At 63.1% G+C, this 55,726-nt stretch carries 54 protein-coding genes, 3 tRNA genes and 3 pseudogenes (2 of these 60 only partly in view); 32 read left to right on the top strand and 28 right to left on the bottom strand.

Going from position 1 to position 55,726, the window contains the following annotated elements; translation table 11 throughout:
- The 3 genes from HNP00_RS06900 to HNP00_RS06890 form a co-directional block, all read left to right on the top strand.
- Positions 1-878, top strand: partial view of a PQQ-dependent sugar dehydrogenase gene (locus HNP00_RS06900; protein ID WP_395893793.1) — the 3' portion only. Its footprint begins 295 nt before the window's first position; 878 of the gene's 1,173 nt are visible here — the last part of the coding sequence; its start codon lies beyond the left edge, outside the window; the stop codon is at positions 876-878.
- A gap of 117 nt (positions 879-995) precedes the next feature.
- Positions 996-1,071 (top strand) — tRNA-Lys (locus tag HNP00_RS06895).
- Between the two features lie 69 nt (positions 1,072-1,140).
- Positions 1,141-1,216, top strand: a tRNA-Lys gene (locus tag HNP00_RS06890).
- An 86-nt stretch (positions 1,217-1,302) separates the two neighbouring features.
- On the opposite strand, the gene HNP00_RS06885 is transcribed toward HNP00_RS06890, so the two are convergent.
- Positions 1,303-1,788, bottom strand: coding sequence for a MarR family winged helix-turn-helix transcriptional regulator (locus HNP00_RS06885; protein WP_260404807.1), 486 nt, complete (start codon positions 1,786-1,788; stop codon positions 1,303-1,305).
- Between the two features lie 108 nt (positions 1,789-1,896).
- On the opposite strand from HNP00_RS06885, the gene bcp reads away from it, so the two are divergent.
- From bcp to HNP00_RS06850, 7 genes are all read left to right on the top strand, one after another.
- On the top strand, positions 1,897-2,370 hold the full coding sequence (gene bcp / locus HNP00_RS06880; RefSeq protein ID WP_184737266.1) for a thioredoxin-dependent thiol peroxidase: 474 nt from the start codon (positions 1,897-1,899) through the stop codon (positions 2,368-2,370).
- A gap of 118 nt (positions 2,371-2,488) precedes the next feature.
- A tRNA-Leu gene (locus HNP00_RS06875) sits at positions 2,489-2,570 on the top strand.
- A 132-nt stretch (positions 2,571-2,702) separates the two neighbouring features.
- Positions 2,703-4,370 (top strand): ABC transporter substrate-binding protein, encoded by a 1,668-nt coding sequence (locus HNP00_RS06870; RefSeq protein ID WP_184737264.1) that lies wholly within the window; start codon positions 2,703-2,705, stop codon positions 4,368-4,370.
- A gap of 79 nt (positions 4,371-4,449) precedes the next feature.
- On the top strand, positions 4,450-5,955 hold the full coding sequence (locus HNP00_RS06865; RefSeq protein ID WP_184737262.1) for a malate:quinone oxidoreductase: 1,506 nt from the start codon (positions 4,450-4,452) through the stop codon (positions 5,953-5,955).
- A gap of 64 nt (positions 5,956-6,019) precedes the next feature.
- Entirely contained in the window at positions 6,020-9,253 is a 3,234-nt protein-coding gene (locus tag HNP00_RS06860) for an efflux RND transporter permease subunit (protein ID WP_184737260.1), read from the top strand.
- Positions 9,254-9,380: 127 nt separating this feature from the next.
- Positions 9,381-10,502 (top strand): LLM class flavin-dependent oxidoreductase, encoded by a 1,122-nt coding sequence (locus tag HNP00_RS06855; RefSeq protein WP_184737258.1) that lies wholly within the window; start codon positions 9,381-9,383, stop codon positions 10,500-10,502.
- On the top strand, positions 10,499-10,963 hold the full coding sequence (locus HNP00_RS06850; protein WP_184737256.1) for a MarR family winged helix-turn-helix transcriptional regulator: 465 nt from the start codon (positions 10,499-10,501) through the stop codon (positions 10,961-10,963). The genes HNP00_RS06855 and HNP00_RS06850 overlap by 4 nt, the downstream gene beginning before the upstream one ends.
- Before the next feature lie 32 nt (positions 10,964-10,995).
- Here HNP00_RS06850 and HNP00_RS06845 read toward each other — a convergent pair whose 3' ends face one another.
- Both HNP00_RS06845 and HNP00_RS06840 read right to left on the bottom strand, forming a co-directional pair.
- Positions 10,996-11,802: a transglutaminase family protein gene (locus tag HNP00_RS06845; protein WP_184737254.1), complete on the bottom strand. Its 807-nt coding sequence runs from the start codon at positions 11,800-11,802 to the stop codon at positions 10,996-10,998.
- A gap of 71 nt (positions 11,803-11,873) precedes the next feature.
- A complete protein-coding gene (locus HNP00_RS06840; protein ID WP_221451254.1) occupies positions 11,874-12,689 on the bottom strand; it encodes a hypothetical protein in 816 nt (271 codons plus the stop codon).
- A 123-nt stretch (positions 12,690-12,812) separates the two neighbouring features.
- Between HNP00_RS06840 and HNP00_RS06835 the strand changes: the two genes are divergently transcribed.
- The 4 genes from HNP00_RS06835 to HNP00_RS06825 are packed head-to-tail and all read left to right on the top strand — an operon-like array spanning position 12,813 to position 14,459.
- Positions 12,813-13,484 (top strand): DUF1684 domain-containing protein, encoded by a 672-nt coding sequence (locus HNP00_RS06835; RefSeq protein WP_184737252.1) that lies wholly within the window; start codon positions 12,813-12,815, stop codon positions 13,482-13,484.
- A 22-nt stretch (positions 13,485-13,506) separates the two neighbouring features.
- On the top strand, positions 13,507-13,737 hold the full coding sequence (locus HNP00_RS23170; protein ID WP_260404806.1) for a hypothetical protein: 231 nt from the start codon (positions 13,507-13,509) through the stop codon (positions 13,735-13,737).
- Positions 13,738-13,763: 26 nt separating this feature from the next.
- Positions 13,764-13,955 carry a fumarylacetoacetate hydrolase family protein gene (locus HNP00_RS23165; protein WP_311770515.1) on the top strand — a complete coding sequence of 64 codons (192 nt, stop codon included), beginning with the start codon at positions 13,764-13,766 and terminating at the stop codon, positions 13,953-13,955.
- 12 nt (positions 13,956-13,967) lie between these two features.
- Positions 13,968-14,459 carry a GtrA family protein gene (locus HNP00_RS06825; protein ID WP_184737250.1) on the top strand — a complete coding sequence of 164 codons (492 nt, stop codon included), beginning with the start codon at positions 13,968-13,970 and terminating at the stop codon, positions 14,457-14,459.
- A gap of 90 nt (positions 14,460-14,549) precedes the next feature.
- Here the strand turns inward: HNP00_RS06825 and HNP00_RS06820 are convergent, their stop codons facing one another.
- From HNP00_RS06820 to HNP00_RS06800, 5 genes are read right to left on the bottom strand one after another with little or no spacing between them, the layout of a single operon-like run.
- On the bottom strand, positions 14,550-15,725 hold the full coding sequence (locus HNP00_RS06820; RefSeq protein WP_184737248.1) for a cysteine desulfurase family protein: 1,176 nt from the start codon (positions 15,723-15,725) through the stop codon (positions 14,550-14,552).
- Positions 15,726-15,729: 4 nt separating this feature from the next.
- On the bottom strand, positions 15,730-16,626 hold the full coding sequence (nadC, locus tag HNP00_RS06815; RefSeq protein ID WP_184737246.1) for a carboxylating nicotinate-nucleotide diphosphorylase: 897 nt from the start codon (positions 16,624-16,626) through the stop codon (positions 15,730-15,732).
- Positions 16,619-18,385, bottom strand: coding sequence for an L-aspartate oxidase (gene nadB, locus HNP00_RS06810; protein ID WP_184737244.1), 1,767 nt, complete (start codon positions 18,383-18,385; stop codon positions 16,619-16,621). The genes nadC and nadB overlap by 8 nt, the downstream gene beginning before the upstream one ends.
- Before the next feature lie 37 nt (positions 18,386-18,422).
- Positions 18,423-19,730: a quinolinate synthase NadA gene (nadA, locus tag HNP00_RS06805; protein WP_184737242.1), complete on the bottom strand. Its 1,308-nt coding sequence runs from the start codon at positions 19,728-19,730 to the stop codon at positions 18,423-18,425.
- Entirely contained in the window at positions 19,727-20,437 is a 711-nt protein-coding gene (locus HNP00_RS06800) for an NrtR DNA-binding winged helix domain-containing protein (protein ID WP_184737485.1), read from the bottom strand. The genes nadA and HNP00_RS06800 overlap by 4 nt, the downstream gene beginning before the upstream one ends.
- Positions 20,438-20,685: 248 nt before the next feature.
- On the opposite strand from HNP00_RS06800, the gene HNP00_RS06795 reads away from it, so the two are divergent.
- The 3 genes and pseudogenes from HNP00_RS06795 (at position 20,686) to HNP00_RS06785 (ending at position 23,123) form a co-directional block, all read left to right on the top strand.
- Positions 20,686-22,074: an amino acid permease gene (locus tag HNP00_RS06795; protein WP_184737240.1), complete on the top strand. Its 1,389-nt coding sequence runs from the start codon at positions 20,686-20,688 to the stop codon at positions 22,072-22,074.
- 10 nt (positions 22,075-22,084) lie between these two features.
- Positions 22,085-22,288 (top strand): annotated as a pseudogene (locus tag HNP00_RS06790) (biotin/lipoyl-containing protein); the annotation flags it as partial.
- 4 nt (positions 22,289-22,292) lie between these two features.
- A complete protein-coding gene (locus HNP00_RS06785) occupies positions 22,293-23,123 on the top strand; it encodes an alpha/beta fold hydrolase (protein WP_184737238.1) in 831 nt (276 codons plus the stop codon).
- 22 nt (positions 23,124-23,145) lie between these two features.
- Here the strand turns inward: HNP00_RS06785 and HNP00_RS06780 are convergent, their stop codons facing one another.
- A complete protein-coding gene (locus HNP00_RS06780; RefSeq protein ID WP_184737236.1) occupies positions 23,146-23,559 on the bottom strand; it encodes a MarR family transcriptional regulator in 414 nt (137 codons plus the stop codon).
- An 82-nt stretch (positions 23,560-23,641) separates the two neighbouring features.
- Here HNP00_RS06780 and HNP00_RS06775 point away from each other — a divergent pair, with 82 nt between their 5' ends.
- Positions 23,642-24,295 carry a phosphoribosyltransferase gene (locus tag HNP00_RS06775; protein WP_184737234.1) on the top strand — a complete coding sequence of 218 codons (654 nt, stop codon included), beginning with the start codon at positions 23,642-23,644 and terminating at the stop codon, positions 24,293-24,295.
- A gap of 88 nt (positions 24,296-24,383) precedes the next feature.
- On the opposite strand, the gene hpaB is transcribed toward HNP00_RS06775, so the two are convergent.
- Together hpaB and HNP00_RS06765 are read right to left on the bottom strand one after the other, a co-directional pair.
- Positions 24,384-25,838: a 4-hydroxyphenylacetate 3-monooxygenase, oxygenase component gene (hpaB, locus tag HNP00_RS06770; RefSeq protein WP_184737232.1), complete on the bottom strand. Its 1,455-nt coding sequence runs from the start codon at positions 25,836-25,838 to the stop codon at positions 24,384-24,386.
- A gap of 71 nt (positions 25,839-25,909) precedes the next feature.
- Positions 25,910-26,446, bottom strand: a complete 537-nt coding sequence (locus tag HNP00_RS06765) for a flavin reductase family protein (protein ID WP_184737481.1) — start codon at positions 26,444-26,446, stop codon at positions 25,910-25,912.
- 148 nt (positions 26,447-26,594) lie between these two features.
- Between HNP00_RS06765 and HNP00_RS06760 the strand changes: the two genes are divergently transcribed.
- The 3 genes from HNP00_RS06760 (at position 26,595) to HNP00_RS06750 (ending at position 29,409) form a co-directional block, all read left to right on the top strand.
- Entirely contained in the window at positions 26,595-27,329 is a 735-nt protein-coding gene (locus HNP00_RS06760) for an IclR family transcriptional regulator (RefSeq protein ID WP_260404821.1), read from the top strand.
- Between the two features lie 151 nt (positions 27,330-27,480).
- Positions 27,481-28,302: a molybdenum cofactor biosynthesis F family protein gene (locus tag HNP00_RS06755; RefSeq protein ID WP_184737228.1), complete on the top strand. Its 822-nt coding sequence runs from the start codon at positions 27,481-27,483 to the stop codon at positions 28,300-28,302.
- 147 nt (positions 28,303-28,449) lie between these two features.
- The gene (locus tag HNP00_RS06750; protein ID WP_184737226.1) at positions 28,450-29,409 is read left to right on the top strand and encodes a helix-turn-helix domain-containing protein; all 960 of its coding nucleotides are present in this window, start codon (positions 28,450-28,452) and stop codon (positions 29,407-29,409) included.
- A gap of 74 nt (positions 29,410-29,483) precedes the next feature.
- Here HNP00_RS06750 and HNP00_RS06745 read toward each other — a convergent pair whose 3' ends face one another.
- The 6 genes from HNP00_RS06745 to HNP00_RS06720 all read right to left on the bottom strand — a co-directional run bounded on the left by HNP00_RS06745 (position 29,484) and on the right by HNP00_RS06720 (position 36,299).
- Complete coding sequence (locus tag HNP00_RS06745; protein ID WP_184737224.1) at positions 29,484-31,091, bottom strand: sulfatase; 1,608 nt, start codon at positions 31,089-31,091, stop codon at positions 29,484-29,486.
- Entirely contained in the window at positions 31,088-31,894 is an 807-nt protein-coding gene (locus HNP00_RS06740) for an ABC transporter ATP-binding protein (RefSeq protein WP_184737222.1), read from the bottom strand. The genes HNP00_RS06745 and HNP00_RS06740 overlap by 4 nt, the downstream gene beginning before the upstream one ends.
- Before the next feature lie 65 nt (positions 31,895-31,959).
- Positions 31,960-32,736, bottom strand: a complete 777-nt coding sequence (locus HNP00_RS06735) for an ABC transporter permease (RefSeq protein WP_184737220.1) — start codon at positions 32,734-32,736, stop codon at positions 31,960-31,962.
- Positions 32,733-33,509 carry an ABC transporter permease gene (locus HNP00_RS06730; RefSeq protein ID WP_184737218.1) on the bottom strand — a complete coding sequence of 259 codons (777 nt, stop codon included), beginning with the start codon at positions 33,507-33,509 and terminating at the stop codon, positions 32,733-32,735. The genes HNP00_RS06735 and HNP00_RS06730 overlap by 4 nt, the downstream gene beginning before the upstream one ends.
- 32 nt (positions 33,510-33,541) lie before the next feature.
- Complete coding sequence (locus HNP00_RS06725; protein WP_184737216.1) at positions 33,542-34,534, bottom strand: ABC transporter substrate-binding protein; 993 nt, start codon at positions 34,532-34,534, stop codon at positions 33,542-33,544.
- An 85-nt stretch (positions 34,535-34,619) separates the two neighbouring features.
- The gene (locus tag HNP00_RS06720; protein ID WP_184737214.1) at positions 34,620-36,299 is read right to left on the bottom strand and encodes an amidohydrolase; all 1,680 of its coding nucleotides are present in this window, start codon (positions 36,297-36,299) and stop codon (positions 34,620-34,622) included.
- Positions 36,300-36,499: 200 nt separating this feature from the next.
- On the opposite strand from HNP00_RS06720, the gene HNP00_RS06715 reads away from it, so the two are divergent.
- Positions 36,500-37,111: a TetR family transcriptional regulator gene (locus tag HNP00_RS06715; protein WP_184737212.1), complete on the top strand. Its 612-nt coding sequence runs from the start codon at positions 36,500-36,502 to the stop codon at positions 37,109-37,111.
- A gap of 36 nt (positions 37,112-37,147) precedes the next feature.
- Here the strand turns inward: HNP00_RS06715 and HNP00_RS06710 are convergent, their stop codons facing one another.
- The 6 genes from HNP00_RS06710 to HNP00_RS06685 form a co-directional block, all read right to left on the bottom strand.
- On the bottom strand, positions 37,148-38,578 hold the full coding sequence (locus HNP00_RS06710) for an MFS transporter (RefSeq protein ID WP_184737210.1): 1,431 nt from the start codon (positions 38,576-38,578) through the stop codon (positions 37,148-37,150).
- Positions 38,579-38,697: 119 nt separating this feature from the next.
- The gene (locus tag HNP00_RS06705) at positions 38,698-41,718 is read right to left on the bottom strand and encodes an AAA family ATPase (RefSeq protein ID WP_184737208.1); all 3,021 of its coding nucleotides are present in this window, start codon (positions 41,716-41,718) and stop codon (positions 38,698-38,700) included.
- Entirely contained in the window at positions 41,715-42,905 is a 1,191-nt protein-coding gene (locus HNP00_RS06700; protein WP_184737206.1) for an exonuclease SbcCD subunit D, read from the bottom strand. The genes HNP00_RS06705 and HNP00_RS06700 overlap by 4 nt, the downstream gene beginning before the upstream one ends.
- Before the next feature lie 90 nt (positions 42,906-42,995).
- Entirely contained in the window at positions 42,996-43,916 is a 921-nt protein-coding gene (locus HNP00_RS06695; RefSeq protein WP_184737204.1) for an MIP/aquaporin family protein, read from the bottom strand.
- 134 nt (positions 43,917-44,050) lie between these two features.
- Complete coding sequence (locus tag HNP00_RS06690) at positions 44,051-44,401, bottom strand: DUF202 domain-containing protein (protein WP_184737202.1); 351 nt, start codon at positions 44,399-44,401, stop codon at positions 44,051-44,053.
- Entirely contained in the window at positions 44,398-44,754 is a 357-nt protein-coding gene (locus HNP00_RS06685) for a YidH family protein (RefSeq protein ID WP_184737200.1), read from the bottom strand. The genes HNP00_RS06690 and HNP00_RS06685 overlap by 4 nt, the downstream gene beginning before the upstream one ends.
- 77 nt (positions 44,755-44,831) lie before the next feature.
- On the opposite strand from HNP00_RS06685, the gene HNP00_RS06680 reads away from it, so the two are divergent.
- The gene (locus tag HNP00_RS06680) at positions 44,832-45,917 is read left to right on the top strand and encodes an ADP-ribosylglycohydrolase family protein (RefSeq protein ID WP_184737198.1); all 1,086 of its coding nucleotides are present in this window, start codon (positions 44,832-44,834) and stop codon (positions 45,915-45,917) included.
- Between the two features lie 12 nt (positions 45,918-45,929).
- Here the strand turns inward: HNP00_RS06680 and HNP00_RS06675 are convergent, their stop codons facing one another.
- The 3 genes from HNP00_RS06675 to HNP00_RS06665 all read right to left on the bottom strand — a co-directional run bounded on the left by HNP00_RS06675 (position 45,930) and on the right by HNP00_RS06665 (position 47,946).
- On the bottom strand, positions 45,930-46,496 hold the full coding sequence (locus HNP00_RS06675; RefSeq protein ID WP_184737196.1) for a DUF4395 domain-containing protein: 567 nt from the start codon (positions 46,494-46,496) through the stop codon (positions 45,930-45,932).
- 97 nt (positions 46,497-46,593) lie between these two features.
- On the bottom strand, positions 46,594-47,616 hold the full coding sequence (locus HNP00_RS06670) for an exonuclease domain-containing protein (RefSeq protein ID WP_184737194.1): 1,023 nt from the start codon (positions 47,614-47,616) through the stop codon (positions 46,594-46,596).
- Positions 47,617-47,685: 69 nt separating this feature from the next.
- Entirely contained in the window at positions 47,686-47,946 is a 261-nt protein-coding gene (locus HNP00_RS06665) for a DUF4235 domain-containing protein (RefSeq protein WP_184737192.1), read from the bottom strand.
- A gap of 163 nt (positions 47,947-48,109) precedes the next feature.
- Between HNP00_RS06665 and HNP00_RS06660 the strand changes: the two genes are divergently transcribed.
- Entirely contained in the window at positions 48,110-49,504 is a 1,395-nt protein-coding gene (locus tag HNP00_RS06660; RefSeq protein WP_184737191.1) for an Nramp family divalent metal transporter, read from the top strand.
- Positions 49,505-49,727: 223 nt separating this feature from the next.
- On the opposite strand, the pseudogene HNP00_RS06655 reads toward HNP00_RS06660, so the two are convergent.
- Positions 49,728-50,012 (bottom strand): annotated as a pseudogene (locus HNP00_RS06655) (SDR family oxidoreductase); the annotation flags it as partial.
- Between the two features lie 125 nt (positions 50,013-50,137).
- On the opposite strand from HNP00_RS06655, the gene HNP00_RS23160 reads away from it, so the two are divergent.
- The 8 genes and pseudogenes from HNP00_RS23160 (at position 50,138) to HNP00_RS22920 (ending at position 55,456) form a co-directional block, all read left to right on the top strand.
- Positions 50,138-50,407: a histidine phosphatase family protein gene (locus HNP00_RS23160; RefSeq protein ID WP_311770514.1), complete on the top strand. Its 270-nt coding sequence runs from the start codon at positions 50,138-50,140 to the stop codon at positions 50,405-50,407.
- Positions 50,394-51,071: pseudogene (gene istB / locus HNP00_RS06645) on the top strand (IS21-like element helper ATPase IstB); the annotation flags it as partial. The gene HNP00_RS23160 and the pseudogene istB, both read left to right, overlap by 14 nt.
- Before the next feature lie 285 nt (positions 51,072-51,356).
- Positions 51,357-51,692: a hypothetical protein gene (locus HNP00_RS06640; RefSeq protein WP_184737189.1), complete on the top strand. Its 336-nt coding sequence runs from the start codon at positions 51,357-51,359 to the stop codon at positions 51,690-51,692.
- A gap of 72 nt (positions 51,693-51,764) precedes the next feature.
- The gene (locus HNP00_RS06635; RefSeq protein WP_221451253.1) at positions 51,765-52,439 is read left to right on the top strand and encodes a dTDP-4-dehydrorhamnose 3,5-epimerase family protein; all 675 of its coding nucleotides are present in this window, start codon (positions 51,765-51,767) and stop codon (positions 52,437-52,439) included.
- Between the two features lie 261 nt (positions 52,440-52,700).
- Complete coding sequence (locus tag HNP00_RS06630) at positions 52,701-53,039, top strand: hypothetical protein (RefSeq protein WP_184737187.1); 339 nt, start codon at positions 52,701-52,703, stop codon at positions 53,037-53,039.
- 60 nt (positions 53,040-53,099) lie between these two features.
- Positions 53,100-54,362, top strand: coding sequence for an MFS transporter (locus tag HNP00_RS06625; RefSeq protein WP_184737185.1), 1,263 nt, complete (start codon positions 53,100-53,102; stop codon positions 54,360-54,362).
- 91 nt (positions 54,363-54,453) lie between these two features.
- A complete protein-coding gene (locus tag HNP00_RS06620) occupies positions 54,454-55,344 on the top strand; it encodes an aminotransferase class I/II-fold pyridoxal phosphate-dependent enzyme (RefSeq protein WP_221451252.1) in 891 nt (296 codons plus the stop codon).
- Positions 55,244-55,456, top strand: coding sequence for a hypothetical protein (locus HNP00_RS22920; protein WP_311770513.1), 213 nt, complete (start codon positions 55,244-55,246; stop codon positions 55,454-55,456). Before HNP00_RS06620 ends, HNP00_RS22920 begins: the two co-directional genes overlap by 101 nt.
- Before the next feature lie 17 nt (positions 55,457-55,473).
- Here the strand turns inward: HNP00_RS22920 and HNP00_RS06615 are convergent, their stop codons facing one another.
- Positions 55,474-55,726 carry the 3' portion of a hypothetical protein gene (locus HNP00_RS06615; protein ID WP_184737184.1) on the bottom strand. 5 nt of this gene lie beyond the right edge of the window, so 253 of the gene's 258 nt are visible here — the last part of the coding sequence; its start codon lies beyond the right edge, outside the window — the gene reads right to left on this strand; the stop codon is at positions 55,474-55,476.

Below are 55,726 nucleotides of genomic sequence, written 5' to 3'. Positions count from 1 at the left end.
TCTCGGAACGGGACACCAAGCTCATCAAATCCGTCCGGAACGGCAACCACGCAACCATTGGCGAGTTTCCCGGCGTCGTGCCCGGCGGCGAAGGCGGACTGCTGGGACTGGCCCTCTCCCCGACCTTCGCCAGGGACCACTTGCTTTACGCCTACTTCACCGCTGAATCGGACAACAGGATTGCCCGGACCCGGCTGGAACAAGCCGCGGACGGGCGGTTGAGTCTTGGCACACCCGAAGTCATCTTCTCCGGCATCTCCAAAGCCTCAACCCACAACGGCGGGCGCATCCGCTTCGGCCCCGACGGGTTCCTCTACGTCGGCACGGGTGATGCGCAGCGCCCTGAGCAAGCCCAGGACCGCAATGCGCTTGGCGGGAAGATCCTGCGGCTCACCCCAGATGGAAAACCGGCGCCGGGCAACCCCTTCGGCAACAACCCGGTATACAGCTACGGACACCGCAATGTGCAAGGGCTGGCCTGGGACAGTGCCGGCAGGCTATGGGCGAGCGAATTCGGTCCGGATGTGAACGACGAACTCAATCTCATCGAAGCGGGCGGCAACTACGGTTGGCCACTAGTAACCGGTGCGCCCGGCCACGCCGGTTTCCGTGATGCCAAGGTTGTGTGGCCGTCGACGGCGGACTCCTCCCCGAGCGGCTTGGAAATAGTCAATGGAACGGCGTTCACCTGCGCCTTGCGGGGGCAGCGATTGTGGACTGTGCCCCTCAACGGGGAAACGGCAGGGGCTCCTGTGGCATACTTCACATCCCAGTACGGTCGACTCAGGGACGTTTCGCTTGCCCCAGACGGCACTCTATGGGTTCTCAGCAACAACCAAAACCCTGATTTTGCGCTAGTCCTGCAGCCTCCCCGGTAGCGGCGGGGAAGGGGCTCGTGCCGATTTCACACTTCGGCAGGTGTCGTGTAGAGTTACATGTCGTTGCGGAGATCAACGAGGGAACAAAGAGCCTTCAGCTGATCAAAATCGACGAATGCACCTCTAGCTCAATTGGCAGAGCAATTGACTCTTAATCAATGGGTTCCGGGTTCAAGTCCCGGGGGGTGCACCAAAGGAAGGGCCCTTGAGCGGCAGTAGCCGCTCAAGGGTTATTTCTTTGCGTTGTGAGCAACAAACAATTGCACCTCTAGCTCAATTGGCAGAGCAATTGACTCTTAATCAATGGGTTCCGGGTTCAAGTCCCGGGGGGTGCACCAAAAGAAAGATCCCTGGATGGCCGAAACGCCGTTCAGGGATTTTTTGCATTTCCAACCATCCGCCATGGGCCGACAGCCCGGCGGACTTAGCCGGAGACGTTGCCCTGCGTTGCGCCGGAATCGGCGGCCACAATGACGTTGACAGCATCGGAAGAATCGTTGTTCGCCAGTTCTCGCACCAAGGCCTGAAGCTCCCAGCGCAGTTTGGCGGTATCCACGGGAACAAATGCAAGCACCTCCCGCTCCAGCTGCGAAGCTAGCCCGAGTGTGTGCTCCCCCGCTTCCGTCAAACTGACCATCTGGCTTCGGCGGTCGGAAACGCCGCGCGTGCGGCTGACATGGCCGTGAGCCTCCAGCCTGGCGAGCGTCTTCCCCATGGTCTGGGCCTGAACGCGGACAATTTGTGCGAGCATCGACTGTGTGACGGGTCCTTTGACGGCCAGTACTTCCAGGACAATGACCCCGGCGTGGGTCAGTCCCATACCACTCAGTTTCTCGTTCCAGGCGTGCTCCACTAGCCGCGCCGCCGTGGAGAGCAAGCGCCCGGTGGGCCACCGTTCCATATCAGGCATAAGGGCCAGTATATCGGCCGGGACATACAGATCCGGTTCGAATTCAATTCGTGAAGCGAGCAACTCATCACTAAGCTAAGTGGTCGCGACGCAAGCAAGGAGCACATTATGGCGGAACGACTCATTCCGGGCGATATTGCCCCCGATTTCACCCTCAAGGACCATACCGGCCAAGAGGTCAACCTGGCCTCGTACCGTGGCCGCAATACGGTCATCTATTTCTACCCGGCGGCGTCCACTCCGGCATGCGCGAAGCAGGCTTGCGACTTCCGCGATTCCCTCTCAACTCTTCATGCCGCCGGTTACGAAGTCCTTGGTGTCTCTCCGGATACCGTGAAGGATTTGGAAAAATTTGTGGCGGAGGAATCACTGACCTTTCCCCTGCTGTCCGACGAAGGGCACCAGGTAGCTGACGCTTACGCGGCTTGGGGCGAAAAGAAGAACTACGGGCGCACGTACCAAGGGCTGATCCGATCAACGATCGTCGTCGACCCTGACGGCAAGGTAGCCGTGGCGCAGTACAACGTGCGGGCTACTGGACACGTTGCAAAGCTCCGCAGGGACCTCAAGCTCGACAAGTAGGCGCCACATGCCCATGTCGGGCCAGGTTGGAACGGCTGGCGCAAAACCGCGGGTACAATAGAGGGCGGTATATGCCCGGGACCCAGGAACGCTGGATCCTGGCCAGGTACCGGCACCCGCGCGAGTGGTGAAATTGGCAGACACGCAGGATTTAGGTTCCTGTGCCTTCGGGCGTGGGGGTTCAAGTCCCCCCTTGCGCACATGTCGGAAGTGCCCCGGTCCCTGACCGGGGCACTTCCGTTTCCAGCGAGGACTCAGGCCCCTGAACTAGACTGGGCTGCGGTCCGGCTGCCACGGGCCTTCGCCCGTCCAACTGCCTTGAGGGGACAAGAGTGGTAAGCAGCAAGCTTCGCCGAGTCACGCTACAAATCGGCGCAGGCCTTCTGGCCGTGGCCTTGACCTCGTGCACGGTAAGTCCTGGACCGGCACCGTCGACATCGGCCGCAGGCGACGCTCCGGCAGAACCGAGCAAGACATTCAACTTCGGAACGCCGTCGATGCCCCTTGGACTCGATCCCGCTTTGACGAACGACGCCGAGTCGTATCGCGTCACCCGGCAAGTGATGGAAGGCCTTGTAGGCGTCGATGCTTCCACCGGGCAGCCGACGCCCCTACTAGCCACAGCGTGGTCCCAGGGAAATGACGGCCTCAGCTACGACTTCACACTGCGCACAAAAGTCACTTTCCACGACGGGACAGTCTTTGATGCCGCGGCAGTGTGCAGCAACTTCAACCGCTGGTTCAACTTTCCGGCAACCGTACGCCAACAAGTGCCAGGCATTCCCTTCAAGAGCGTCTTCAAGTCCTTCTCGGACGACGCCGTGCTTTCCCTCTTCAAGAACTGCAAGGCGATCTCTGCCGACCACGTCCAAATCAACTTGGCGAAGCCCTTCACTGGATTCCTCCAGGCTTTGACGCTGCCAGCTTTCGCAATGTCGTCCCCCAAAGCGATGGCCGAGGGCAATGCGAACGTCCTGGACAAGAAATTGGCAGGACAGCCGGCGTCGGCGTACGCGTCCCACCCCGTAGGCACCGGCCCGTACGTCTTCTCTTCATGGAGCGCGGACCGCATCACCCTCACGAGCTACAAGGGATACTGGGGCGACCGCGGACAGATCGCTACCGTCAACTTCCTTCCGTTCGACCATACGCAGGGCCGCCTCCAGGCCCTGCTGGCGGGCACAATCGACGGCTACGACCTCGTCACCGCCGGCACCTTCGACCAACTGGTCAAGAAGGGCATGCAGATTGTCCAACGGGATCCGTTCTCCGTGATGTACCTGGGAATGAACGAGTCCGTTGCGCCTCTCCAGAACCTTGGCGTCCGCCAGGCAATCGAAATGGCCATCGACAAAGAAACCCTCATCCATAAGTTCTTTATCGACAACACCTCACCGGCTTCCCAGTTCGTTCCGCCCAAGCTGAGCGGATTCAACAACAATGCTCCGGCGCTCGGGTATGACCCGGACAAAGCCAAGCAGCTGCTCGCCAAATCCGGCTACAAGGGCGAAGAACTCAAGTTCTACTACCCGCTCAACGTCACCCGCGCCTACATGCCCACACCGGAAAAGATCTACGCGGAGATCAGCGCCGAGCTGACCGCCGTCGGACTTAACATCAAACCGGTACCTGTGAGCTGGGACGACGGCTACCTCCAAAAAGTCCAATCGCCTGGCGACCATGCGCTCCACCTGCTCGGCTGGAATGGCGCCTACTCGGACCCGGACAACTTCGTGGGCACCCTTTTCGGCGAGAACAACGGTGAGTTCGGCTACAGCGATCCGCAAGTGTTCTCGAAAATCGACAGGGCACGCGGGCTCCCTGACGGCTCTGACCGCAACTCCCAATACCAGACCATCAATGCCCAAATCGCTGCAACCGTCCCGGCGGTCCCCGTTGCCTTCCCTATCTCGGCCTTGGCCCTTTCCGACCGCGTCGAGAAGTACCCTGCATCGCCTGTCTTAAACGAAGTTTTTACAAACGTTCGCCTGAAGTCTTGACGGGCCGCCGCAATTTCAGTTATGCGCCCACGCGGGGATATTCTGTGACAGCCAGTGCCGCCGCTATCGGAGATAGATCGTGACCTTCATTTCCAAGACACACCACGCTGACGTCGTCCTTATTGGGGGCGGAATCATGAGCGCAACCCTGGGAGCGTTCATCAAGCAACTCGAACCCAGCTGGACCATCTCCCTCTTTGAGCGACTCGACGAAGCCGGCCTTGAAAGCTCCGGGCCGTGGAACAACGCGGGAACCGGACACGCAGCGCTCTGTGAGCTTAATTACTCCCCCGCGGCGAAGGACGGCTCAGTCGACCCGTCCAAGGCCCTGCACATCAACGAGCAATTCCAGCTTTCCCGGCAGTTCTGGTCCCACTTGGTGGACAACAAGCTGATCGGATCCCCCAAAGGTTTCATCAACACCGTTCCGCACATGAGCTTCGTCATCGGCGACAAGCACGCAGACTTCCTCAAGACCCGCTACGAGGCACTCAAGCCCAACACGCTCTTCCGGAGCATGGAATACACGGAAGACCAGGCGCAGATCGCCAAATGGGCTCCACTGATCGTCAAGGGCCGCGACGCAAAGCAGCGCGTTGCCGCCACCCGCGCAGCTGAAGGCACCGACGTCGACTTCGGCGCCCTGACCCGCGAACTGACCGGCTACCTCGCCAACAACGGCGTTGAAGTCAACTACGGCCACGACGTCACCAATGTCCGCAAAGCCTCCGACGGCGGCTGGGACCTTTCGCTCAAGCACCCTGCTTCGGGCGAGCACGGCCAGATCCACGCCAAGTTCGTCTTTGTCGGCGCGGGCGGTGGAGCACTCCACCTGCTGCAGGCGTCCGGCATCCCGGAGAGCAAGGGCTACGGCGGTTTCCCGGTCTCCGGCCAGTTCTTCCGCTGCACCGACGAGGCGATCGCCAGCCAACACAGCGCCAAGGTGTACGGCCAGGCATCCGTGGGTGCCCCGCCCATGTCCGTGCCGCACCTCGATACCCGCTACGTCAACGGCAAGCGCTCCCTGCTCTTCGGCCCGTACGCCGGTTTCTCGACGAACTTCCTCAAGACCAGCAGCTACCTTGACTTGCCGCTGTCCATCCGCCCGAGCAACATCATCCCGATGCTCGCTGTCGCGAAGGACAACATGGACCTGACCGCTTACCTCATCAAGGAAGTGGCCAAGCGCCACGAGGCCAAGGTGGAGTCACTGCGCGAGTACTACCCGCAGGCCGACGGCGGCAACTGGGAGCTGATCACGGCGGGCCAGCGCGTGCAGATCATCAAGAAGGACTCCCGGAAGGGCGGCGTGCTGCAGTTCGGCACCGAAGTCATCACGGCCCGTGACGGCTCCATCGGAGCACTGCTCGGCGCCTCGCCCGGCGCATCCACCGCAGTCCCGATCATGATCGAGATGCTGCAGCGATCCTTCCCGAAGAACTTCAAGGGCTGGCAGTCAAAGCTCAAGGAAATGATGCCGGGCTACGGCGTCAAGCTGAACGGCAATCCGGAGCTCGCCGCCGAGCTGGAAGCGAGCACTGCCCGTTCGCTGCAACTCGAGGCCGCCAACGCCGTGCAGCACTAGCAACAGCCCGGGCTGCGGCCAGTTCGAGACACGAGACAGACCGTAGACCCTAGGAGACTGTGCAATGTTCCGTCTGGCAAGGCTTTCACTGGCGAACAGGGCATTGATCGCGCTGATCACCGTTTTCGCTGCGGTGTTCGGCGTGATCACCATGTCCTCGCTCAAGCAGGAACTCATCCCCTCGATTGAGTTTCCGCAGATTTCAGTGATCACGGCCATGCCGGGCGCCTCTCCGGAAGTCGTCGACAAACAACTCAGCCGGCCCCTCGAAACAGCATTGAACAGCGTCGAAGGCCTGGAATCGACCACGTCGACATCACGGAACGGCGTTTCACAGATCACCATGGTGTTCACCTATGGTTCGAACCTGGACCGCGCGCGCAACCAGATCGATCGCGCCATCTCCAACGCCAAACGGGCGCTGCCGGCCGATGTCGAGCCCCGGTCCTTCGCCGGCAGCATCAGCGACTTCCCTATCGTGTATCTGGCAGTGTCGTCGGACAAGCCGCTGAGCGAATTGAACACAGACCTGCAGCGGCTCAGCGTTCCCAGGCTCCGAAAGCTGGACGGGGTCCGCAGTGCCGACGTGACCGGTGGGGCAACCCAGCACATCCTGATCCAGCCCAAAGCCCAGGCCATGGCCGCAACCGGCGCCACGGTCCAGTCGCTCACAAATGCCCTCAAGAACAACGGGACGCTGGTTCCGGCGGGGACCATCGAGGACCAGGGCAAGTCACTCTCCCTTCAAATTGGCAGTCCTGTGGACTCCCTCGACGTCATCAAGGGTTTGCCTCTCGCCGGGGCCAAGGGCGGCACCACGATCAGCACCGTTGCCGACGTGAGCATCCAGGACGATGCCGCAACCTCCATTACCCGCACCAACGGGAAGCCGACGCTGGCCCTGTCCATCACGAAGAAACCCGACGGCGATACAGTTGCCATTTCGCACGCCGTCAAGGATTCGCTCGCCCAGATGGAGGCCGAGCTCGGCTCCAATGCGCACTTCACTCCGGTGTTCGACCAGGCCCCGTACATCGAAAAATCCATCAAGGACCTCACAACGGAAGGCCTTCTTGGACTGGGCTTCGCCGTGGCAGTCATCCTCGTGTTCCTGATGTCCGTGCGCTCAACGCTGGTGACGGCAGTGTCCATTCCCCTGTCGCTCCTCATCACTTTCATTGGGATATCGGCGACCCACTACTCGTTGAACATCCTCACCCTCGGTGCGCTGACCATTGCGATCGGCCGGGTGGTGGATGACTCGATCGTGGTGATCGAGAACATCAAGCGCCACCTCAGCTATGGCGAGCACAAGCTCGCGGCAATCCTCAATTCCATCCGGGAAGTTGCCGGTGCCATCACGGCGTCCACCCTCACCACGGTTGCCGTGTTCCTGCCGATCGCCTTCGTGGGCAATTTGGCGGGCGAGCTTTTCCGCCCCTTCGCCCTGACGGTGACCATCGCCTTGTTGTCGTCGTTGCTCGTCTCCCTCACCATCGTTCCGGTGCTGGCGTATTGGTTCCTCAAGTCGCCATCGCGGGCCGCTGGGAATGCCTCCGACGCCGCGGACGCCGTCGCCGCTGAGCATGCCGTTGCCGCTGCGCATGAGGCGGAGCAGCGGAGCCCACTGCAGCGCGGCTATTTGCCCATCCTGGCCAAGACCCAGAAGCACCCGGTGGTGACCATCGTCGCCGCGGTCCTGGTGTTGGGTGGAACAGCAGCCATGTCCCCGCTGCTTGCGACAGACCTCCTGGGCAACTCCGGCCAGAACAGCATGACTGTGCGCCAGGTCCTCCCTGCCGGTACCAGCTTGGAACAGACCGGCGCCGCTGCTGCACAAGTTGAATCGGTCCTCCGCGGAATCGGTGGCATCAAGGACGTCCAGGTAACCTCAGGCAATGCCCAGACTGGTTTCGCCGCCCTCACTTCCAGCGGGGCGTCCAACTCGACGTTCACGGTAGTGACGGACGAAAAGGCTGACCAGCAGAAACTGCAGGACACGGTCCGGTCCCGGCTCTCCAGCGCCTCGGCTGCCGGAAAGATTACCGTCGGTGCCCAACAGGGCGGCCTGGGCACGTCTTCCAGCGTGGACATCACCGTCAACGCCGCCAACACCGCTGATCTGAAGACCGCTAGCGACACTGTGGCGAAGGCCATGGACGGCGTACCCGGGAGTTCCGAGGTGGCCACCAACCTGGATGCCAGCCAGTCCGTGGTCCAGGTAAAGGTTGATCGGGCCAAAGCCGTCGCCGCTGGATTGAACGAAGAACAAGTTGCCGGCGTGCTGGCGTCCACTGTCAGTCCCGTCCCCGCGGGCACTGTCCGCATCGACACTACCGATTTCCCGGTCCAGATCGGCGAAGGCACGCATTTCAGCAGCATCGCCGACGTCCGGGCCATCAACCTCCCGACGGCGGCAGGGCCGGTTCCGCTGTCCAGCATCGCTTCCGTGGAGCAAGTGGACACCCCGGTGTCCATCACCAGCAGCAACGGCCAGCGAAGCGCGAAGGTGACAGTCACGCCGTCGGGCTCCAACCTTGGTGCGGTCAGTACGGCAGTCAGTGAGCGGCTGGCCTCCGTGCAGCTGCCGGCAGGCGTTACCGCCACGATCGGCGGCGCCACAACCCAGCAGGCGGACTCGTTCCGGCAGCTCGGCCTCGCTCTACTGGCCGCCGTCGCCATCGTCTATGTCATCATGGTGGCCGCCTTCAAGTCCCTCATCCAGCCGCTCATCCTGCTCGTATCTGTCCCTTTCGCGGCGACGGGCGCCATCGCTTTGCTCCTGCTCACGGGGGTCCCGCTGGGCCTGCCTTCGCTGATCGGCATGCTGATGTTGGTGGGAATCGTCGTGACCAATGCGATTGTGCTGATCGACCTCATCAACCAGTACCGTAAACCGCACGGCGGCAACCCCGGAATGAGCGTTGCCGAAGCCATCACCCACGGCGCCCGGCAGCGGCTACGCCCCATCCTCATGACCGCGCTAGCCACCGTTTTCGCCCTCACTCCCATGGCTTTGGGCCTCACGGGGGGCGGCGGCTTCATTTCCCGGCCGCTCGCGATCGTGGTCATCGGTGGGCTCGTCTCGTCCACGGCGCTGACCCTCGTCCTGGTTCCGGTCCTCTACAAACTGGTCGAAGGCCGGCGGGAGAAGAAAGCACTGCTCAAGGCACTGACGCAGCGTCCGGACGCGAAGGATGGCACTGCCGGCCATGGCGAGGCCGAGCACCTGGATTGGACCACCGGAATGATCCCCAGGGTCACCGGCCGCCGTTCCGCTACCGGCCGCTCCGAGTAAGGCAACACACCGGGAACAAAATGACGCCTTGCCCTGTTGCAAACACCGATATATGCAAATGCATCTATTTTGGGATAGACTGTTTAACAGAGCCCGAACACCAATCGGGTAGGCAGAAAGGCACATCATGGAGATCGGCGTATTCAGCGTCAGCGACATCACCACTGACCCCACCACGGGCAAGACCCCCACGGAAAACGAGCGCATCAAGGCCGCCGTGGCCATTGCCAAGAAGGTCGAAGAGATCGGCATGGATGTCTATGCGATCGGCGAGCACCACAACCGCCCCTTCTTCTCATCGTCCCCTACCACCACCTTGGCCTACATCGCGGCGCAGACGGAACGCATCACGCTGTCCACCTCCACCACGCTGATCACCACGAACGATCCCGTCAAGATCGCCGAAGACTTCGCCATGCTCCAGCACCTCGCGGATGGCCGCGTGGACCTCATCATGGGCCGCGGCAACACGGCTCCGGTGTACCCCTGGTTCGGCAAGAACATCCAGGACGGGATCGAACTCGCCGTCGAGAACTACTCCCTCCTGCGTCGGCTCTGGGATGAGGACACCGTCAACTGGAGCGGCAAGTACCGCACCCCGCTGCAGAACTTCACCTCCACGCCCCGCCCGCTCGACGGCGTCGCGCCCTTCGTCTGGCACGGCTCCATCCGCAGCCCCCAGATCGCGGAACTTGCCGCATACTACGGCGACGGCTTCTTCGCGAACAACATCTTCTGGCCCAAGGAGCACTACCAGCAGCTGATCGGCCTGTACCGCGAACGCTACGAGCACTACGGCCACGGCAAGGCAGACCAAGCCATCGTCGGACTCGGCGGGCAGTTCTTTATGCGCAAGAACTCCCAGGATGCGGTGAAGGAGTTCCGTCCCTACTTCGACAATGCGCCGGTGTACGGCCACGGGCCCTCACTTGAGGACTTCACTTCCCAAACGCCGCTCACCGTCGGCAGCCCGCAGGAGGTCATCGAAAAGACGCTGACCTTCCGCGAGTACTTCGGCGACTACCAGCGCCAGCTCTTCCTGGTGGACCACGCCGGCCTGCCGCTCAAGACCGTCCTGGAGCAGTTGGATCTCTTCGGCGAAGAAGTCTTGCCGGTCCTGCGCAAGGAATTCGAGGACCGCAAGCCGGCGCACGTACCCGATGCACCCACCCACGCGTCACGTGTTGCCGCTTCCTTGGCCGCTTCATCCAGCGATAATGTGACCGATCCTGCCGGGAGGTCGGCGTGAGCACCAAGGCACCCACCTCGTCATCCGTGCGCCTTGCCGCCGAAACCTGGGAGTCCTTGTTCCGCTCCCAGGTGGCGGTAATGCGCCGGCTCCAAGCCGGGCAGGCGTTCAAGAAGCTGCCCATCAAGGAGTATGACGTCCTGTTCACGCTTTCCCGCTGCCCCACGGGCAAGCTGCGGCTGAACGAGATCAACGATCACGTCCTGCTCAGCCAATCCAGCCTGAGCCGCCTGGTTGACAGGTTGGAGAAGCGCGGACTCGTGGAACGCAGCATCGCCCCCGACGACGGCCGAGGGATCCTGCTAGGGCTCACCGAAACCGGGCAGGAACTTCAGAAAGAGATTGGCCGGGAGCACATCCGCGATATCGCCGAGCTTGTGGCTCCTGCCCTGACGGCCGAGGAACAACGTGAGCTGCTCCGGCTGACGGAAAAGCTGCAAGCGTTCGTCGCAAGCAGGTAGAGCGGGGCCAAGGCGGCCGGCCCAGGATTGCGTCAGCGCAGGACGACGAGCTTTGCCGGATCCTCATCCGGCAGCTCGTCGGCCACGACGGCCGTCACTTTCAGGCTCTTCAGAGACAAGCTTCCGCCCACCGTCGACAGGAACGCGGTGTCCGAGGAATCGCGCCCGGCCGTGATGCGCAGCATGGACTCCCTTGGGGCCAGTCCGGTGGGGTCGATCACGTACCAAGTTCCATCGATGTGGGCCTCAGCCACAGCATGGAAGTCCATGGGGCTCAGGCCGGGCGCATATACGGCCGCGAGCCGCGCCGGGATGTCCTTGGACCGAAGGAGGGCGATGGCCAGGTGGGCGAAGTCGCGGCATACACCTTTGCGGTGCAGCAGCGTTTCCACCGCTCCGTCCGTCCCCCGCGAGGAACCACTGACGTAACGGAGTTCGTCGTGGACCCAGTTCCGGACGGCCTGCAACAGCTCCTCGCCATGCAGCCCCCCGAACTCTGCGTAGGACGTCGGAAGGAGCCGATCGGACTCGGCATAACGGCTGGGCCGCACATAACGGATGAGCTCCATCCGCGACGACTCGTCGGCGACACCCAAGCCCTCCACCGAGGCGCGGTAATCCACCGTTACCTCGCTGGGTTCGGCGAACTCCATGTAGTGGAAACGGCCGCCGTGGTGGTCTGTCAGCTCAGTGAGCGGAACAGCTTCGCCGTCCACCGTGACTGACAACTCTTCGGTCAACGATTCGTAGCCTGGATTGCTGGCTACGGCGATTGCCATCGCCACCTTGGTGTTGGCGACGGTCTTGAAAACGAGCTGGGCAGCCACGTTGCGTTCCATGGATCTCCGGAGTGTTGCGGCTGGACACTCCACCCCAGTGTCGCCGATCTATTGGCAAGTCAATCGTGGTTCTACAGATTGATCTTCAGAGACAGTAGCATCCGCTGGACGTTCGCGAATTCCGAACCCTGATCAACGTATTTGGCGGCCTGGTCCAAAGTGTCGAAGGACTTCGCCGGCGCAACCACCTCGTCCGTGGCAAATGCGTGCACGGCAGGCATGTCCCCAAAGTAGTAGTTGCCTTTTCCAGTGGGCCCGACCACGAGATTCCGGAGTTGGCAGGCTTGGCCATCGGTTCCAGCCACCAGATTGGTGATGCCGTACGAACCGAAGAATTTGTAGCCCTGGATGACCCTGAACACCACATGCGGGGGAATCGTGGAATCGCCGTCCGCGTGGGGAAGGTCGATGGGTACGCTGCTGACTACAACATATGGCCGCTTGGCGGCCGGACTGCAGTCGGCCGGGCTCGCCGCAGGCAGTCCAGTGTGCAGCGTGGCCAGGTATCGGCCCTTGGCATCCTTGACCTCGATCTTGAGGGCGCCTGGCAGGGAGCCCGCGTCGGGCGTGACCGATTGCGCAATCCAGTCGCTTGGAAGATCGAAGCTGACCTTCTTGGCCGCATCCGAATACGTCTTCCACGCAGAGGCCGTAGCCCCCGCCGTCGCCGTACTTCCGGTGGAGGGGCTCCCCGAAGCGGCGGAAGTGCCCGACGGCGGCGCCGTACTCGCGCCCGACGACGCCGGAGTGCCCGGCGTCGCACTGCTGGGCCCGGCCGTCCAGACGGTTCCGCCCTTGCCTTCGGAACTGCAGCCAGCCGCGGACACCACCACGAGCGCCCCCACGACGGCGATTGAAAACTTCGACGGGATCCGCTTGGCTCTCATGCACACAAGCCTAGCGGCGCCGCACCGCCGCCCGCCCGTCCAGGCCGGCGTTTCGCGAGTGCAAACCTGGAGAGACCGTACGGCAAGCGGCTGCGCCCCGTGCCGTAGGACTAGGCTGGACGCATGGCTCCAGATCAGTTTGACGAGCACGAAAACAGCGTGGCCGGAATTTCCGCCGTGGACATTGCGGACTGGCGCTTGCGCACGTTTGCCTTGTACGACGACGTCCGGAAGATTGCGGTGGGAGATCCCTTTCAAGCCCATGTCTATTGGCGCCAGGAACGGGACCGAATGTTCGGAACCCACCCGGCCTCGGCGTTGACGCCCGCCAGCAAGCAAGCCTTCTCGGGCCTGCGCACCGCTGACTACAACCCCCAATTCCGCCGCTATGCCGCCTTGTCTCCTGAAGGCGCGGGCCAGGAGATGAATGTCCAGACCGGAACCGACGGCGTGGTGCCGTTCGTCCGTCTTGGCACCTTCGACCTCGACGAGCTTGGCTCCCTGGCGGCATGGCGCCTCCGCAGCTACGGTGGCGGCATCTTCGTCCCCTTCCGCGACGCCACAGCCGGTAAGCCAGGGGGAAGCTACGGGGCCGGCCGATACCTGTTGGACACCATCAAGGGCGCTTTCCACGGCCTTCGCGGATCCGGGCAACAGCAGGAGTTCGTGCTCGACTTCAACTTCGCCTACAACCCGTCCTGTGCGTACAACGAGGCTTGGGCCTGCCCCTTGGCCGGACCAGCGAACCGACTGGCCGCGGACATCCCGGTTGGGGAGCTCTACCTGCCCGTATAGCTCTAGGACGTAGGATGTCTTCATGACTTCCTCACGTGTCCGCCGGATCGCACGCGTCCGCCCGCTCTCCCCGGCCACGCCGGACGAACAATTCTTCGTGGCCAACGACGCCGTCGACTTCGCTTCCGAGGCAGGCCGCACCTGGACCCTGGTGGACAGCCCGCTCCCGGGCTCGCTGGCAAATGGCAGCAGCGCGGACCGGCCGGGGTGGCACACGGGTGCAGAGGTGTTGAGCCAGGACCCCGTTCACTAGCCAGTTCCGCCGATCTGGGCTGGAAGGTGGACGAAATCCTTGTCTACCTGACGTCGTTCATGATCTTGCACCCCGGCGATCTGGTGCTCACCGGTTTCCCGGCCGAATGCGCCCGGATCGAGCCCGGAGATACTGTGAGCTGCCGCATTGAGGGTATCGGGGAGCTCAGCAACCCCGTAAAAACAGCTTCTTGGGAGAAAATCCCCAGCTTGATGTGACAGGCTTGAGCAATGGAGTCTTCTGCCGCGCCCGCCACTGAGCCGCGGCAGGCGTCCCTTTCAAGAACACTCGCTGGTAGGCGACACAAAGGTGTCCTGCGGTATCCAGTAGTTCGTCAACTCATCCGCTTCACCGGCGTCGGAATCATCTGTACTGCAACGTCACTGGCCCTGTATGCGCTGTTCCGGCCGTGGATGGGACCCCAACTGGCCAACGCCGGAGCGCTGATCATCACTTCGCTCATGAACACCGCATTGAACCGGCGGTTGACCTTCAAAATCATCGGCAACCGGAAGAGAACCCGGGACCACGTGAATGGGCTGATCGTGATTGCGGTGGCCCTGGTCATCACGGGTGGGAGCCTGGGCGTGCTGCATGCGTTCCGGCCCGACGCCTCCGTTACTGAAGACCTCTGGACCACCACCCTGTCCGGATTCTTCGCCACGGCCGTGCGCTTCACCATGCTGCGGCACTGGATTTTCCGCCGGGCCCGCCACGTTTGATTGACTGCCGGATTTCCAACTAACTCGCAGTTGTTGTCGTTTTGAAGGCTCAAAACGACAACAACTGCGAGTTAGTTGGGGTGGGGACGGTCAGCGGCGACCGAGCCCCTGCACGCTCCCGACGGCGGCAGCCACGGCTTTCGCAGCTTGCTGCAGTTCCGCTGAGGTCACCGTGGAGTTGAAGCTGAAGCGGACAGCAGTCTGGGCTACCTCGGGCTGAATTCCCAAAGCCAGCAGAACAGGCGACGGAGCATCCGATCCGGCAGCGCATGCTGATCCGCTCGAACAGACCACGCCAAGCCGCTCAAGCTCCAGCAAGACGGATTCTCCGCTGGTGCCGGGGAAACAGAAGGAGGCAACTGAGGGCAGCCGCTGCGAGGGGTGGCCGGTCAGCACGGCACCGGGCACCGTCTCAAGGACTGAGCGGATGAACGCATCCCGCAACTCTGAGACAGGCCCGGCGAGTCCCGGCTGTTCGCCGTGTCCGGACTGCTCAGCGTGGGCAAGGGTCAGAGCCGTAGCCAACGCGACGGCGCCGGCCACATTTTCCGTCCCAGACCGCCTGCCCCGTTCCTGGCCACCTCCGTGGACCAGGGGCTCGAGCTTGAGCCTTCCCTTGACGTAGAGCACCCCGCTGCCCTTGGGCGCGCCGAGTTTATGGCCGGAAATACTGATGGCGTCGACTCCCAGTTCCTTGACGCCGATGGGCAGCCAACCAGCGGCCTGGACGGCGTCCGTATGGAACGGCACGCCATGTTCCGCGGCCACCTCTGCGAGCTGCCGCACGGGCTGCACCGTCCCGATCTCGTTGTTCGCGTACATGATGCAGACGAGCGCGGTTTCCGGACGCAGGATGGCCCGAAGAGCCTCAGCCGTCACCACACCGTGCCGGTCCACGGGGACCACGTCCAGGTCGAATCCGTGGACGCGTTGCAGGTAGCGTGCAGATTCCTCCACGGCCGGGTGTTCGATAGCGCTGATGACAATCCGGTTCAGGGCAGGATCCGTGGCCCGCCTCGCTAAGGCGATTCCCTTCACCGCCAAGTTGTCAGCCTCGGTCCCACCAGAGGTGAAGGTGATCTCCCCCGGTCTGCATCCCAGGACCTTCGCCACCGTCGCACGGGCCCCGGACAACGCGTTCGCAGCTGCTTCGCCGAGGCTGTGATGGCTTGAAGGATTGCCGAACTCGCCCGTCAAGTAGGGCCACATCGCTTCAAGGACCTCCCTGCGAGCGGGAGTAGTCGCCGCGGCGTCGAGGAAAATCATGGTATCAGCCGAGACCCGTGGATGGGGCCGCTGTTAGGTCCAGCGTCACGTCCAGGCCCAGGTCCAGCGCGTTGACGCTGTGCGTGAGTCCGCCGATGGAAATCACGTCCACTCCCGCGGCGGCGATGTCCGCCACAGTGTTGACGTTGACGTTGCCACTGGCCTCGACGATGGCGCGCCCGCCCACCTGCTTCACACCGGCACGGAGCTCCTCAAGGGAGAAGTTGTCCAGCATGATCGTGTCCACCCCGGCCGCGAGCACGGGCTCGATCTGCTCGGCGCTGTCTACTTCCACTTCGAAGTGCGTGGTGTGGCCCAGCTGCGCCTTAGCGGCCGTGAGCAGTGCGGTGAGCTTGGCGGAATCGCCGCCCGTCATCACTGCCAAGTGGTTGTCTTTGGCCAGCACGGCATCGGACAGGCTGTAGCGGTGGTTCGCTCCCCCACCGCAACGCACGGCGTAGCGTTCCAAGACCCGCAGCCCGGGGGTTGTTTTCCGCGTGTCCGTAATGCGGGCCTTGGTGCCGTCGACCAGCTTGACGAACTCCGCGGTCTTGGTGGCAATGGCGCTCATCCGCTGGGCGAGGTTGAGCCCGACGCGTTCGGCGAGCAACACAGAGCGGGCGCGGCCGCTGACCCGCGCGAGGTGGGTTCCGGCGTCGAACGCTTCACCGTCGGCGAGCAGCAGCTCCACGTCGGTGTCCGGGTCGATGAGCAGCATGGCGTCGCGGAACACCGTTCCGCCGCTGAAGACCCCGGGAACCCGGGCATTGAGCACCGCCGTGGCCCGGGCTTCGGCGGGGATGAGCAGCTGCGAGGTGATGTCGCCGCTCGGGGCGTCCTCCGCGAAGGCCCGCTCCAGAATTTCCCGGACGGGTGCTGCGGGGAGGGTCAGGCTAGTCATTGACGAGGCTCGCTTTCCGGCGGGTTGTGTATCTCTGAACAATTTCTTCGCGTTGGGTTTCGACGGCGTCACTCCGGTAATGCGCCCCGAGCGGGCCCCGGCGCGACGCCGCAGCCTGCACCAACAGCTGCGCAGCCAGGAGCAAATTAGCATCCTCGTGCACTCGGGGATCGGCAGAGTCCGGCACATTCTCAGGAAGCACGACGTCGACCCAAGCGTCGAGTGCCTCAACGGCCTCCCGGAGCAACCCCCCGGTCCGGAGAACCCCCGCCTTGGCAGTCATCAGCCGCCGAAGGGCGGTTCTGGAGAAGGGCTCGGGGACAAGCTCGGGTTGCCACGAGAGCGGCCCGGCCGGCTCGGTGGTTCCCGAAAGCGCCGTTGTTGCGTGGAGGTCCACGCCGGCCGCCGAGCTTGCGAGGCGTTCGCCGGCGTGAGACCGGAGCGCAGGCGCCGAGGGAACTGGCGAGTCGGTCACCCCACCGTTCGGCGGAGCCCACCCAAGGAACCCTTCGACAGCGCGCCGCCCGAACACAAGCCCTTCGAGCAAGGAGTTGCTGGCCAGGCGATTGGCGCCTTGGACTCCGGTGCACGCAACTTCGCCGGCCGCAAGCAGCCCCGGCACGGAGGTACGGCCGTGGAGGTCGGTGACTACGCCACCCATCCAGTAGTGGGCGGCAGGGGCAACCGGAACCGGCTCGAGGGTCCAGTCGATGCCGGCTTCGCGCGTCCGCGCGCTGAGCGTGGGGAAGCGCTTCTCAAGGAAGCCCTCCCCCTTGTTCGCTTCCACGACCCGGGCGTCAAGGAAGACGTGGCCGTTGGGATCACCAAGCGAAGCCAGGTGGAGGGCAATGCTGCGGGAGACGACGTCGCGCGGCGCCAGTTCGGCGTCCGGGTGGTAGCCAGGCATGAATCGCTTGCCGTTTGCGTCCACCAGGATGGCGCCTTCGCCGCGGACGGCTTCGGAAATGAGGAGCGGATCGGCGCCGAGAGGAGTTGGTCCTCCGGCAGCGGGGAGAACCATGCTCGTAGGGTGGAATTGGAAGAATTCCAGGTCTGCGAGCTCGGCGCCTGCCCTCCATGCGAGCGCAAGTCCGTCGGCCGTGGCGACCGAGGGATTGGTTGTCTGCGCGAACAGCTGCCCCGCCCCACCGGTGGCCAGCAGCACGGCATCGCCGAAGACGCTCTCGAAGCGGCCGTTGCGCAAAAATTCGACGCCTGTCACACGCCCCTCCGACTGGATCAGGGAAGTCGCTTGGACATGTCCCAGCACCTGGATCTTCCCGGCGTCCTGCGCGTCAAGGACCGTCAGGATGAGTGCGTTCGCGACCCCGGCCCCGGTGGCGTCTCCGCCGGTGTGCAGGATCCTCGGCGCGGAGTGGGCGGCTTCGAGTCCCAAGGCGGGATCACCGTCGTCGTCCGTGTCGAAACGGACACCGAAACGCTCCAGCCCCATGATGTCGAGGCGCGCTTCGGTGCACAGCACGCGCACGGCCTCCTCATTGCAGTGGCCCGCGCCGGCTTTGAGCGTGTCCGTGATGTGCGCCGCGACGGTGTCGCCAGGGGCGGGCTCGTCCAGCACTGCCGAAATCCCGCCCTGGGCGAAGAACGTGTTGCTGTCCGCAAGCGCCCCCTTGCTGAGCAGGACGACGTCCGCACCGGCCTCGGCGGCCAGCAGCGCGGAGTAGAGGCCGGCGATGCCGCTCCCGACGACGACGAGCCGCCGCCGCGCGGGAGCGCCGGGAATGCGTTCTGCAGTCATGTGAGGCTCAATTCGACTGGTTGGTACGGGGTGTGGCCTAGAGCGGCCGTGCGGCAAGCATGCGTTCGAGGGCGATCTTGGCGTTGTCCTTGACCGAGTCGTCCACTGTGATCCGGTTGACCACGCGGCCTTCCACCAGTTCCTCGAGTACCCAGGCGAGGTAGCCGGGGTGGATGCGGTACATCGTGGAGCAAGGGCAGATCACCGGGTCAAGGCAGAAGATGGTGTGCTGCGGGTTCTCCGCGGCCAAGCGGTTCACCATGTTGATCTCGGTACCGATCGCGAAGGTGGTGGGCTCGGTTGCGGCGGCGATGGCTTTCTTGATGAAGTCTGTGGAGCCTGCGCCGTCTGCTGCGTCAACAACCTCCATGGGGCACTCAGGGTGCACAATGACGTTCACGCCCGGGAATTCGGCGCGGGCCTTCTCGATCTGGCCGACGTTGAAGCGCTTGTGGACGGAGCAGAAGCCGTGCCAGAGGATGACACGAGAATCCAGCAGGGTCTGTTCGTCGTTTCCGCCGAATTCCTTGCGCGGGTTCCACATGGGCATCTGCTCCAGCGGCACGCCGAGTGCCTTGGCGGTGTTGCGTCCCAAGTGCTGGTCGGGGAAGAAGAGCACCCTCTGGCCGCGCTCGAATGCCCATTCGAGAACCGTCTTGGCGTTGGAGGACGTACAGACGATGCCGCCGTTGCGTCCGCAGAAGGCCTTCAATGCTGCTGACGAGTTCATGTAGGTTACCGGGATGACCGGCGCACGGCCTTCGGAATCAGGGGCGGTGCCGAAGAGCTCTTCGAGCTGCTCCCAGCATTCCTCCACCGAGTCCTCGTCCGCCATGTCTGCCATGGAGCAGCCCGCGGCCAGGTTCGGCAGCACCACGGCCTGGCCCTCGCTGGACAGGATGTCCGCAGTCTCTGCCATGAAGTGCACGCCGCAGAAGATGATGGCCTCGGCGTCGGGCTTGGTCAGCGCAGCGTTGGCCAGCTGGAAGGAATCGCCCACGAAATCCGCGTATTGGACCACCTCGTCGCGCTGGTAGAAATGGCCCAGGATGACGGCCCGGTCCCCCAGCGTCTCCTTGGCCGCGCGGATCCGGGCGTCGAGCTCGGCGTCGCTGGCCACCTTGTACTCTTCAGGCAACTGGCCCTGCCGGGGTGTGGCTTTTGGAGCGTCGTCTGAGCTGGAAGCTCCGGGACCGTAGGCGGGGATGCCGGCGAGGGCCTCAGCGAGGTCGTACTCCCACGGGCCTTTGGCCAAGGCGGGGCTACACGTTGAGCCCGCCGCGGAACGGCCACTCTCGGCTTCCTCCCGCGTGATCAGCTGAATAGCTGTGTTGACGCTGCTCATGGTGTACTCCTGTTGTCTGGCCCGAGTCCGGGCGTGCCGGTGAAGCGGTAGAGGCGTGGCGGGCGGTGTTTTCCGCCCTGGAGGTATTCACCGGTCTCTTCGATTTCCGGTGTTCCCTTGATTTGCCGGCGGAAGTTCGCCGGATCCAACTGACGGTCCAGGACAGCCTCGTAGACTTCGCGGACCTGTGCCAGGGTGAAGAACTCACCCAGCAAGTGATAGGCGATAGACCCGTAGGCCATTTTGTTGCGCAACCGCCATAACGCGTAGTCGACGATCGCGTTGTGATCGAAGGCCAATTCGGCGAGCCTGTCTGCCCGGAACCAACGGACGTTCTCTGATTCGTCCGCCAGTGCGGCTTCCGTGGGCTGCACCAAGGCCCAGTAGACGATCGAAACAACTCGCTGGGCGGGCGAGCGATGCAGGCCGCCGAACGCGTAGAGCTGCTCGAGGTATTGAGGCACCAATCCTGTGGTTTCGCGCAGGTTCCGTGAAGCGGCATCCTGGAGGGACTCGTCATGCTGCAAGGGACCGCCGGGAAGCGCCCACATATCCTTGAACGGTTCGCGGATGCGGCGTACCAGCGGCAGCCACAGCGTGGGGCGGCCCGAGCTTTCGCTCGGGCGGAGGGCGAAGATCACCGTTGATATGGCCAACGACGGCGGCGCGAGCCTGCGCTCTGCGACATTCGCGGAGGTGGCGTACACGGTATTCACCCCGCTTCTTTGCCTCAGGGACCAGGAAAATAGTTAAAGTCAAAATGACTAGAACTAATGGTACGGCCGTCTACGGCCAGAGTCCAAATGTTTCACAGTCCTCCTTGGCCGCCGCTCCCAGCACCAAGTTGCAACCATGCCTTCAGAGGTGTTTTTCGCCACTTTCCCTGTGGAAGCGGTAAATTCGATAAGTCCCATGAGGATCAAGCGACAATCCATCCACAAGAAGGTAAACACGAATGACAACGAAGTCCACCGCTGTTAAGCCCGCCATTCCTTCGCAGGGCCTTGGCCACTCGATGAAGCCTCGCCAATTGACCATGATGGGCTTGGGCAGTGCCATTGGCGCAGGCCTCTTCCTCGGCTCCGGCGCAGGAATCCACGCGGCAGGCCCGGCAGTTCTCATCTCCTATCTGGTGGCGGGCACCCTGATCATCCTGGTGATGTGGGCTCTCGGCGAGATGGCGGCCGCCAATCCCAACAGCGGCGCCTTCTCCGTCTATGCCGAAAAGGCCATGGGCAAAACAGCCGGATCCACGGTCGGCTGGCTCTGGTGGTTGCAATTGGTAGTCGTCATCGCCGCGGAAGCTCTCGGTGCCGCAGGACTACTGTTCTCTGTCTGGCCGGTCATTCCCGTGTGGGCACTGGCCCTGGTTTTCATGGTGGCCTTCACTGCGATCAATCTCGCCGGAGTCCGGAACTTTGGCGAGTTCGAGTTCTGGTTTGCCATCCTCAAAGTTGCCGCCATTGTCGCGTTCCTCGTCATCGGTGCGGCATTGCTGTTCGGTTGGCTGCCTGGAGTGACCTCCCCCGGCCTCGGACACATCACCGGCAACTTCGCACCGTCCGGCTGGGCTGGAATTGCCACGGCGCTCTTTGTCGTCATCTTCGCCTTCGGTGGCACCGAAATCGTGAGCGTTGCGGCGGCTGAGACGCAGGATCCTGTACACAGCGTCGGCAAAGCCATCCGCACGGTGGTGTGGCGCATCCTGGTCTTCTACATCGGATCCGTCTTCGTTATTGCGGCCGTCCTTCCCTCCGACTCGGAAGGGTTGAAGTCGCCGTTCGCCGGTGTCCTGAACCTTGCCGGCATCCCGGGAGCCGGCACGGCTATCACCCTTGTTGCCGTCGTGGCCCTGCTGTCGGCGCTCAACGCCAACCTCTATGGGGCCTCGCGCATGGTCTTCTCCTTGTCTGAGCGCGGCGAAGCACCGGCTTTCCTATCGCGGCTGCGCGGCGCTCAGGTGCCTATGGCCGCCGTCGGGGTCTCCGTCGCTTTCGGCTTCATCGCCACCGTGCTGGAACTGCTCTTTCCCGATCGCGTCCTGCCGGCCTTGCTCAACCTTGTGGGCTCCACGTGCCTGGTGGTGTGGGGTACAGCCCTCGTGTCGCAGTTCATCCTGCGCCGCCGCGCCGACCGCGACGGAACCGAGCTGCCCCTTCGCATGAAGGGCTTCCCCTTCCTCACCGTGTTCGGACTGGCACTGCTCGCCCTCATCTTCGTGGTGGGCTTCTCGAACGCCGAGAGCGCCGGCCAGTTGATCGGCACATTCCTGCTGATTGCGTGCATCGCCGTAGCCTGCCGGATCGGGGCCAAAGTCAAAGCTGCACGGAGTGCCTCATCGTAGAGCTGGAAAGAGTAAATCCGTCCTCGAATTGCCGAGCCCGCAGGCAGGTAAAGTGATCCGTATCCACGGTGCGCCGGGCGACACGATCAACGTCGGCGAGCCGCTGGTGGTGTTCGAAGTGCCGGACGATACTGCCGGCATCGTGGGCACGGTTCCGAAGGATGACGCACCGAAGCGCCGGGTCCGCCTGAGCGCCGTACTTGATGAGGACTGACACCATGAGCGGCAGGCACACAGGAGAGCACATCCACACCGTGGAAGGAACGGATCCCCACATCTTCGTGGAAATCCATGAACCCGCCGCGGGGACCGACGCCGGGCTGCGACCCATCCTGCTCCTGCATGGCTTTTCTTCCTCCAGCAAACTCAACTGGGGAGACACAGGGTGGATTACCACCCTGCAGGGCGCCGGCCGCCGCGTTATCACGGTGGACCTTCCCGGACACGGCCGGAGCGCCTCCCCCGAGGACCTGGACTCGTACTCGCCCAGCCGTATCCGCGCGGACCTGCTACAAATAGTGGCCGACGCCGGTGCACGCCCCGTGCGCGACGGTGACCCTTCCAGCGGGCTCGACATCATTGGTTATTCTTTGGGCTCCCGGCTCGCCTGGGAATTCGGGGCGACCCAGCCCGAACTCGTGCACCGCCTGGTGCTGGGCGGCCCGAACAAGGAAGACCCGCTGGCGTCCTTCGATCTCGTGGCTGCCCAGCACTACCTTGCCGACGGCACGCCCATCGAAGACGAGTCCACCGCAGGCTTGCTCAAAATGGCGCAGCTCTTGCCGAGCAACGATCTATTCGCGCTCTTGTCGCTCATCGAGGCCATCAAGGGCGAACCGTACGATCCTGCCGAGGCGGTGCCGCACATGCCGATGCTGCTGGTGGCCGGCGACAAGGACGAACGGGCGGTCACCATGCCTGAACTCGCCGCGATCGCGGGCGATGCCGGTGCCATGGCGGAACAACTACTTATCCCAGGACGGAACCACAGCAACGCCATCACCAGCCGGGTTTTCAAGGACGCTGCGGTGGCGTTCCTCGGCGTCTAGGCTAGTGGCGGAACGGCTGGCCCTACCCGGCCAGCCGTTCCGCGTTGAGCGTCATACGCTCCAGCACGCTCAGGGCCATGGCGTATTCGTCAATGCCTATCCCTATCGAGATGTCCCGGCGGGAGTCCTCGACGAGTCGCTGGGCTTCCAGATGTTTTACGTGGCCTAGTTCGCTGAGGCTGATGCGATCGTCCACCATGATGATCATTCCGCGGCCCACCAGCGCTGCGAGTTCATTTTCGCGACGCCGCGTATCGCCGCCCCAAAAAGGGTTGAGGATGCCGTCAAGATCCTCTGGGCTGAGAGGTGCCTCAGCCAGGACATTTAGGGTCTGCCATTGCCTACGGCTGAGTTTCAACCTGGCCAAGGTACTGTCCAGATGCGCTTCCAGCGCGGCATCCAGGCGTTTGATCCAATAACCGATGGGCTTGTTCACACGGCCCATCGTGGCAGCGAGGAGCGGTCGCGGCAAGAAAGGTAGGCTTGATTCAGCGCCGGATGACGTGGAAGTGAGACGAATGGGCATGCGCTTCAAGGACCGTGCGGACGCCGGACGCCGCCTGGCAGCCGGGCTTCCGCAGCTCCGGGAACGGCCGGACACGATCTTGCTTGGGCTGGCCCGCGGTGGAGTCCCGGTGGCGGCTGCAGCCGCCGTCGAGCTCTACCAGCCGTACGGCGCCGTCCTGGTGCGCAAACTCGGCATCCCCGGGCGTGAAGAAACAGCCTTCGGCGCTCTTGCCTGGTCCAACGGCAGAATTGTCCGCATGGTCAACCGGCCCCTAGCCGAACGCATGTTGTGGCATGGAATCACCCAGGCTTCGCTTGACTCGGTGGAGGTACGCGAACGGGGCGAGCTCTTGCGGCGCGTGAAAACCTATCCTGGTATCAACTTCGAACTTTCGGGCAAGACTGTGGTGCTTGTCGACGACGGACTCGCCACGGGAGCAACTATGCGCGCCGCCGTCGAAGCCGTCCGTGCGGGAGGGGCGGCGACCGTGGTGGCCGCCGTCCCGGTGTCGTCCCTCGAAGCCCAGGCGTCCATTAGCCGGGTGTGCGACTTCATGATGTGCTTGCACACGCCGGGCAAATTCCACGCCGTGAGCGCGTTCTACGAGCACTTCGAACAGCTGACGGACGACGACGCCGTGCGGCTCTTGAAACGGGCGGGGTAGTGCGCAAATTTGCAGGAGCGTTGCGGGTTTTCCGGTCATAGGTGAGCGAGCGTTGGAGACTTGCCGCGCGTTCAGTCCAGTCGCGCGTTCAGTCTGTCCGTTCGAGGAATTCCCGTACGCGGGCGCGGGCCGGTTCTCGGTCGTAGCTGTTGACGAGGGCGCCGGCCATCCGGACGGGATCGCCGAAGAAGAAATACTCATACAGGGCCTGGCGACCGGCGAACGCGGAAATGCTGGCGTCGAAGGCGAGTTTGAAAAGACGCACGCGCTCCGGTCCCGTCAGAGTCTTCGCCTGCAGATACAGCTCAATGTCCGGTAGCGCCTCGCTGGCCAGGTCTGCTTCGCCCGGCAAAGCCATGAGGCCGGATGCCGAGAACTTGCGGATGATTGCCGGGAAGCGCTGGGCGACCTTCGGGTACCAGTTGCGGGCCGCATTCAGGGTGGGCCAATGCGGCAGGAACACGCCATCCGGGCTTGGAGCCGCCTGGGCCTCCGCGGCCACCATGAGGGCCTTGCCGATTTCAACGGTCTCGATCAGCTCGGCAAGGTCTTCCTGGATGTGCTGGAAACCGTCGATCCCGATGGATGCTGCGATCTCCGAAGCAAGGCCCAGGAAGAACTCGCTCTTGGCAATGGTCCGTGTGACCACCTGATGGGTCATCAGGGCCCCGGCGCCGGTCTCCGAGTAGAACGCGTTGCACAGTTCAGGGTGGCCAAGCATGAAGATTCGCTCGTTGGGGACGAAGACATGATCGAAAACCACCACGGCGTCCATCTCCTCGAAGCGGCTGGCGAGCGGCTCATCGTGGGTGCTTCCGCCCTTGTAAAGGGAGGTCCGGCACAGGTAGCGCATGCCCGGAGCGTCATTCGGAAGGGCGAAGGCGTATGAGTAGGGAGCATCTTCCGGCGTAGAGCGAAGGAGGGTCGACGGGAAGACGAGGAGTTCGTCGGCGATCGGCGCGATCGTGGCGAGCATGCGAGCCCCGTGGACGACAATTCCATCTTCCCGCTCCTCCACCACCCTGGCCGAGAGTTGGCCACCGACCTGCTCGGATCCGGACACCGAGCGGTTGACTTGTGGCGGAATCAGCGTATGCGTCGCCAGCAGATCGTTCTCGCGGCAATGCTCGTAGTATTTGCGGATGTTTTCACCGAACATCGGATCTGCCTGGGCAAACCACTTCTCCGCGGCTGAAAGGGCCGTAAGCGCGCCGTTCATGTAGTCGCCCGTCCGGCCCAGGAATCCATGCGAGTATTCGGCCCAGGCACGGATGGCTGCGTGCCGGTGTTCGAGGTCCTCCTTGGTGCGCGGCACCAAGAACGAAGCGCTCACCCGATCACCCGTCGTCGGCGATTCATAGGTGAGGGCGTCCGCATACTTCGGGTCATGCTGCATGTCGAAGAGCTTCGCGTATGTGCGGGCCACGTTCCTGAAGGACGGGTGATCGGCGATCTTCTCGGTGACCATTTCGCCGTCGATCAGGACGTGGGGGTTCATCGAGTTGAGCTTGTCCAGGTACTGCTGTCCGGTCCGGATTCCCATGGTTGTCTCCAATGATGGTTGAGCTGAAACGGCGTTGCGTGATGGATGCGGCATTCCGTGGGCCGCGGCGACTACAGAAGATCCTCCATTCCCAATTGGCTTTCCGGGATGGTGGTGAAGGAGCTGTTGGCGAAGGCGAGTGCGTCCCCGTTGCGGTAGTTGAAGTCCACCACTTCACCCAGATAGAGGGTGTGGTCTCCGCCGTCGTAGGCAGCCCATGGCGTGCATTCAAAGTAGGCGAGGACATTGGATAGCCGGGGCGCCGTGTCGCCTTCGACCCATCGGGGCTCGGGCCCGGGACGTCCCGCGAAGTGCAGGGCCAGCTCCTGCTGCTCCGCTCCCAGGATGTTGACGCTGAACGGCCGTCCGGCGAGCTCGTCGTGGGCTTTGGCGGTGCGGGCGATGCTGACAAGGACCAGCGGCGGTTCCATGGACACCGAGGTGAAGGAATTCACGGTAATACCGTGCCTTTTGGTGGGGCCGTCAAACGTCACGATGGCCACGCCGGTGGCAAATCGGCCCAGGCTGCCACGGAAGTGATGTGCCCGCGGCCGCGAAGTGCGGCCCGGGCGGCCGGGCTCAGCATTCTGGCTGGACTTGGCAATCATCATTGATTCCTGGCTGGAGATTGTTCCATATGTGAACTTGTTCTATATTTGAACAACAAATTCTCATACAGAACCATAGTCTTTTGCGGTCCACGGCACAAGACAGCGGACCCGCCGCGTTAGACCCCAACATAGGATGGAGCCCATGATGTCCGCCAGTGCCACGAAGAAACCGCAGGAAACGACGGCGACCGTCTCGCCGTCGCAGACGCTCTCCCGCGGAATCCAGGCCCTGGAAATCCTGGCCGCCGCAGAGCGCCCCTTGACCATCGCGGAACTTGCCGGGGCCCTGGGCGTTCACCGCTCGGTGGCCTACCGGATTCTGCGCACCCTGGAGGACCACTCCCTTTTGGTGCGCGATGACGCCGGCCGAGTTCAGCCCGGCCCCGGCTTGGCAGTGCTGGCGCGTGGCGTCTCGCGCGATCTCCAGACGGCCGCGCTCCCCGAGCTGACGCAGCTTGCGAACACCCTGAACATGACGGCATTCGTTGCGGTCTGGGACCATCAGGATTGCGTTACGCTGGTCACTGTGGAGCCGCGCCACTCGGCCGCAACCTTGGCACAACACCCCGGGACTCGCCACCCCGTGAACACCGGAGCGCCTGGAATCGCCATCCAGTCCACCATGAGCGAGGACGAATGGGCCGCCCGCGCCCCGGGCTTGCCCTATCGGCCCGAGGCAGCCGAAGCACGCCGGCTCGGCTACGCCGCAAGCCACGACGAAGTCATCGCGGGTTTGTCATCCTTGGCCGCTCCCGTCCAGGTGCCCGGCGGGCGGCCCGCGGCGATCGCCGTCGTCTACATCCGCCGCGAACAGGATCAATCCGCCGTCGGGGAAGCGCTGGCCGCGAGCGCGGCCCGGATAGAGTCCCAGCTGGCTTAAGGCAGGCGCTTCCGGCCGGCGTCGGAGGAACCCATTCCGCTCAGGTCAAGTGCCATTCCCTCGCAGACAAGACTTCGACCCCCGATCCGCCCAATACTCAAAGCAGTGCCGGCGCTTGCCGGCCCCGCTGCTGAGAATTGGAAGGAACCACATGAGCGTGAATCTTCTCGACACTGCCAATTGGCTGCCCTTGGATGGCCTGGCCCCTGGCTTCGACGCCAACAAGGCACCCCACTCACCGGACCTGGCCGGGCGGACCATCACCATCAACGCCTCGAACGGATCCGTGATCACGCATACGTTCACCGAAGACCGCGTGATTTGGGCCTATGATGCGGCCGAGGGCGATCCGCACGGCGACGAGCGCGGAGATGATTCCTACGAGGCGTTCCAGGTTGAGGAAGACCTCTACTTCGTCCAGTTCCACACCCAAGTGCGTCCGCTCGACGCCGTCAGCCTGGTGCTGGACCTGAAGTCGGGCCGGTCGCTGACGGTTGTCACGATCATCGACGAGGAGGATTCGCAGGGCACGCGGGTAAAACAGCTGTTCGATGCCAGCACCATCGTCGAAGTTCCGACGAATGGCACAGCCCCCTCCCCGAGCCGTGCCCTTATTGGCCGGCGTGTGTTGTGGGTCTATAGCCCGGAGCACGCCTACGAGCACATCTACTTGAGCCCTGAGTGGTACACCTGGCAGTGCCTTGCCGGCCCGGAGAAGGGCCTTGCCGACACCGATGAGAACACGGTCTACGAAATCCGCCCGGGCATCTTCGTCTTTGCTTGGCGTGAGAAGGTCATCCCCTGCGCTTCGGTAACCATCGCTGACCACCGAAACGTGCGCAGCATCCGCTCCCATGGCGCACTGTTCGGACTCGACGAGTCGGGCGAGGTGCCCACGCACTTCACGTTCGGGGCATTCGGCCACTTGATTTCCACCACCGTGCATCCCGAGGAGTTCGACCCCGCACGATGATTGACGTGCCGACGGCGCGGCCCCTCACGAGGGACCGCGCCGGATGCGCGCGGCACGCTTCGAATCACAGGAGTGTAGAATTGCGGCCAAGCTCACACCGGGCAGGCCAACGGCCTGCGGCGCGGGGGGCACTTAAGAAGGAGTTTGATGACCGCCGTGGCCGATGCCGGCTCCGCCACCGTTCACACAGTCGTGGCCGACAGTTTCCAGGACTGGAGCCGTGCCATCTCCGAGTCGTTCGTGCCGTTGATGGTCCGCTCCAACGATGCTCCCACGTTTCATGGGAGCATGCGTTCCCGGGTTCTTGGTGACATCTCGGTGGTTGAAGTCAAGGCCGGGCGGCACACTGTTGTGAGGACCCCGGCGCTGATCGCAAAGTCCACGGGGCGCTATTTCAAGCTCAGCATCCAACTCTCCGGCAGCGGCCGGCTCGTCCAGGATGATCGGGAAGCCGTGCTGAGTCCTGGCGACCTCGCCATTTACGACACGTCCAGGCCGTACGAGCTCTCCTTTGACGGAGAGTTCCGAACACTCGTACTCATGTTTCCGCACGGGCTGCTGGACCTCCCGGCAGAAGCGATGGGACAGGTCACCGCACTGAGAATCCCCGGCAACGAAGGCCTCGGAGAGATCATCAGCCCCTTCCTGGTGCGCCTCGCAGACAATCTGGAAGCATTGTCCGGCGCCAACGGCCTGCGCCTGGCCCACAACGCCCTGGACCTCGTTACCACTTTGTTCAACGGCGAGCTGGACCAGTTGATCGACACCGGCCGCGACCCTCACTTGCTGTTGCTGAGCAGGATCCACGACTACATCGAAGGCAATCTCGGCGATCCGGACTTGGGACCGGGCTCGATCGCAGCGGCGCACTACATTTCGACCCGGCACCTGCACGACCTCTTCCAGGAGATCGGCACCACCGTGGCCGCTTCCATCAGGCAACGCAGGCTTGAACGCTGCCGCCGGGACCTTCGGGATCCCGTCCTGGCCAAACGACCCGTCACAGCCATCGCCGCCCGCTGGGGTTTCACGGATGCGGCACACTTCAGCCGCATCTTCCGTGCCGCCTTCGGCAATTCGCCCACTGGTTACCGCAACGAGCCCTGATCAACGAGAAAGGCGCACGAACGCCCACGGCTTTGCACTTGAAAAGGGAGTTCCGGCCCCGAATTGGCTCAGCCTCAGGCGGCTGCCGTGGGCGCCGTTCCCTCATCGGCCACGGCAGCCATTTCCTCCAGCATCGCCTGCATGAGCCGCTGCTCCAACTCGCGGTGCTCCGGATTTCCAGCGAGGTTGTCCAGCTCGTCCGGATCGGAACGATGGTCGTACAGCTCGGTCATCCCGTTGCCGAAGTAGCAGGTCAACCTGCCATCTGCGGTGATCACAGTGCGCATGCGGACCGGCCCTGGCAACCCGTCCAAGCCGAAGGGCTGTTCCTCCTCGACCAATAGCCGCTCCCGATGCATGTCAGTCCGGCCTTCCAGCAACGGCGACAGGGATCTGCCTTGGATCCCCCGGTAGGACGGCGCGCCGGCAAGTTCCAGCAAGGTCGGGGCAAGGTCGGTGCTGGACACCAGTGCGTCGCTTTGACGGCCTATGCCGCCAGGCACATGGATCAGCAACGGAACGTTCGTCACGGCCCGGTAATGAACGAAATGCTTGAGCATCAACCCATGGTCGCCGAAGAGGTCACCATGATCGGCTGTGAAAACGATAATGGTGTCATCAGCCAGGCCCTGGCGTTCCAATTCATCCAGGATCCGCCCGATGTGTTCGTCCATCAGGGTGATCAAGCCGTACTGGGCGGCCGCCGCGTGCCGGTACTGTTCCTCGGTGGCCGCCCACGTCATGGTGGGATCGATGTTCGGTTCGCCGCGGTGTTCGATCATCCGGCGCACATGCTCGGGCGACCTCGAATGATCCTGGCTGAAGCCGATGGGGAGTTCAATTGCATCCGGATCGTAGAGGTCGGCGTATCCCTGCGGCGGCGAGAAGGGATGGTGGGGATCCGGGAATGAGACAAACATGAAGAACGGCTGGTCCTGGCCTGCGGCATCTTTCAGCTGCTCGATCGCCTTCTCGCCGACGTAACTGCTGGGGTGCAGTTCGGCTGGGACCGCCGTCTGGTATACCTGTTCCCATCCGCTGTAGGCACTGGACGAGTTTTCAGGCCCGCCCACCGCTGCCGGATCAATGCCGCGCTCACGGGCCCAGTGGACGTAGTGTCCGCCGGGCCGGTCGCCGTGACCGATGACGAGGTCCACATGGTTGTAGCCGTAGTAATCCGCGGGCAGCTCGATGAACCGCTCGTCATGGGCGTCGCGGTTTTCCCATTGGTCCCAGCCCGGGGCAAAGCCGGGCTCCCTGGCATCTGTTGCACGCGCCTCTACCAGCAATGGGGCCACCGCGGCGATCTCCGCTTGCTGGTGGGGTTCGAACTCCCAGCCCATATTCTGGTGGTGGAGCTTCCCGACGCCGATCGTCCGATATCCCTCGCCGCGCAGCACCCGGGGCAGTGTTCGTGCCACCGGATCCAAGGTGATGCCGTTGCAGCGGGTTCCATGAACCGAGGGCCACCGACCCGTCATGAGGCTGGCCCGGTTGGGCATGCACGTGGGGTTGGCTACCGTGGCCTCCGTGAACACGGTGCTCCTGGCCGCGAGCGCATCCAGGTTCGGTGTCCTCACGGTGTTGTTGCCGCCGAAGCCGAGATGGTCTGCCCGCAGTTGGTCGGCGATGATGAACAAGATGTTGGGGCGGCCGGTGGTTCCGCCGTTGCCTATTGTCATGCCGGCCGCTTGATGAGCGAGAGGACATCGGTGCGCTGCCGGGCAAACTCGGGCAGCGAGCGCGTGGTGATCTGGTCACGCGGAGCCGGAAGGTCGACGTCGACAATCCGCAAGACGCGGGCAGGCTTGGATCCCAGCACCACAACCCGGTCGGCCAGATAGACCGCTTCATCAATGTCGTGGGTGACCACCAGGATGGTCATGTTGAAATCGCGCCGGATCTTGAGGCAGAGGTCTTCCAAGTCGAAGCGGGTCTGCGCATCAACGGAAGCAAACGGCTCATCCATGATCAGGATCTCCGGGCGGTATGCGAGGGCGCGGGCAATCGCGACACGCTGTTGCATGCCTCCCGAGAGCTGCCATGGGTATTGGTGTTCGGCATGCGAGAGACCGACGGCGGCCAGGGCGTCGTCGCAGCGCTCCTTCAGTTCGGCGGCACTCAGGTGAAGGTGGCGCAGCGGAAGCATGAGGTTCTTGCGTACCGTGAGCCAAGGCATGAGCGAACGGTTGTAGTCCTGGAACACGAGTGCCATTTCGGGCGGAGGTCCGCTGATGGTGCGGCCGTCGATGGCGGCCCGCCCGCTGCTGGAGGGGTGCAGGCCTGCAAGGCATTTGAGCAGGGTGGTCTTGCCCACGCCGGATGGGCCGACGATGCAGACCACTTCGCCGGCGTCCACAGTGAATGTCAGGTCCTCGATGACGGTCCGGGCTTTGTCCCCCATTCCGTAAGTCTTGGCGAGGTGGGAAACGTCGAGGCGGGGCGGCGCCGACGTGGTATCGGCGGGGGCGATCTCTTCGGTCATGGCATTCTTTCCGGGCTGGGCCGCAGTCGCGGCGCTGGAAGTTCGGGAAGTACTGAAGATGGTTTTCATGATGATCGGGCCAATCGACGGGATCCGATGTACCAGGCGAGCACCCGGCGGCGGATGAGGCTGAAGACAATGTTCGCGGCGAAGCCGATGACCCCCAGCAGCAGGATCCCGGCCCACATGTCCGAAATCATGAAGCTCTGCTGGGCCAGCAGGGTCATTGCTCCGATGCCCTGCGAAGGGCCGAGCATTTCGCTGGCGATCATCACCACGAAAGCAACCTGGAGGCTCACTTGAAGCCCGGAAAAGATCTGCGGGGCCGCCGAGGGCAAATAGACCTGGGTGACCTTCTCCACCGTCGTGAAGCGGTACACGCGGGCTACGTCCTTCAGCCCGGAATCTACGCTGCGGATACCATCAACGGTTGCAATCAGCGTGGGGAACAGTGCCGCCAACGCAATGCTGAAGACCCGCATCTCAGTGCCGAAGCCCACGAGCGAAATGAAGATCGGAACCAGGGCAACGGGCGGAATGCTGCGTAGGAAATGGATCAGGGGTTCAAGGACGTTCCGAGCCACCAGCACCAAGGCGATGACAAAGCCGAGCGCCACACCTACCGCCGAGGCCATCGCGTAGCCCAGCAGCAGATTGCCCAGGCTGACCAGGACATCGGATTGGAAGTGGGCGAAAAGCCACAGCTGCTGGAAGCTCTGCAGGATGTCCTTGAGCGGGGGAAAGAACGTGTCGGTAGATTGAAGCGAGGTTGCCCACCACAGCAGCAGGAGCAGCACCGGGGTACCCGCTCCCAGAAGCCAGAGCAGAAGTTTGCGGTTCATCGGTGTGCCGCCTCTCGGAAGGATTCGTGCCAGTGGAGCATGCGGCGTTCCACAGCGCTGGTAGCGCCCTGGAAGAACATTCCGAGCACGCCAAGGACGATCACCAGGGCATACAGGGTCGGATAGTCGCCACCGGCTTGGGCTTGGTAGATGCTCTGGCCGAGCCCCGGGCCGCCGCCCAACAGGCCGGCTACCACAGTGATGATCAGGGCGCCGGGCGCCGCCACCCGGATGGCCGTGCCGATGAAAGGCATCGCACTGGGCAGTACCACCCGCAGCAGGATCTCCGGCTCTTTGAGTCCGTAGGAACGGGCCGTATCGCGGGCCACCGGATCGGCGTCGTGGACCCCGTCCACGGTCTGCATGATGATCGGCAGGAGGCAGCCCAGGAACACCAGGAACCAGGACATCTGGCCGGTGGGCCCCAGGACCAGGACCACCAAGGGAAGAATGACGATCGGCGGAATGGGCTTGAGGAACTCCAGGACCGCCACCGTCGCGTAGCGGAACGGCTCAAAACTTCCCACCAGGATGCCCAGTGCAATGCCGGCGACGGCGGAGGTCAACAGTCCGAGCAAGGCGATCCCCACCGTCGTCGCCAGGGAAGTCCAGAAGGCCTCCGTAACGACGACGGCGGCGAGGTTTACCGCGACCGAGGTGACCGTTGGCAGTGGCCCGCCGGCCATGGGTCCGGTGGCGACCAGCTGCCACGCAGCCACCGCCACGAGGAAGCCTGCAGCGCTGGTAAGCAGCGTCTTCGGCTGGATTTTCATGATTGCGTCTCCAGGAGCTTGGTGGGGGCCGTTCAGTTCCCCATGATGAGGTCGGGCGCGAGCTGCACGCTCTGCTTCAGGAAGCCCAGATCCACCAGTTGCTTGTCGACGCGTTCGATGTCATCGACGCGCACGGTCACCGGCCAGTAGTTCGCAGCTCCGGCCCGGACGACGTCAAGGCTGGTCTTGGTGATCTTGGCACCCAGCTCCTGGGCTTCCGGGAGGTTGGCGTTGGCATACGCATTGGCCTTGTAGATGGCCTTCTTGAATCCCTCCAAGGCCGGCTTCTTGGAGGCCACCGTGCCCTTGCCGGCCAGCCAGAGGCCGACTGCGCCCTTCCCGAAGAACTCGATTCCCGGCGAGGCAAGGAGCTTTTCGCCGTCGTTGACGGCTTGCGAGCTGAAGGGGGATATCAGCGATGCCGCTTGGACCCGTCCTGCCTTGAGCGCCTGCATGGCCGAGGACGGGTCCAGGACCATCCAGTTGACCTTGGCCGGATCCCCGCCGTCGTCCTTGATGACCTTGCTGACGGTGACTTCCAGTTGGGCTTTGCGGGCAGGAACGGAAACGGACTTGCCTTCGAGGTCCTTGGGCCGGGTGATGCCGGAATTCTTCCCTGCAACAAGCGCGGTGTCGTCAACTTTGGAAAGGTCTTTCGTGCTCAGGGCGTCGTCTGCGTATCCGTCGGCGGCGGCGACGATCGTCACCGGGACGTTTTGGCTAAGGGCGTTAAGCATGGGGATCGACGGCGAATACGTCAGGTCCAGCTGTCCGCTCTGGGCTGCAGCCACGCCGGCGGGAGGGTTGGCCACGACGGAGACCTGGACGTCCAGCCCTTGTTCCTTGAAGTAGCCTTTATCGATCGCCAATTGCAACGCGGCGTCCGAGCCGATGCCGATGGTGCCGACCTTGAGAGTGGTAAGTCCTGCCGGGTTGCTGGCGGATGAGGGACTAGGGCCCGATCCACAGGCAGCGAGCGTGAGTGCCACAGTGGCAGCCAGGACGAGGGGAATGCTTCTTCGCATCGTGTGTCTCCTTGCTAGTACGGCTAGTTGCCGAAGTTGGGGTGCATTTCTTGTCGGGAATCCATGGGGGTGACGTCTTGGTATGTCAATTGCCGGTGGCGTCGTGGACGACCCGCCCACCACTGACGGTCATGAGCACATCGTTTTCGGCCAATGCCCCGATATTTCCGTCGTCGGGCCAGCCTTCGGCCAGAAGGCAAAGATCTGCCGCCATTCCGGCACGGAGGGACCCCTTGAAGTGGTCTGCATGGTCCTGCCAAGCGGCCTGGCTGGTCATGGCGGCGAGGGCCTGCGTGCCGGAGATCCGTTCAGGATCGTCCTTGCGTCCGGGGCGGGTCCGCGTTGAGCGCTCGACGGCGGAAATCACCGTGCGGCGCCAGTCGGTGGACGCGACAGGTGAGTCCGATGCCAGGTTGAAATGCACTCCTGCGATGGATGCGGAATGAAGAGGCTGATGGCGCTCAAAGCGTTCCTCGCCCAGGATGGAGCGCATCGCGTCGCCGGCCATCGAACGGATGAGCGGGTTGGTGCTGTAGCCGATGGTCCGGGCCGCCATGGTGTCCAACGTCCGGTGCGAGCTGAAGGAACCATGGATGATGTAGTGCCGTCTGGCCACGGTGTCAGTGCGGGCAATCAAGGCCTCCACGGCGGCCTCGGTGGCGGCGTCGCCTGTGGCGTGGATCCCTGCCTGCAAGCCAGCGATATCGATCAGTTCCAGGATGTTGCCGAGTTCGGCTACCCGTTCGGCGTCACTCCCGCCGCGGACCACCAGGCTGCCGTGCTTGCACGCATCTCCGTAGGGTTCGGACATCCAGGCCGTCCCGCTGCGAGGGATTCCGTCCGCAAAAACTTTGATCCCGGCAATGCGCAGGAGCCGTTCGTCGATTCCGCGGTCCGTGTAATGGGTGGCAAGCCCTGAAGCCAGTCCATCCGCTACCGCCTCAGCGCTCACTCCCCCGGTTCCGGCGAACAGGAGGAGGACATTCATACGCAGGCTCAGCTCCCCCGCGACGGCGAGATCGCCGAGCAGCTTGAGTGCCGCCGTCGAACCCGTTCCGTCCAGCAGCCCGGCGCTGGCCGGTCCCAATCCGGGTTCAGTGAGCGAGGTGATGCCTTGTTGGTGCAGCAGGGACTGCATGGACAGGGCCGAGCGTCTCAAGGTCTCCACGGGCACGGGCGGCAGGGCTCGTGAAATGAGTTCCATGGCGCCGTCCTTGAACAGGCCGCGGGGGCTCCCATCGGTCAGCCGCGCGACAACTCCCCCTGGAACATCGGCCGTTCCTGCGGTGATCCCGGCGGCGGCCATCGCAGCCCGGTTGGCCAGGAGTTGGTGTCCGGTCTTATCGAAGGCAACAACCGCTACGTCCGGCCGGGCATCCAGCAATTCACCATGCTCGGGGCCAATCAGGACCTCATCCCAGCCGTGGGCACGGATCCAGCCGTCCGCTCCGGGTTCTGCCGAGTCGATCATGGACCTCACCCCTGCCCACGATTCCGCGGAGCCCACGCCCAGGTATCCGAATCCGACCATGGAGGAAGCAATGAAGTGCAGGTGCGCATCGTTGATTCCAGGGATGACGGCTCCGCCCGCGGCGTCAACAACTCGAGTGTCCGGGCCGGCCTGGGCCAGCACGTCGCCGTCACTGCCTACCATCGTGATCTTGCCGGCGCGGATCGCAATTGCGGAGGGACCCGGCCCGGAGCCGTCGTCCACCATTGGCAGCACCTGGCCATTGACCATGACCAGTTCCGCGAATTGCTGCATCGCTGCCTCCGACCTTTCGCGCACTCGTAAGTGTGACTTCGATTACCCATTGAAGCCAAGTATGTCGTTTGACTAGGTCATTTGACTAGGTTTATGGCGAACTTTCTTGTTTAGTTGCTTTCATGACCACCGCCGCCGCGCTTCCGAGGAAGCGACGGAGCCGGACATAGGATGGTCAACGACGTATCTGGGAGGACACCATGGCCAGAGTTCCGGTCGAAGAGCGCCGGTTGCAGTTTGTGCGTGCGGCCGCGAAGGTCATCGCGAGCGATGGACTGGCCGCCGCCACCACGCGGCGCATCGCGGCTGAAGCCGACGCACCCTTGGCGGCGCTGCACTATTCCTTCCGGAACAAAGATGAGCTGCTCCAAGAGGTGTACAACTTCCTGAGCCGCGACTACGCGCAGGCACTGCCTCCAGTCGGCGAACCGGAGTTGGGCCTGGAACACGTGATCCAGGCCCACGCCCGGCGTATCTGGACCCGCATGGTGCAGAATCCGCATGAGCAGATAACCACGTTTGAGCTCTTGCTGCGCCGCTTCCGCGTGGGACCCGATGATGAGCCGCAAGCACTCCTAATGAACAGGACCATGTACGAGGGGTGGATCAGTTCAACCCTGGATCTCTTTCGCGGTGCAGCTGAAGCTGCCGGCGACCCCGTTCCTGTGAACCTCGAACAGGTCACGCGCTTGTTCATCTCCGGCATCGACGGCATCAGCATGCAGCATCTGGCCGATCCGGACGAGGAACGGTCCCTGGGGCTCGTCGACCTGCTGGCACGTTCGCTGACAGGCGCGCTCGACTACAGCTGACGGCTTGGTTCTTGTCCGCGCCTGAAAGTCGAAGCCTTACTGTCGAGTGGACGGCCTGCGCCGAAGGACCAGTCCCGCAACGATCCCAAGCACCAGAAGCGCACCCGAAGCGGCCGTGGACACCACAAAAGCGGCGCCGGGACCTTGGGTCTGTGCCAACTGGCCCGCAAGGTAGGCGCCCAAAGCCGTACCGGCCACGATCCCGCTCGCCAAAGCCGTCATGACCGTTGCCATGCGGCCGGCCGGAGCCACCACTCCCCCGATGCTAAAGACCGTCACCATGACGGGTCCCACCGGAATTCCCAGTACGAGCAAAACAATGACCATTGGCCAGATCCCGGCCGGAAGGAACAACAACAGCGAGAACGCCGTCATCGCCGCGGCAGCAAGCACCCAACGGATGGCAAGTCCAAAGCGCTGCGGCCAGTAGGCAACAGACAGGGCGGCGACAGCGGAGCTCAGGCCCATGACGGAATACATCAGCCCCGCGATTTCGGCGGTGGCAAACTGGGCGGAGAACGCACTCAACGCATTCTGCGTGGCGCCGAAAAATGTTCCCATGCAGACCATGGCCAATACCGGAACGGCTACCTTCAACCAGGCAAGGGAACGGACACCTGTTCTCTGTCCGTCAGGAGCGCTCCCGACGGCGGCCGGTGCCTTGCGCTTAGCCGGCACCACGGCCAAGTGCGAAGGATGGACGGCGAAAGCAGGCACGAGGGTGGCAGTGAGGACCGCGGCCAATGCCAGCGGCAGCCAAGGAGCTACCAGGCTGGCCAAAATGCCAACCAGCGCGGGCCCTAGGACGAAAGTGACCTCGTCTGCGGTTCCTTCGTAGGACAAGGCAGTATCCAAGTCGGCACGACTCGCCGCCACACTGGCGGAACCGGCGGCTTTTCCGCTAGCTCCAGGGCCCAGGTTCCGGGTGGCCAGGTTCCTTGTGGTCAGTGCCATCCAGCGAACCCGGGCCATGGGACCCACCTGCGGGCAACTCGCCCCAGCGAGGAAGGCCGTCACCAGAATGGCAATCGCGTCCGTGGGCGCGTTGAAGTCCGGCGTCAGGTAAGCCGCGACAAGCAGTGCAATGACTGTGATGGCGTTGACGGCCGCGGCTACGAGCAGGACCGGACGCTGACCTGCCCGGTCAGCGAGAGAGCCGAGCACCGGCGCACCTACGGCCGACCCGATGCCGACTGCGCCGGCGGCCAGGCCGCCGAAGGCGTAAGAATGGCTGACAGCCGTGACAAGTGTCAGGGTGCCTACGGTCAGCATGGCGAGGGGCAGCCTCGCGAAGAGTCCCAGCGGCAGGAAGTTTCGGCCAGCAAGTTCGGGCAGGCGCGCGAAGCGGCCGGGCAGACGTGAACGGCGCTGCGCGGTAGAAGGAGCAGCTGAATCTAGCAGGACCGGCTGCGATGGGGCAGGCTCGAGCGCGGTGTTGGCCGCGGCGTTTCGTGGGAAGGAGTTCATGATTCCGGGTTCGCTGAATGGTGCGCATCGTCCCTCCTCCCGATGCGCGCGACCCGGTGTAACCCTCCAAGTCTACCGGACTGCTCCCGGGCGGTGTGTCTGTTCCTTGTGGCCCCGTCCTAGGCGGCCACCGCATCGACGATTCGCACAATGGAGCCGTTTCGGCTCTTGATCACCTGAAGCTGACTGCTGATTCTTTGCTTCATTTCCGCAACGTGGCTGACGAGTCCAACGACCCGGCCGCCGTCGCGTAGTCCTTCCAGCGCATCCATGACCTGTTCGAGCGACTGCTCGTCAAGGCTCCCGAAGCCTTCATCGACAAACAAGGTTTCGATATCTACGCCGCCGGCCTCTTGCTGGACAACATCCGCGAGCCCCAAGGCCAATGCGAGCGAGGCCATGAAGGATTCTCCGCCGGAAAGCGTGGCGGTGTCCCGCCGCTGGCCTGTCCACTCATCCACGACTTCGAGGCCCAAACCGGATTTCGCGCCCCGGGCCGCCTTGGCGTCCGTGTGCTGAAGGGTATAACGGCCGTCGCTCATGGCAACAAGGCGCTCCGACGCCGCTGCTGCGACCTGTTCGAGCCGGGCAGCCAGGACATAGCTGTTGAGGCTCATTTTGTAGCCGTTGTCGCCCGACCCTCTGGCAGTTTCGGCGAGTTCGCTGAGCACCCGGGCGCGTTCGCGGGGTTCCCGACCAGACGCCGCAGCTTCTTCATACTGCGAGCGGATCGTTGCCAGGCTCTCTACCGTGCGGGCGGCGAGTCCCGCAGCGAGGGCAAGACGGCGGGCCGCTTCTTCCGCCTGCCCGGCCTCCTGTTCAAGGGCGGCGAGCTCGACGGCGGACAAAGGCACCTCGCCGATCTGGGATTCCTTGGCAGCAAGCACAAGGTCCTCGGACTCAAAAAGCTCCGCGAGACGGGCACTCTCGGTCTCGGAAGCCCTGACGACTTCGTCAAAGCGGGCGGCGTGCTGTTCGTCGAGGATCTCGCGCCGGGCATCCTCGGCTGTTTCGAAGTGGTTTGCCGAAAGAGCATGTTCCAAGGCTGTGGACGCATCGTCCAAGGCCTGTCGGGCGCTTTCCAACTGGGCGCCTGCAGTTACGGCGAACTGCAGGAGCACGCGTTGCCCCGCCAATGCCTCGATCCTGGCGCGGAGAGTGTCGAAGCCATCACGAAGCCCCGAAAGCAAGGAGTCCAGGGACTCGCGTTGTTCGCCCAGCACGGCGATGGTTGACTCAGCCTGCGCAGCAGCCGTGTCCTCCTGGAGTTGTTCATCCTCCAAGCGGGCTATGCGCTCCTTCGTGCGGGTGAGATCTTCCTTTCCTCGCTTGAGTATTTCGACGGCGGAGCGTGCCGAGGCGAGGGCATCGTTGGCCGAGGCCTCCGCGGAAGCGGCTTCCTTTGGATCGATGTCTCCGCCTTGGGCGGCGAGCACGGCGACTTCCTGCTCGGCCGAGGCGAGCTCAGCCGCCGCCTGAAGTAGTTCGTGCTCGCTCTCGTCATAGCGCTCGTGGGCGGATTGCTCTTTCTCGGCAAGGGCCAAGGCCGTCAGTCCGGCTGGCGCTGGAGAGGGGTGCTCAACGCTTCCGCAGACAGGGCAAGGATCACCATCATGCAGCTTTGCTGCGAGCTCGGCGGCGGCGTTGGCCAACCGGGATTCGCGCAGATCCAGCCAGAGTTGGCGGAGGTCTTGGGAAAGCGCACGGGCGAACGCGTGCCGCTTGACGGCCGCGGAGAGTGATTCGAGGGCCGCGGTGCGACGGGCCACCGTCTTGACAGTGTTCTGTGCGGCGGCGGCTTCGCTCTCGCGGAGGGGCAATTCCAGGGCTGCGGCCTCCAGTGGGCCCAGGCCGGCTTCCAAGGCAGCTGCCTCCGCACGAAGCCCTGCGACGGCTATGGACCTTGCCGCCTTGGCCGCGTCCCGCCCCCCGGCCGCCACGTCGAGTGCAACAAGTCTGGCAGTGATGTCCTCAAGCTTTTGTTCGTCTCCAACCCGGGCCTCCAGGACTGCTGTGGTTTCCTGAACTCCGGCCAAGGCCACCGCGGGATCGCTTGCGTCCAAGGAGGCTGCAAGAAGCTTCGCCGTAGCGGCTTCGGCTTTCGAGCCCGCCAGGTCCAGCGCTTTCGCGGCGCGGTCTACGGCGTCGAGCTGTCCGCCAAGGACGGCGGCCTTCCGGTGGCGTCCTAGACGATCGCGGACTTCTTGGACTTCGGCCGCGCGTGCGGAGAGCGCTTCGTGGCGGAGCATGGCGGCGTCGAGCTTCGCGTGGCGTTGGACCCGTTCCCGTGCGGAATTGAGCTTGTCGGCCAGCCGAAGCCTGACAATGTCTGCGGATCTGGCCACCTGGTGCCGCTCCGCCGATTCGGCCCGCGCCCATGCTTCCAAGTGGCCGAGCCTGAGTTCGGGCGCCGCCACGCCAGACTTTACGTCAAGGACCTCCGGGTCCACAGACTCTTCAATGCCCAGTTGGGCAAACTCCGATTCGGCCCGCTGCAGGAGCAAGTGAAGACCGTTCTGGTTGTCCTGCACCGCTGCGCGCGCGGTGATTGCCTGGAATGCCAACTGCTGCTCAATGGCTTCAAAACGCTGGGTGCCGAAGAGTTTCTGGAGCAGGTCTAGCCGGTCGGAAGCCTTGGAGCGTAGGAAAGCCGCAAAATCTCCCTGCGGGAGCATGACCACCCTGGTGAACTGCTCCCGGTCCATCCCGAGGACGTCACCGATTTCCGCACCGGCTTCGTCGTTCCGGGACGTCTTTTCTTCCCACGAGCCATTGACCCGTTCACGCAGGAGGGTTTTGGCCTGCTGGGTGGTGAAGCCTTTGCGTCCGCGGGCACTGGGCCTGTCCCACGCCGGGGAGCGGGTGACCTCAAAGCGCCTACCACGCGCCGAGAATTCGCAGACAACCCGAGGCTCTGCAGCTGGTTCCGCGTGGTCGCTCCGCAAGCGTTTGCCGTCTTGGCGAGCCCCGGGCACGGAGCCATACAAGGCAAAGCAGATGGCGTCGAGCACGCTCGTCTTGCCTGCGCCGGTGGCACCGTTCAGGAGGAACAGACCCTGGGCGCCCAGCTGATCGAAGTCGATCGACTGAACCTTGGCAAAGGGCCCGAAAGCCTCAATCTCAAGGTGGTGGATTCTCACAGCTCCGCCCCTTCCAGCCGAACCGCTTCCAAGGCTTCACGAAGCGCGGAAAGTTCAGTTTCGTCGGCGGGCCTTCCCCGTACGTGATCAAGGAAACCGCAGCAAACTCCGAGATCGTCCTCAGCTTCGGCAAGCCTGCTGCTGTAGCTGGCCTTGGCCCTTCCCTCGGCGTCCTCCGGATCAAAGCCCAACACCAGGGTGTCCGGGAAGCGGGTACGCAGCTGTTCCATGGCCTGCGCCGGCCGCGCGGAGTCCGTGAGCGTGACTTGGCAGTAGGCGGATTCGGCCCACTTGTATTCCTCTGCCTCCAAAAGCTCGGCGAGCTTCCCTCTGAGAATCGCCAGCTCCCGCGGCGCTTTCCACAAGATTTCCTCGACGTGGTTCACGCCGTCGGCTCCGACGTCAATCAGCCATGCGCCCTTCCGATGCTTGGCTTCGGAGAAAGAGTAGGCCAGCGGCGAACCCGAATACCGGACGTGCTCCGAAAGTTCCTGGCGTCCGTGAAGGTGGCCCAAGGCCGTGTAGCCAATGCCGTCGAAGAGATCAAGCGGCACTGCTCCCAAACCGCCGATGCTCAGATCGCGTTCGCTGTCCGAAGTAATGCCTCCACTCGCGAAGGTGTGTGCCAGCACGACGGAATGCACAGGTCCCGTCTCGCTCCGCCGGGCGACGTCCTCGCGAATAAGGTGCACGGCTGACTGGGTGACGTCGAAGTGACTAGCTGTTTGTGTACCGAGCCGTTCGGCGACGAGCCTCGGTTCAAGATAAGGAATGCCGTAGACGGCCAGCACCGGGGCACCCGGCAGAGCTTCGCCGACGTCGTTCCCATCCATAGTGAACAAGACCGGGGAGTCCAGATCCTCTAGGCGGGTCCGCAGATGGACCCCCCCGCGCTCCAGCAAGCGTGAGGCGAACCCGAGGCGGATCGCGGAATCGTGGTTACCGCTTGTCAGCACTACCTTGGCGCCAGCGTCCGTGATCCGCACGAGGGCGTCGTCGAGAAGCTTCACAACATCCAGTCCGGGAAGGGCACGATCGTAGACGTCACCGGCAATCAGCACGACATCGACCGACTGCTCGCGGATCACTGCCAGCAATTGCTCAATGAAATTGCGCTGGGCATCCAGCATCCCGACGCCATGGAATGAGCGGCCCAGGTGCCAATCCGAAGTGTGAAGAAGCTTCATGATTTCACGCTAACCGGAGGCACAGACATTTTTGACGCGGCACGGCGGCACCGGCAATATCAGCGCCTTCCGGGCAGCTAAATCCCTGTGTCAGTCCCGCTTGCCGTCGAAGAAATCACGGGCGGGATCGACGTCGGGCTTCACTTCTGCGGGCGCGGCAGCCGCAGTTGGCGCAGGGACCTCCGTTGAGCCTTCCGAAGCGCCGGTGTCCGTGTCGTCGTCGGACTCTTCCTCCCACTCGTCGGACTGTGCGGAATCTTCGATCTCCGCTACGGCTACCGGAGCGGACTCTCCAAAGCCACGGAAGATGAGGCCGGCGATCGCTGCCCCCAGCAGCGGTGCGACCCAGAAGAGCCAAAGCTGCTCCACGGCCCAGCTGGAGCTGAAGACGGCGGAGGCGGTGGCGCGGGCAGGGTTGAACGCAAGGTTGCCGACTGACTGTCCAAGCTGCAACAGCACTGCGAAGGTCAGGCCGACGGCAAACGGGGCTGCGGCCCTGACAGGGTTGCGCCGGGCGGTGGCGGCGAGGAATACCCCCACCAGCAGTGCGCCGCCGAGGATCTCCACGAGCAACGCGCCGGCCATGGGAGCCTGGATGACGGAGTGCTCACCGAAGCCGGCAGAGACGGTATCGAATGCAGCCCGGCTGTCGTCGATCTTGGGCACGGTCCGCACAAGTGCGAACACGGCAAGGGCGCCGAGCAGGCCGCCGACAACCTGGGCCACAAGGTATGCCGCGCCATCCACGAGCTTTGTGCGCCCGGCAATCACATGGCCGACGGTGATAGCCGGGTTGAAGTGGCCGCCGGAAAGGTATCCGAAGGCGAGCATGGCCGCGGCAACCGCAAGTCCGCCGGCCAGCGGTGCAGGCACAGTGCTCGATTGCGGAATGCTGAACATGGGGACGCCCACACCAATAACCACAAGGAACAACGTCCCCAGAGCTTCAGCGGATGCCCGGGCGATGAGCCCGGTACCGCGGGAGGAGGGAACGGACACAGTTGTGGTCATGTCGAATGATTCCTTAGTTCGAAGTTAGGGTGGCGTATTGCGGAGCCGCACGGCAACAGCACGTCATACAGGAGCCTGCGTGCCTGCCCCGCAGCATCCTGCCAGCCGAGTCTGGACGCTTCCTGAATCCGAGCCTAGTCGCCCAATGCGATCGCGGCGACCGCCGCGCAGCCGAGGGCGATGATGGACAGTGCGCTTGCCAGCATGAGGACGGCCGATGCTTCTTCTGTTCCGTGGTGGAGTTGACGGGACCTTACCCACGCAACACTGCCAAGGACGATCGTCGCAGCAGCGGCCGTCAAAGCGCAGATTCCCTGGTAGTCGAGCCCCGGTATTCCGGTGGGCAATTGCCCCGCACCGGACTTCGCCGACAGCCACCTGCGCCAGATAAAGAGATCCACGACCAAAAGCGAAATCAGGGTCCGGCGCCAGGCAAGCGTGGTGCGCTCTGGCTGCAGGCCCGGATCCCTGGCTTCTACGCTCAACGCGCCACCAGGATCAGCACCGCAAAGGTGAAGGCCGCTACGGCGACCACAATGGTCATCAGCAACATGACCCGTGAGAATGGCAGGGCTTGGTCGTTACGCATGGCTGACTCCATCTGTGCCCACCGGCGGTAGGCGAGCGTCGCCAGCCCCGCGCCAATGATGGAAAGCACGACGCACAGGACAATGCGCACCGGCTGCGGCGCAATATTCGGAGCGAGCTGATCGATAGCCACGGCACCTGCGAGCAGCGCCAATGAGGTACGGATCCATGCAAGGAAAGTCCGCTCATTTGCAAGGGAAAATCTGTAGTCCGGGGTCGTTCCGGTTTTGCGCCACGCCGGTTCACGCATCGTTGCCTCCTGGTTCAGGAGCCACCGTATCAGTGGCCAAGTGAAGACCGGCGAAGCGGCCACGGTAAATTACCACTATGACTGCTGAATCGTCCCCCTTCGCCGTGCCGACCTTCGAGTCCCGGGTCAACGGCTGCCTGCTGGGAGGTGCCCTGGGCGATTCGCTCGGCTACGCCGTGGAATTCGACGACCTGGACACCATCCGCTCCCGCTTCGGCGCGGCGGGCCTCACCTCTTTCGGACAGCTCGACGGCGGCAGCCACTTTTCGGACGACACCCAGATGACGCTGTACACCGTGGACGGACTCGTGGAAGCGCTCGAGTGGGCCAACGACGGCGTGGCCGCCGATGAAACAGCGTGTCTCTGGCTGGCCTACCTGCGATGGCTCGCCACCCAGGGCGTGGCCCTGCCGGCCTCGGCCCCGGTTCCCCAACCGCGTTGGATTGACAAGCAGGAGGTGCTCCGGCACCGCCGTCATCCAGGCAAGGCCTGCCTGAGCGGACTCGCCACCGGCCAAATGGGGACCAAATTTCGCCCGGTCAACCCGGATTCGAAGGGCTGCGGCACCGTGATGCGGTCCGCGCCGTTTGGCTTGGTCCCACACATTTCCGAGGCCGCGGTTTACAAGTTGAGCACTGACGCAGCCTCTTTGACCCACGGGCACCCTTCTGCGCGGCAGAGTGCCGGTGCCTTCAGCGTTCTGGTGCACAAATTGGCCACGGGCTCGGATGTACGGAGTGCGGCTGAACATGCCTTGAGCGTAGTGGCAGGATTGCCTGATCCGGCCGCCGAACTGCTGGACCGTCTCCGCCAGGCGCTGGAACTGTCCTCCACCGGCGCCCTGCTCAGCCCGGAAGAACTCACCGCGCAACTAGGCGAAGGCTGGGTCGCTGAGGAGGCACTCGCCGTCGGGCTCTATGCTGTGCTGGCAACCGCCGCGGCGGCCGAGGCACCGCTTGATCCGGCCGCCCATTTCCGCCAGGCCGTTGCCATGGCGCTGAACCACAGCGGTGACAGTGACTCCACGGCCTCCATCGCGGGCAACATCCTCGGGGCATTCCATGGCGAGGGAGCCCTGCCCTCAGACTGGCTTGAAGCTCTTGAGGCTCCTGACGTCATCCGCGGGATGGCCCAGCGGCTTATCGCTGTGACGGTCGGCTAGGGAGCAATCGACTCATAGCCGGCGAAGTGCGATGTTGTTGCAGGCTTCGCAGACTTCCTCGGGGATAAAGCCACGCCTCTGCAGGAAACCGAATATGGCGCAGCCAAGGCAGAATCCCACAAACGACTCAAGGGAAGCTGCCACAATCAGCAGGGCGAGCAGGATCCACGCCCCCAGCGCGAAATTGGCGAAGAACAGAATGGCGGCCGCTGTGCTCAGAACGGCCCCAATTCCCTGGGCAAAGCGTTTTGGTGGGCCAGGGACAAGTTTGGCGGGGCCTACCCGTGGTGCCAGGACCTTGACGGACAACAGGGCAAACGGCGAAATCCTCGGCCCGAACAGTACGCGCAACCAGAAACCGGCAGCAATCAGAACGAGCCCCCAGCCAAAGCCGCTCAGGAGCGTAGCCACCGCAGCCAAAGCCACAAGGCCCGCCGTGATCCTCGCGGCGTACTCATTGACCGGGTTGGGGAATGCGAAGACGGCACGCCATCTGGGAGCCGCGTGGGCCCCGGACGCGGTTGATGAAGGGGCGCCGACGGCGGTCCGCGCCGTGTCCGGCTGGTTTCCCTGTCTCATGGCTCAAGGCTAGGAGCGCGGGCACTCAACGGGAAGCTTTGTTGCTCCGTGTGAAATCTGCCGACGGCCCGGCGAACCGGGCCGCGCCGCCGAATTGCTAGCTTCCACCGACCATCTGCAGGAACTCTCCTTCGGACAGCACCTCGATCTGTTGGCCGCGGCTATGCAGCTCCAGGACCCGCTTGGCTTTGCCGGTGAGTCGTCCGTTCCTGAGATCGCCGGCTACAAATCCGTCGCCCACCACCAGGACCGTGGTCCTTCCTGTAACCCGGCTCTCCGGACGCGCCCCCATCTCCGCGGCCCGCTGTTTCGCTTCCGGCCGCGCAATCGCAAGCTCACCGGTAAAGACGACGGTCTGGCCGAACAGGGGGTGTCCCGGTTCTGCTGCCGGATTGGGCACCGGATTGGTGCCCTCTTCCGGCCAGTTGCTCCAGGCTCGTCCCAGCTGGCCAGCGCCACTCCCGACGCCGGAACGGCCGGAAGGTTGCCCGCCAGCCCCGACGGCCGCGAGGGCAGCCAAGGTCTGCTTCGAAAGCCCTTCTCCAGGGTGGAAAGCCTGCTGTTTAGGCAGGTCCAGGCCGAGCGACAAGTAGAGCTCGGCGATGCTGTTGGCATTGTTCCGGCGGGCGATATCGACCAGGATCCCCGCGCACGCCCGGGCGTCCTCGGCGGCGTCGTGATGGTTCACGAGAGGCACCCCGGCCTCTTCCGCGGCGTAGGGCAAGGAGTTGGAAACCAAGAAATAGCAGCGCCTGGACAACATCACGGTGCAAACGTATTCATACGCCGGCCCCGGCAGCCCGGACACTTCAAGCCCTGAACGGATGACGCCGAGATCGAAGGCCGCATTGTGGGCAGCCAGGATGTCTCCCCCGATGAAGGCCCCAATTTCAGGGAAGAGTTCGCCAAAACGGGGAGCGGTGGCGACGTCCTCGGCCCGAATGCCATGGATTCGTGTGTTGTGGTACTCGAAGTGGTCATGGTTTTCTGGTGGCCGCATGAGCCAGGAGGCTTCCTCCACCACCACTCCGCCGCGGACCTTGCTGAGGCCGACCGAGCACGGTGAACCCCTGAAGCCGTTCGCAGTTTCAAAGTCGATCGCCGTAAAGTCCAATGCCACTGGTCAAGGTTACAGGGGAAAGAGGCCCCAATAGCGCTGGTGATGGCCGCCCACTGCTGGGACCGTCCTTCAGACCTCGTCCGCCGTCTCCTGCAGCTTGGTCAACGCCTTCTTGGTTGCCCTTTGGGTCAGGACATGGATGATCGCCCCGGCGGCGCCCCCGGCGAAGGCAAACAACACCACGCCCGGTAAGGAGTCCTCCAGATTGGTCGCATCCTTAGGCGCGGGCTTCCCGGTGGACTTGCCCCAGATGACCTCCAAGGCCTTGTTCGCCGCAACTCCGGCGACCATGCCAACAACCAGGCCAAGTAGTTTGATCAGGACGTTCATCTCGCTCCTCCGATTGTGGCCTCACGGGCCCGTTCACGCGCCTTCGGCGCTGGCTGTCGCGCATGTGGCCAAGCAGCCCCCGGTCTTTTGCCCTAAACTAATAGATCATTGAGGATAATCAGCATGCTTAGTATCCAGCATAAGTGATGAGCAGGAGAACAAAGTGAGTTCTGTCGAATCCACCGAACCTGAATCCGGCGAGACTCAGGCGAGCAACAGCAAGCCAGACAATTCTTCCGGCGGCGATCAGGCTCCTTCGGGCGCGAAGCGCTCGCCGATCCGGCGGTTCCTCGGTTTGCTCGGTCCGGGGCTGGTCACAGGCTCGGCCGACGACGACCCGTCAGGTATCGCCACCTACGCTCAGGCTGGTGCCACTTTCTCCAACGGGATGCTCTGGACTGCGCCGGTGACTTTGCCGATGATGATGGCGGTCCAGGAAATCTGCGACCGCACCGCCCTGGCCACCGGGGACAGCCTGGGCAGGCTTGCCCGCCGGAAGTTCTCCCGCAAGCCACGCGTGGCGATCGCAATCCTGATCGTGGCCTTGCTCGGGGCGAATACCTTGAATGCAGCGGCGGACCTGATGGCGATCGGGCAGGGCATGGAGATGCTCGGTGCCGGCCCAAGCCACCTCTGGAGTGCCATCGCCGGTGTTGGCATAGGGGTTGCCCTGATGGTTGGGGGTTTCGACATCATTTCCAAAACCTTCAAGTGGCTCTGCATGGCCCTGTTGGCCTATGTGGCGGTGCTGTTCGTGGCCAAAGTGGACTGGGGTGACGTCGTAGCCGGCACGCTGGGCCTGCAGTTCCGGTTCGGCTGGGACTATCTGGGCTTGATCGTCGCCATCCTGGGAACCACTATCTCCCCGTACCTGTTTTTCTGGCAAAGTGCACAACGGGTCGAGGAGCTCAGGGACGATGACCTCGGAGGGGATAACGCCGTCGGGCTGGATGACAACTCCGCATCCGCCGCCCACCGCAAGCTCCGCAACGCCCGCGCAGACGTGTTCACCGGAATGTTCTTCTCCGTCTTGGTCATGTTTGCCATCATTGCGGCGACCGCTTCGACCCTTGGCAAGAACGGCACGGACGTCAAGACAGCGGCGGACGCCGCCAGAGCCCTGGAACCCATGTTGGGTCCGGCCGCCAAGTTCCTTTTCGCAGCCGGTTTTATCGGTTCCGGCATTCTGGCCGTCCCTGTCCTGGCCGCTGCGGGATCCGCCGGATTGGCCGGTCTCCTCGGAAAACAGTGGGGGTTCGATCGTCGCCCTAGCAAGGCACGCACGTTTTACGTGCTGTTAGGCGTGGGAACCGTCGGCGGCGTCATCATCAGCCTCTTCGTCTCCGATCCCATCGGGCTGCTGGTCTTGAGTGCCATCATCAACGGGATCGCTGCCGCACCGTTCCTCATTGTCACCATGCTCATTTCCAGGGACAAAGACCTAATGGGCAAATATCGCAACGGAAGACTTGCCGCCACACTCGGCTGGTCCACCACCGCCATCATGGTCGTCGCCGGCGCCGTCGGCATCTGGACCACAGTCACCGGCTCAGCCTAGGAGCACTCCCATGAGTGAACACGCCAGCCCCCCGAACCGGCGGGCGCCGCAGGCAACAAAAAGCCGGGTGATCCGGCACGCCTTGAGGATTACGCACATCCGACCACCCACCAATTGCGCATCGTCGGTCGGCGCAGGGCGGATGCACAAGCCAAGCTCGAACAGCAACAGCGCGAGGCCCGCACCAAGCCTCCGGAATGACACAAGCGGGCGTGGCGCCGTACTACGCCAAATGCCTTCCTCCTGTGACGCCGACAACGGATCCCGACATGTAGCTTGCCTCCGCAGTGGCCAGCAGCACGAATGTCGCCGCCAGTTCAGCGGGTTGGCCTGCCCTCCCCAGGGGCGTGTCCTCACCGAAGTGGACTATTTTTCCGCTCGGCTGGGTCGGGGGTTGACGTGGCGTCCAAATCGGTCCGGGCGCCACCGCGTTGACGCGGATTCCCCGTGGCCCCAGAGACTCTGCCAGCGAGAACGTCATGTTGATGATGGCCGCCTTGGTGAGAGCCTGGGAAACGTGGCAGCGTCGGCGGCCGGACTGTCCGGCGCGGAAGTCATTGACGTCCGGGCGCGGGATGCCGACGTCGACCTGTCACCGATCGGTTATGGCTTCCACCGTCGCTATGCCCGGACGTGGTCTACTGCTCCCCGTACACCCGGGCGCGTCGTACCGCGGAATTTATCGTCGAGACGGCGGGCTGGACGGCGCCGCTCCTCGCGGATGAGCGGCTCAGAGACCGCGAGCTTGGCATCCTGGACATGCTGACCGCCAAGGGCGTGGAGCTCAGGTTGCCCGAGGAGACCCTGCGTCGCCGATGGTTGGGGAAGTTCTACTACAGGCCACTGGTGGGAGTCCTGGACCGACGTCGTACTGAGGCCGCGGAGCTTTCTTTCCGATCTTGAACAGCTCTCCGGAGGAGAGCGAGTCCTGGGGTTCCTGGCCGAGCTGTTGCTGGCCGAATGCGATGACCGGGACCGCAGCTCCTCCATCCGCAGGGTCAAAGCGGCTAACTTCCCCCGCGATAAGTGGCTGGGCGATTTCGATTTCGATGCGAATCCGAACATCAACCCGGCCACGATCAACACCCTCGCCACCGGGGACTGGATCCGTAAAGGGCAACCCCTGTGCCTGATCGGGGACTCCGGCACCGGCAAGAGCCATCTGCTCATCGGCCTCGGCACCGCAGCGGCGGAGAAGGGCTTCCGGGTCAGATACACCCTCGCCACCCGGCTCGTGAACGAGCTTGTGGAAGCCGCCGATGAAAAAGTCCTGGCCAAGACCATCGCCCGCTACGGCCGGGTCGACCTGCTCTGCATCGACGAACTCGGATACATGGAACTGGACCGCCGCGGCGCCGAACTGCTCTTCCAGGTCCTCACCGAACGCGAGGAAAAGTACTCCATAGCCATCGCCTCCAACGAATCCTTCTCCGGCTGGACCAAAACCTTCACCGACCCCAGACTCTGCGCCGCCATCGTGGACCGGCTCACGTTCAACGGCACCATCATCGAAACCGGCACCGACTCCTACCGCCTCGCCCACACCCTCAACCAACAAGTCACATAACCGACAACAGTTTCAAACCTGCCTGCAGCGCCGGACTAGGCACTGGGAGTACATGAATCCGTCCCCAGCCGTGTCCAGGCTGACACGCGGGTGGAATTTTCACGCGCCGGCCACTTCGATCACGGGGCGACCCTCGAGTACTACACATTTCAAGGATCGAAAAGTCACATACAAAACCGGTCAACCTGCTTGTTTAATGCCATTCGTTTGATTAGGTTCGTTCTCGTGCTGGCAGTCGAGTAGTCGGAGTCGGGACTCATTGTTGGAACTAACCATGGAGGAACATTGAGCAACACCGAAAACAGTGCTCGGGAACTCATCGAGTCGCTTTACGCTGAGGGCGTCGAGCTTGATGCGAACTGGGATTCGATTGATGATGAGACTCTCCAGAAGCTCCGGGAAGCCCATGCGAGTGGAGACGAAGCCCTGCAGAGCTTGCTTGCCAACCTGGCGTTCAACAAGTTTGAGAACGCGGATCAGGCTGAGCGCATTGCGGCGTCGATGGCCGGAATCAAGGCCGCGATCGTGGAACAGATCTTTGAGGAGTTCCCGACCACGTCACTCGCCGATCTCAAAGCTGCCGCTGACAAAGCGGGCTACGACATCGAAGTTCTTGTCTAAGAATTGACCGGAAGTATGGCGGGCACTCCGAAAAGGGGCGCCCGCCATACTTAGGCAACGAAAGAGATCACTGTGAATATTGAAGGCCTTGAATGGCGGGAAAATTGGCGTGTTGAGAACGGGCCGGGCAGCTTCGTGGTCCCCTTTCCCAGGCTGCGCTCAGCGCAGCTTGTTTTTCATGGAACCAGTGAGTTCTCCTACCGCCAGTACGGTATTCACCTCGGTCAAGACGACATTCTGACCTTCCTTGGTCCCAGCAAGCAGACAATCACCGGACACTTCATCGACTGCCGCGCAGGCAGCCCGACTTTTGGCCAGCGTGATGACTTTGAATTCTCGCCCTCGAGTAGCCGTGCGCTTGTGATCCCTCGCGGTGTCGGCCATGACTTCGATGGTCTGGAGAATGTTTTCACCCTTAACACCTACGAGCTCTACTTGCCTGCATTGGACGACTGGGCGACCTCCGATTGGAAGCCAAAGGGTGACGTGATTAACGTACGCTCAGATGTTGATCCGGATTCTGTGCCGGCCTTCGTCCCGAACCCTCTTCCTGCCGGGGATAAGTGGTACGGCTTGGTTGCTTTGCAGCAGCGAGTCATGATCCCGATGTTGTCCCACGAGTACCCGGTGACGAAGGATGTTCACTTTGAAAACGGCGAGGCACATAGGATCGCGCTGCTAAAGCGCTCGACAAAGAAGAGCCGTCCTGAATGGGAGCCCATCGCAGGCATTGAAGGTCTCGGTTGAGTCAACCTTCCCTATGTTTCCAGCGGACCTGAGTCCGGATTTGTCCCACTTCTGGAACCATATCCGCTCTACTTCATTGACCACGGCGAGACGGGATACAGGCACGATGCCTTTGGTATCCATCTGGGGCAGGAGGACCATTTGCTGTTCGCAGGGCCTCCAAACCAAACGGTCTCCATTGAATTCATGGATACGCGAGCTTCCTCGCCTACGCACGGCGCTCGGTTCACAGTCGACTTCCAGCCGGATCCCACCCGGTACTTGAAAATCCCTGCCGGCGTTGGACACGCTCTGAGCAACCTGGAAAACGTCTTCACTATCAACAGGGCTGCCGTGTTGCTGCCCGAAGAGAATGAAAGCGACTACCGTCCCGGAAACGATGTGATCGACTGGCCTCGGTCAAACCCGGAGGTTCCTCGCCTCAAGGCCAACACCAGAAAAGCACCTGCCGCCTTCTATGCCCAGCAAGTGTCAGACCAGAAAGTACTGCAGGAAACGCCGCCAATGCACACGACACCCGCAATCATGCTCATTGATGGTCCGAACGGAGAGAAGGTGAGAGTGGCTCTTCGCAAGAGAGTTGCGTCGGCAAGCAATTAACGAGAAGGCGGGTGGCACAGAGACAGTGCCACCCGCCGCCTAGTGAGCAGAGGAAAGCACTTGCTGCGCCTACTTTCGCATCCGAAATACCGTCCCTTTTTCTTCTCGTTCACGGCAGGAAACTTCGCCGAGGGCCTGGTCGCGGTTACCGTCCCATTTGTATTGCTCCAAAGGACTGGTGACCCAGCAGCGGTCGGCTTCTGCCTTGCGTTGCAGACCGCAGGCGTGCTCGTCATGGCATTCCCGGGCGCGTCAATCGCGGACAGATTCCCGCGACAGAAAGTGGTTTCCTGGTCCTATTGGGCAGCAGGGCTGGCCCTTGTCGGGATCTGCATCGCGCTCGGAACGGATCTCGGGACGTGGGCTGTTGGGGCTGGCCTGTTTCTCTTTGGCGCATCAACCGCGGTCTACGGCCCTGCTTCGGACGCTATGACGCCACGGCTCGTTTCCGAGGAATACCTCCACAAGGCGAACTCAATGGATAGCCTCAGTCAGCGCATCGGGCAAGGAATTCTTGGTCCCTTACTTGGAGGTGCCATGGTGGCTATGGGCATGGGCATCGGGGCATTCGCGCTGTCGGCTTTGCTATGTGTCTTTGGGGCGATAATCGCACGCCGAATCCAACTACTTCCTCCAGCCACAGACAACTGTCAACAAGAAGAAGCTTCCGAAAACAGTAACTGGGCGTCGGTGCTCCGATACCTGAAGAAGACTCCTCTGTTGGTGGCCTTGCTGGCATGGGTTTCAATATTCATCATGCTCCAGGTCGGCGCCAAGCCAGTTGCAGCAACCATCTGGATTACAGACATACAAGACGGCGGCGCAGCACTATACGGTATTGCCCTTTCAATTGGTGCCGTTATTTCAGCCGTTGTTGTGCTCATCATTGGGGCTTCGCCGCTCCCGAGCAAATACCTGGCTTGGATGATTACAGCCTGGAGCCTAGGATCCGGAATGCTCATGCTGGCCGTTCTGTTGCCGAGTGCCTGGTCATTCATAATTTCCTATGCATTGGCCGCGGGACTCATGGCCATCGGAAACATCTATTGGTCAACGTACATCCAATCCACAGTCCCTGACCGTCTACTGGCTCGTGTCATCAGCATCGACTGGGTCGCTTCCCTTGCCTTGACACCACTTGGAGCAGCGGTTGCTGGCACCGTAGTCAGTCAATGGGGAGCCGGCCCAACTTTCTCAACTGCGGCCCTTGTCCCGCTGTTCAGTGGACTTGGCATGCTCACGCTGATACTCCGTGCAAAGAGCCAAGGGGCAGAAACTCGACGGAACTCACGTCAAGAGCTGGCTCCTGACGTGATGGACTAGCGCGAACCGACATTCGCTGAGCTCAAGGATTTTAGTGTGGGGCCAGAAGTAGCCGTCCTACCGGGCCAAATATGGTTGACATAGTCAGGAAATGTGGGAGCGCTACCCGGATGCGGCGGGTTGCCTGATTGTTAGCCCGACCCCATATGGAACCTGCGCAGACATTGCAGCCATCGCGAAAGCCTGCCACGCCCGCGGCAAGCCCCTGATCGTCGATGAGGCCTGGGGAGCGCACCTGCCTTTCCACCAAGACCTGCCCACCTGGGCGATGGATGCAGGCGCGGACATTTGCGTCGTAAGCGTGCACAAGATGGGCGCCGGCTTCGAGCAGGGCTCCGTGTACCACCTGCAGGGCGACCTTGTGGACCCGGCGCATTTGTCCGCGTGCGCGGATCTCCTCATGACGACCAGCCCGAATGCAATCCTGTATTCGGCCATCGACGGATGGCGCCGCCACATGGTCCAGCAAGGAAGCGAACTGCTCGGAAACGCCCTCGCACTTGCCCATAAACTCCGTACCGATATCGACGCAATCCCTGGGATCCACGTGTTGGAGCACGAGTTGCTTGCCGTGGAGTCCTCCCACGACCTTGACCGGATGCAGATCCTGATGGATCTCTCCGCGCTCGGGATCAGCGGATACCAGGCCGCGGACTGGCTACGGGAGAACTGCCGGATCGATATGGGCCTCAGCGACCACCGGCTGGTCATGGCGACGCTTTCGATGGCCGACGACGACGTCACGGCCTCCAGGCTGACGGACGCACTCAGAGCGCTCACTGACGCCGCGCCCACCATGGCTCCTGCAACCCCTGTGGATCTGCCAGCCCCGCACGAACTCGAACTGGAGACCGTCGTCCTGCCACGGGACGCGTTTTTCGGTGCCACCGAGGACGTCCCCACGCGCGAAGCAATTGGGCGCGTGGCGGCCGAGCAGATCACGCCCTTACCCACCCGGGATTCCCGCGATAGTTCCCGGTGAGAGGATCAACGCCGCCGTTGTCGACTACCTGGAATCAGGGCTGGAGGCAGGCATGGTCCTCCCGGACCCGGCCGACCCAACCCTACGCACAATCCGTGTTCCCCGGCAGTAGGGCAGCTGGGATCGCGGTCAGTCGCTGGGCGCCAAGTCGGTGGTCAGCCCGCGGTCGTCGGGCGAGGCGTTGTCCTGTTCTTCCGCCGGTCCGCTTGGATCGTCGGTATCGCTGTCGGATGCCCCACGCGAGTTCCCCGGCGCCTTCCCGGGTCCGTTGGCGGAAGTGCGTGTCCTGACTTCCCGAGAGCCGTCAGGCTCCTTGGCAATCGGATCGCTCCCGCCTTGGACGCCGTCGTGGACGGGGTCCTCCGGCTTCTTCGCCTCAGCG

The organism is Arthrobacter sp. AZCC_0090, assembly GCF_014207375.1.
Taxonomy (GTDB): domain Bacteria; phylum Actinomycetota; class Actinomycetes; order Actinomycetales; family Micrococcaceae; genus Arthrobacter.
This window is presented reverse-complemented; position numbering and strand designations above follow the sequence as displayed.

What these genes read in the sequence shown, in the direction of transcription:
- HNP00_RS06885 (WP_260404807.1), bottom strand. Translation starts at nt 1,788, where the DNA reads ATGCCTGATATGGAACGGTGGCCCACCGGGCGCTTGCTCTCCACGGCG.
- bcp (WP_184737266.1), top strand. Translation starts at nt 1,897, where the DNA reads ATGGCGGAACGACTCATTCCGGGCGATATTGCCCCCGATTTCACCCTC.
- HNP00_RS06860 (WP_184737260.1), top strand. Translation starts at nt 6,020, where the DNA reads ATGTTCCGTCTGGCAAGGCTTTCACTGGCGAACAGGGCATTGATCGCG.
- HNP00_RS06855 (WP_184737258.1), top strand. Translation starts at nt 9,381, where the DNA reads ATGGAGATCGGCGTATTCAGCGTCAGCGACATCACCACTGACCCCACC.
- HNP00_RS06845 (WP_184737254.1), bottom strand. Translation starts at nt 11,802, where the DNA reads ATGGAACGCAACGTGGCTGCCCAGCTCGTTTTCAAGACCGTCGCCAAC.
- HNP00_RS06840 (WP_221451254.1), bottom strand. Translation starts at nt 12,689, where the DNA reads ATGAGAGCCAAGCGGATCCCGTCGAAGTTTTCAATCGCCGTCGTGGGG.
- HNP00_RS06835 (WP_184737252.1), top strand. Translation starts at nt 12,813, where the DNA reads ATGGCTCCAGATCAGTTTGACGAGCACGAAAACAGCGTGGCCGGAATT.
- HNP00_RS23170 (WP_260404806.1), top strand. Translation starts at nt 13,507, where the DNA reads ATGACTTCCTCACGTGTCCGCCGGATCGCACGCGTCCGCCCGCTCTCC.
- HNP00_RS06825 (WP_184737250.1), top strand. Translation starts at nt 13,968, where the DNA reads ATGGAGTCTTCTGCCGCGCCCGCCACTGAGCCGCGGCAGGCGTCCCTT.
- HNP00_RS06820 (WP_184737248.1), bottom strand. Translation starts at nt 15,725, where the DNA reads ATGATTTTCCTCGACGCCGCGGCGACTACTCCCGCTCGCAGGGAGGTC.
- nadC (WP_184737246.1), bottom strand. Translation starts at nt 16,626, where the DNA reads ATGACTAGCCTGACCCTCCCCGCAGCACCCGTCCGGGAAATTCTGGAG.
- nadB (WP_184737244.1), bottom strand. Translation starts at nt 18,385, where the DNA reads ATGACTGCAGAACGCATTCCCGGCGCTCCCGCGCGGCGGCGGCTCGTC.
- nadA (WP_184737242.1), bottom strand. Translation starts at nt 19,730, where the DNA reads ATGAGCAGCGTCAACACAGCTATTCAGCTGATCACGCGGGAGGAAGCC.
- HNP00_RS06795 (WP_184737240.1), top strand. Translation starts at nt 20,686, where the DNA reads ATGACAACGAAGTCCACCGCTGTTAAGCCCGCCATTCCTTCGCAGGGC.
- HNP00_RS06785 (WP_184737238.1), top strand. Translation starts at nt 22,293, where the DNA reads ATGAGCGGCAGGCACACAGGAGAGCACATCCACACCGTGGAAGGAACG.
- HNP00_RS06775 (WP_184737234.1), top strand. Translation starts at nt 23,642, where the DNA reads ATGGGCATGCGCTTCAAGGACCGTGCGGACGCCGGACGCCGCCTGGCA.
- hpaB (WP_184737232.1), bottom strand. Translation starts at nt 25,838, where the DNA reads ATGGGAATCCGGACCGGACAGCAGTACCTGGACAAGCTCAACTCGATG.
- HNP00_RS06765 (WP_184737481.1), bottom strand. Translation starts at nt 26,446, where the DNA reads ATGATTGCCAAGTCCAGCCAGAATGCTGAGCCCGGCCGCCCGGGCCGC.
- HNP00_RS06760 (WP_260404821.1), top strand. Translation starts at nt 26,595, where the DNA reads ATGTCCGCCAGTGCCACGAAGAAACCGCAGGAAACGACGGCGACCGTC.
- HNP00_RS06755 (WP_184737228.1), top strand. Translation starts at nt 27,481, where the DNA reads ATGAGCGTGAATCTTCTCGACACTGCCAATTGGCTGCCCTTGGATGGC.
- HNP00_RS06750 (WP_184737226.1), top strand. Translation starts at nt 28,450, where the DNA reads ATGACCGCCGTGGCCGATGCCGGCTCCGCCACCGTTCACACAGTCGTG.
- HNP00_RS06745 (WP_184737224.1), bottom strand. Translation starts at nt 31,091, where the DNA reads ATGACAATAGGCAACGGCGGAACCACCGGCCGCCCCAACATCTTGTTC.
- HNP00_RS06740 (WP_184737222.1), bottom strand. Translation starts at nt 31,894, where the DNA reads ATGACCGAAGAGATCGCCCCCGCCGATACCACGTCGGCGCCGCCCCGC.
- HNP00_RS06735 (WP_184737220.1), bottom strand. Translation starts at nt 32,736, where the DNA reads ATGAACCGCAAACTTCTGCTCTGGCTTCTGGGAGCGGGTACCCCGGTG.
- HNP00_RS06730 (WP_184737218.1), bottom strand. Translation starts at nt 33,509, where the DNA reads ATGAAAATCCAGCCGAAGACGCTGCTTACCAGCGCTGCAGGCTTCCTC.
- HNP00_RS06725 (WP_184737216.1), bottom strand. Translation starts at nt 34,534, where the DNA reads ATGCGAAGAAGCATTCCCCTCGTCCTGGCTGCCACTGTGGCACTCACG.
- HNP00_RS06720 (WP_184737214.1), bottom strand. Translation starts at nt 36,299, where the DNA reads ATGCAGCAATTCGCGGAACTGGTCATGGTCAATGGCCAGGTGCTGCCA.
- HNP00_RS06715 (WP_184737212.1), top strand. Translation starts at nt 36,500, where the DNA reads ATGGCCAGAGTTCCGGTCGAAGAGCGCCGGTTGCAGTTTGTGCGTGCG.
- HNP00_RS06710 (WP_184737210.1), bottom strand. Translation starts at nt 38,578, where the DNA reads ATGAACTCCTTCCCACGAAACGCCGCGGCCAACACCGCGCTCGAGCCT.
- HNP00_RS06700 (WP_184737206.1), bottom strand. Translation starts at nt 42,905, where the DNA reads ATGAAGCTTCTTCACACTTCGGATTGGCACCTGGGCCGCTCATTCCAT.
- HNP00_RS06695 (WP_184737204.1), bottom strand. Translation starts at nt 43,916, where the DNA reads ATGACCACAACTGTGTCCGTTCCCTCCTCCCGCGGTACCGGGCTCATC.
- HNP00_RS06685 (WP_184737200.1), bottom strand. Translation starts at nt 44,754, where the DNA reads ATGCGTGAACCGGCGTGGCGCAAAACCGGAACGACCCCGGACTACAGA.
- HNP00_RS06680 (WP_184737198.1), top strand. Translation starts at nt 44,832, where the DNA reads ATGACTGCTGAATCGTCCCCCTTCGCCGTGCCGACCTTCGAGTCCCGG.
- HNP00_RS06675 (WP_184737196.1), bottom strand. Translation starts at nt 46,496, where the DNA reads ATGAGACAGGGAAACCAGCCGGACACGGCGCGGACCGCCGTCGGCGCC.
- HNP00_RS06665 (WP_184737192.1), bottom strand. Translation starts at nt 47,946, where the DNA reads ATGAACGTCCTGATCAAACTACTTGGCCTGGTTGTTGGCATGGTCGCC.
- HNP00_RS06620 (WP_221451252.1), top strand. Translation starts at nt 54,454, where the DNA reads ATGTGGGAGCGCTACCCGGATGCGGCGGGTTGCCTGATTGTTAGCCCG.